At 49.3% G+C, this 57,671-nt stretch carries 44 protein-coding genes, 1 tRNA gene and 1 pseudogene (1 of these 46 only partly in view); 16 read left to right on the top strand and 30 right to left on the bottom strand.

The genetic code is table 11. The features are described from left to right. The first annotated feature begins 104 nt into the window (after positions 1-104). Positions 105-290 (top strand): ST-I family heat-stable enterotoxin, encoded by a 186-nt coding sequence (locus EL628_RS30970; RefSeq protein WP_126579871.1) that lies wholly within the window; start codon positions 105-107, stop codon positions 288-290. Continuing rightward, positions 280-2,136: a translational GTPase TypA gene (gene typA / locus EL628_RS10350; RefSeq protein ID WP_126579870.1), complete on the top strand. Its 1,857-nt coding sequence runs from the start codon at positions 280-282 to the stop codon at positions 2,134-2,136. The genes EL628_RS30970 and typA overlap by 11 nt, the downstream gene beginning before the upstream one ends. Positions 2,137-2,209: 73 nt before the next feature. Here the strand turns inward: typA and EL628_RS10345 are convergent, their stop codons facing one another. After that, positions 2,210-2,929, bottom strand: coding sequence for an N-acyl homoserine lactonase family protein (locus EL628_RS10345; protein ID WP_126579869.1), 720 nt, complete (start codon positions 2,927-2,929; stop codon positions 2,210-2,212). A gap of 286 nt (positions 2,930-3,215) precedes the next feature. Between EL628_RS10345 and EL628_RS10340 the strand changes: the two genes are divergently transcribed. Both EL628_RS10340 and EL628_RS10335 read left to right on the top strand, forming a co-directional pair. Continuing rightward, on the top strand, positions 3,216-3,476 hold the full coding sequence (locus EL628_RS10340; protein WP_126579868.1) for a glutaredoxin family protein: 261 nt from the start codon (positions 3,216-3,218) through the stop codon (positions 3,474-3,476). A gap of 46 nt (positions 3,477-3,522) precedes the next feature. Then, positions 3,523-4,185: a DUF2085 domain-containing protein gene (locus tag EL628_RS10335; protein WP_161975400.1), complete on the top strand. Its 663-nt coding sequence runs from the start codon at positions 3,523-3,525 to the stop codon at positions 4,183-4,185. Positions 4,186-4,246: 61 nt separating this feature from the next. On the opposite strand, the gene EL628_RS10330 is transcribed toward EL628_RS10335, so the two are convergent. Beyond that, a complete protein-coding gene (locus EL628_RS10330) occupies positions 4,247-4,891 on the bottom strand; it encodes a uridine kinase family protein (protein WP_126579866.1) in 645 nt (214 codons plus the stop codon). Between the two features lie 379 nt (positions 4,892-5,270). Between EL628_RS10330 and mtaB the strand changes: the two genes are divergently transcribed. Both mtaB and EL628_RS10320 read left to right on the top strand, forming a co-directional pair. After that, positions 5,271-6,782, top strand: a complete 1,512-nt coding sequence (gene mtaB / locus EL628_RS10325; protein ID WP_126579865.1) for a tRNA (N(6)-L-threonylcarbamoyladenosine(37)-C(2))-methylthiotransferase MtaB — start codon at positions 5,271-5,273, stop codon at positions 6,780-6,782. A 12-nt stretch (positions 6,783-6,794) separates the two neighbouring features. Further along, positions 6,795-7,853 carry a Vgb family protein gene (locus tag EL628_RS10320; RefSeq protein WP_126579864.1) on the top strand — a complete coding sequence of 353 codons (1,059 nt, stop codon included), beginning with the start codon at positions 6,795-6,797 and terminating at the stop codon, positions 7,851-7,853. Between the two features lie 58 nt (positions 7,854-7,911). On the opposite strand, the gene EL628_RS10315 is transcribed toward EL628_RS10320, so the two are convergent. Both EL628_RS10315 and EL628_RS10310 read right to left on the bottom strand, forming a co-directional pair. Then, the gene (locus EL628_RS10315) at positions 7,912-9,951 is read right to left on the bottom strand and encodes a S9 family peptidase (protein ID WP_126579863.1); all 2,040 of its coding nucleotides are present in this window, start codon (positions 9,949-9,951) and stop codon (positions 7,912-7,914) included. A 314-nt stretch (positions 9,952-10,265) separates the two neighbouring features. Then, positions 10,266-11,117 (bottom strand): hypothetical protein, encoded by an 852-nt coding sequence (locus EL628_RS10310; protein WP_126579862.1) that lies wholly within the window; start codon positions 11,115-11,117, stop codon positions 10,266-10,268. 488 nt (positions 11,118-11,605) lie between these two features. On the opposite strand from EL628_RS10310, the gene EL628_RS10305 reads away from it, so the two are divergent. The 5 genes from EL628_RS10305 (at position 11,606) to EL628_RS10285 (ending at position 17,286) form a co-directional block, all read left to right on the top strand. After that, entirely contained in the window at positions 11,606-12,058 is a 453-nt protein-coding gene (locus EL628_RS10305; protein WP_126579861.1) for a nitroreductase/quinone reductase family protein, read from the top strand. Between the two features lie 249 nt (positions 12,059-12,307). Then, positions 12,308-13,060, top strand: coding sequence for a ferritin-like domain-containing protein (locus tag EL628_RS10300; RefSeq protein WP_126579860.1), 753 nt, complete (start codon positions 12,308-12,310; stop codon positions 13,058-13,060). Between the two features lie 228 nt (positions 13,061-13,288). Further along, positions 13,289-14,833, top strand: a complete 1,545-nt coding sequence (locus EL628_RS10295; protein WP_126579859.1) for a sulfatase — start codon at positions 13,289-13,291, stop codon at positions 14,831-14,833. Positions 14,834-14,860: 27 nt separating this feature from the next. Further along, positions 14,861-15,844, top strand: a complete 984-nt coding sequence (gene lgt, locus EL628_RS10290) for a prolipoprotein diacylglyceryl transferase (protein ID WP_126579858.1) — start codon at positions 14,861-14,863, stop codon at positions 15,842-15,844. A gap of 32 nt (positions 15,845-15,876) precedes the next feature. Beyond that, positions 15,877-17,286: an alkaline phosphatase family protein gene (locus tag EL628_RS10285; protein ID WP_126579857.1), complete on the top strand. Its 1,410-nt coding sequence runs from the start codon at positions 15,877-15,879 to the stop codon at positions 17,284-17,286. A 146-nt stretch (positions 17,287-17,432) separates the two neighbouring features. On the opposite strand, the gene pulA is transcribed toward EL628_RS10285, so the two are convergent. The 17 genes from pulA to EL628_RS10200 all read right to left on the bottom strand — a co-directional run bounded on the left by pulA (position 17,433) and on the right by EL628_RS10200 (position 43,089). After that, positions 17,433-19,616, bottom strand: coding sequence for a type I pullulanase (pulA, locus tag EL628_RS10280; protein WP_126579856.1), 2,184 nt, complete (start codon positions 19,614-19,616; stop codon positions 17,433-17,435). Positions 19,617-19,797: 181 nt separating this feature from the next. After that, entirely contained in the window at positions 19,798-20,358 is a 561-nt protein-coding gene (locus tag EL628_RS10275; RefSeq protein ID WP_126579855.1) for an acyl-CoA thioesterase, read from the bottom strand. 153 nt (positions 20,359-20,511) lie between these two features. Continuing rightward, on the bottom strand, positions 20,512-21,009 hold the full coding sequence (gene bcp, locus EL628_RS10270; RefSeq protein WP_126579854.1) for a thioredoxin-dependent thiol peroxidase: 498 nt from the start codon (positions 21,007-21,009) through the stop codon (positions 20,512-20,514). Positions 21,010-21,395: 386 nt separating this feature from the next. Beyond that, positions 21,396-22,583: a quinolinate synthase NadA gene (gene nadA, locus EL628_RS10265; protein ID WP_126579853.1), complete on the bottom strand. Its 1,188-nt coding sequence runs from the start codon at positions 22,581-22,583 to the stop codon at positions 21,396-21,398. A 26-nt stretch (positions 22,584-22,609) separates the two neighbouring features. Then, positions 22,610-23,452, bottom strand: coding sequence for a carboxylating nicotinate-nucleotide diphosphorylase (nadC, locus tag EL628_RS10260; protein ID WP_126579852.1), 843 nt, complete (start codon positions 23,450-23,452; stop codon positions 22,610-22,612). Further along, entirely contained in the window at positions 23,445-25,109 is a 1,665-nt protein-coding gene (gene nadB / locus EL628_RS10255) for an L-aspartate oxidase (protein ID WP_126579851.1), read from the bottom strand. The genes nadC and nadB overlap by 8 nt, the downstream gene beginning before the upstream one ends. A 282-nt stretch (positions 25,110-25,391) precedes the next feature. Further along, positions 25,392-26,423 (bottom strand): sodium:calcium antiporter, encoded by a 1,032-nt coding sequence (locus EL628_RS10250; RefSeq protein WP_126579850.1) that lies wholly within the window; start codon positions 26,421-26,423, stop codon positions 25,392-25,394. A 144-nt stretch (positions 26,424-26,567) separates the two neighbouring features. Further along, a complete protein-coding gene (locus EL628_RS10245; protein ID WP_126579849.1) occupies positions 26,568-26,957 on the bottom strand; it encodes a secondary thiamine-phosphate synthase enzyme YjbQ in 390 nt (129 codons plus the stop codon). Between the two features lie 67 nt (positions 26,958-27,024). Continuing rightward, on the bottom strand, positions 27,025-27,438 hold the full coding sequence (locus EL628_RS10240; protein WP_126579848.1) for a secondary thiamine-phosphate synthase enzyme YjbQ: 414 nt from the start codon (positions 27,436-27,438) through the stop codon (positions 27,025-27,027). A 145-nt stretch (positions 27,439-27,583) separates the two neighbouring features. Then, positions 27,584-28,009 (bottom strand): M67 family metallopeptidase, encoded by a 426-nt coding sequence (locus EL628_RS10235; protein ID WP_126579847.1) that lies wholly within the window; start codon positions 28,007-28,009, stop codon positions 27,584-27,586. Continuing rightward, entirely contained in the window at positions 28,003-28,938 is a 936-nt protein-coding gene (locus EL628_RS10230) for a PLP-dependent cysteine synthase family protein (RefSeq protein WP_126579846.1), read from the bottom strand. The genes EL628_RS10235 and EL628_RS10230 overlap by 7 nt, the downstream gene beginning before the upstream one ends. 9 nt (positions 28,939-28,947) lie before the next feature. Then, positions 28,948-29,220: a MoaD/ThiS family protein gene (locus EL628_RS10225; protein WP_126579845.1), complete on the bottom strand. Its 273-nt coding sequence runs from the start codon at positions 29,218-29,220 to the stop codon at positions 28,948-28,950. Between the two features lie 137 nt (positions 29,221-29,357). Continuing rightward, positions 29,358-30,551 (bottom strand): molybdopterin-synthase adenylyltransferase MoeB, encoded by a 1,194-nt coding sequence (gene moeB / locus EL628_RS10220; protein ID WP_126579844.1) that lies wholly within the window; start codon positions 30,549-30,551, stop codon positions 29,358-29,360. A 330-nt stretch (positions 30,552-30,881) separates the two neighbouring features. Continuing rightward, complete coding sequence (locus EL628_RS10215) at positions 30,882-33,215, bottom strand: xanthine dehydrogenase family protein molybdopterin-binding subunit (RefSeq protein ID WP_218028895.1); 2,334 nt, start codon at positions 33,213-33,215, stop codon at positions 30,882-30,884. 280 nt (positions 33,216-33,495) lie between these two features. Continuing rightward, positions 33,496-35,355: an ATP-binding protein gene (locus EL628_RS10210; RefSeq protein ID WP_126579843.1), complete on the bottom strand. Its 1,860-nt coding sequence runs from the start codon at positions 35,353-35,355 to the stop codon at positions 33,496-33,498. A gap of 16 nt (positions 35,356-35,371) precedes the next feature. After that, positions 35,372-40,405 carry a tetratricopeptide repeat protein gene (locus tag EL628_RS10205; RefSeq protein ID WP_126579842.1) on the bottom strand — a complete coding sequence of 1,678 codons (5,034 nt, stop codon included), beginning with the start codon at positions 40,403-40,405 and terminating at the stop codon, positions 35,372-35,374. Between the two features lie 344 nt (positions 40,406-40,749). Continuing rightward, positions 40,750-43,089, bottom strand: a complete 2,340-nt coding sequence (locus EL628_RS10200; protein WP_126579841.1) for an ATP-binding cassette domain-containing protein — start codon at positions 43,087-43,089, stop codon at positions 40,750-40,752. Positions 43,090-43,517: 428 nt separating this feature from the next. Here EL628_RS10200 and EL628_RS10195 point away from each other — a divergent pair, with 428 nt between their 5' ends. Then, the gene (locus EL628_RS10195; RefSeq protein ID WP_126579840.1) at positions 43,518-45,038 is read left to right on the top strand and encodes a serine/threonine-protein kinase; all 1,521 of its coding nucleotides are present in this window, start codon (positions 43,518-43,520) and stop codon (positions 45,036-45,038) included. Here the strand turns inward: EL628_RS10195 and EL628_RS10190 are convergent. The 3 genes from EL628_RS10190 to EL628_RS10180 form a co-directional block, all read right to left on the bottom strand. Continuing rightward, complete coding sequence (locus EL628_RS10190) at positions 45,014-45,901, bottom strand: LLM class flavin-dependent oxidoreductase (RefSeq protein ID WP_161975399.1); 888 nt, start codon at positions 45,899-45,901, stop codon at positions 45,014-45,016. The genes EL628_RS10195 and EL628_RS10190 overlap by 25 nt on opposite strands. A 374-nt stretch (positions 45,902-46,275) precedes the next feature. After that, complete coding sequence (locus EL628_RS10185; protein ID WP_126579838.1) at positions 46,276-46,518, bottom strand: hypothetical protein; 243 nt, start codon at positions 46,516-46,518, stop codon at positions 46,276-46,278. 221 nt (positions 46,519-46,739) lie between these two features. Beyond that, positions 46,740-47,747 (bottom strand): Gfo/Idh/MocA family protein, encoded by a 1,008-nt coding sequence (locus tag EL628_RS10180; protein WP_126579837.1) that lies wholly within the window; start codon positions 47,745-47,747, stop codon positions 46,740-46,742. A gap of 282 nt (positions 47,748-48,029) precedes the next feature. On the opposite strand from EL628_RS10180, the gene EL628_RS10175 reads away from it, so the two are divergent. After that, entirely contained in the window at positions 48,030-48,941 is a 912-nt protein-coding gene (locus EL628_RS10175) for an aldo/keto reductase (protein WP_126579836.1), read from the top strand. 136 nt (positions 48,942-49,077) lie between these two features. On the opposite strand, the gene EL628_RS10170 is transcribed toward EL628_RS10175, so the two are convergent. Next, positions 49,078-49,401, bottom strand: coding sequence for a DUF4288 domain-containing protein (locus EL628_RS10170; RefSeq protein WP_218028894.1), 324 nt, complete (start codon positions 49,399-49,401; stop codon positions 49,078-49,080). 148 nt (positions 49,402-49,549) lie between these two features. Then, a pseudogene (locus tag EL628_RS31205) lies at positions 49,550-49,646 on the bottom strand (MerR family DNA-binding transcriptional regulator); the annotation flags it as partial. Between the two features lie 190 nt (positions 49,647-49,836). On the opposite strand from EL628_RS31205, the gene EL628_RS10160 reads away from it, so the two are divergent. Next, positions 49,837-50,619 carry an LLM class F420-dependent oxidoreductase gene (locus EL628_RS10160; protein WP_126579835.1) on the top strand — a complete coding sequence of 261 codons (783 nt, stop codon included), beginning with the start codon at positions 49,837-49,839 and terminating at the stop codon, positions 50,617-50,619. Positions 50,620-50,691: 72 nt separating this feature from the next. On the opposite strand, the gene EL628_RS10155 is transcribed toward EL628_RS10160, so the two are convergent. Then, positions 50,692-52,377: a serine/threonine-protein kinase gene (locus EL628_RS10155; RefSeq protein ID WP_126579834.1), complete on the bottom strand. Its 1,686-nt coding sequence runs from the start codon at positions 52,375-52,377 to the stop codon at positions 50,692-50,694. A gap of 499 nt (positions 52,378-52,876) precedes the next feature. Here EL628_RS10155 and EL628_RS10150 point away from each other — a divergent pair, with 499 nt between their 5' ends. After that, entirely contained in the window at positions 52,877-54,604 is a 1,728-nt protein-coding gene (locus tag EL628_RS10150) for a hypothetical protein (RefSeq protein WP_126579833.1), read from the top strand. A 54-nt stretch (positions 54,605-54,658) separates the two neighbouring features. Here the strand turns inward: EL628_RS10150 and hemF are convergent, their stop codons facing one another. The 3 genes from hemF to EL628_RS10135 form a co-directional block, all read right to left on the bottom strand. Beyond that, on the bottom strand, positions 54,659-55,579 hold the full coding sequence (gene hemF / locus EL628_RS10145) for an oxygen-dependent coproporphyrinogen oxidase (RefSeq protein ID WP_126579832.1): 921 nt from the start codon (positions 55,577-55,579) through the stop codon (positions 54,659-54,661). A 39-nt stretch (positions 55,580-55,618) separates the two neighbouring features. After that, positions 55,619-56,683, bottom strand: a complete 1,065-nt coding sequence (hemE, locus tag EL628_RS10140) for a uroporphyrinogen decarboxylase (protein WP_126579831.1) — start codon at positions 56,681-56,683, stop codon at positions 55,619-55,621. A gap of 316 nt (positions 56,684-56,999) precedes the next feature. Then, positions 57,000-57,072: transfer RNA gene (locus EL628_RS10135), tRNA-His, on the bottom strand. Positions 57,073-57,398: 326 nt separating this feature from the next. On the opposite strand from EL628_RS10135, the gene epsC reads away from it, so the two are divergent. Beyond that, positions 57,399-57,671, top strand: the 5' end (the start) of a protein-coding gene (gene epsC, locus EL628_RS10130; protein WP_126581920.1) for a serine O-acetyltransferase EpsC. Its footprint extends 483 nt past the window's final position; the window shows 273 of its 756 coding nt (coding positions 1-273); the start codon lies at positions 57,399-57,401; the stop codon falls past the right edge of the window.

Raw genomic sequence — 57,671 nt, 5'->3', positions numbered from 1 at the left:
ACGACTTGCGACATATTCAGCCACGATCCTACTGGCGAAGGCGTTGATCCCAATGTTGTAAAGCAACGGCCTGATCATGCAAACGTGAAGACGATCTTTGGTGTATGAAAAGATTTACACACATATTCATATCACCAGCGCTTTCTTTTAGATACGCTTTTTACATCGTTACGCAGAAGAGTCAATGCGATAGTACAAGACCACCAGCAAGCGCTCATCTACAGACATGCGTTTTTTGCTGTCAACTCTGCTGCAATTTGGAGGAATTAAAAAACTATTATGCAGGCTGAAACGGCTTTACAAGAAGGTTCAAATTTGAAGGTACGAGAAGATATTCGTAACGTCGCCATTATTGCCCACGTAGACCATGGAAAAACAACGCTGGTCGATGGGCTGCTCAAGCAGAGCCACATTTTCCGCGACAATCAGCAGGTCGGTGAGTTGATTATGGACTCCAACGATCAAGAGCGTGAGCGTGGTATCACCATTCTAGCGAAAAACACGGCGATTAGCTATCGCGGCGTGAAAATTAATATCATTGATACTCCAGGGCACGCAGACTTCGGTGGTGAGGTCGAGCGCGTTCTGACGATGGCCGATGGCTGTATCTTGCTGGTCGATGCCGCTGAGGGGCCGATGCCTCAGACACGTTTTGTGCTTCAGAAGGCTCTTGAGCTCAATCTGCAACCCATTGTGGTGGTAAATAAGATTGATCGTAAAGATGCTCGGATCGCTGATGTGGTCGATGAGACGCAGGATCTTTTCCTGGAACTGGCGACACAGGATCACCATCTCAATTTCCCGGTACTCTATGCCATTGGCCGCGCTGGCGTGGCGATGCTCAATCCTGAAGATGAGCAGAAGGATCTCGAGCCTCTCTTTGAGACGATCCTGAAGACAGTCCCTGCTCCTAAGGTGGACGTTGAAGCGCCTCTACAGATGCTGGTGACGGCCCTGGACTACGACGATTATAAGGGAAAATATGCCATTGGTCGTATTATCCGTGGGAAGATGACCCCTGCTTCGGCTGTTTCACGCATCGATCGCGATGGCAATGTGACACGCCAGAAGATCAATCTGGTCTTTACGTACAAAGGCCTTCAAAAGGCTGAGACGGATGCCGCAATGGCTGGCGATATTGTAGCAGTAACGGGTATCGCTGATGCCAATATTGGTGAGACGATTGCCGATGCAGATAATCCTGAGGCTCTCCCATCGATTACGATTACTGAGCCAACCCTGAAAATGACCTTTGGGGTAAATACCAGTCCATTCGCAGGACGCGAAGGCAAGTTTTCTACCTCTCGCCAATTGCGCGCTCGCCTCTATCGGGAGTTAGAGACGAATGTAAGCCTGCGTGTCGTTGATGGCAGCAGTCCCGATGAGTTCGTGGTCTCTGGTCGTGGCGAGCTACACCTCTCGGTCTTGATCGAGTCTCTGCGCCGCGAGGGCTATGAGTTCCAGGTCTCCCGTCCTGAGGTCATTACCCGCGAGGATGAGAATGGGCATATCCAGGAGCCATTTGAACATCTTACGATCGATACAAAGGATACTTATATCGGTGTGCTGACCGAGACGCTGGCCATTCGTAAGGCTCAACTCTCCAATATGCATAATGATGGCAGTGGAAATGTACGTATCGAATATAAGATCCCGACCCGCGGCCTGATTGGCTTCCGTAACTCGTTCCTGACCCTGACGAAGGGCAATGGTGCGATGAATAGCCTGCTTATCGGCTTTGAGCCATGGATGGGAAAGATCAATACCGCCCGTAATGGTGCTCTGATTGCTTCTGAGCAGGGCGTGGCTGTCACGTATGGCCTGAACAATGCTCAGCAGCGCGGCGATACCTTTATCGAACCAGGCACGCCTGTCTACGAGGGGATGATCGTTGGCCTGAATACTCGTCCTATGGATATGGCTGTGAACGTCTGTAAGGAGAAGCAGAAGACCAATATTCGCTCCTCTACCTCGGATATCTCGGTTCGCCTGACTCCTCCAATCTTGATGAGCCTTGAGCAATCACTGGACTTTATCAATAATGATGAGCTGGTCGAAGTAACTCCCAAAACGATCCGCCTGCGCAAACGCTATCTTACTCAGAATGAGCGCTCTCGCATGCGTGATTCAGATTAATTTCGTCTCTCACAGCACAACAAGCAGGGGACAGTCAATTGATTGACTGTCTCCTGCTTGTTCATGATAGTCGTTATTCGTAGTAATCTGGCGCCTTCTTGAGCGTTTTCCACTGCTGACCATCATGTCCAAATACGACAAGAGAGACCTGCTCACGCTCAACTATATCCAATAACTTTTGCGTGCTCGCTCGAAGCTGCTCTTCGTTATCATCCATCGGCCATGCCTTACGCTCAACCGTAAATAATCGCTCCATCATAACGGCATCAATGGCTAACAGAACTGGACCCGATTGAGGCAGATTCACCAGCACCGACTGATGTCCCGGTGCATGCCCACTCGTCTCTAAAAGTCTTACTCCTGGTACAAGCTCACTGTCTCCATCAATCAGGCGATAACGTAGCTCTGGATGATCCCAATGAGAACGTGCTCCAGCATACCGTGGATGCCCACTTCTCGCTAGAGTATAGTGCTCGCGCTGAACAATGAGTTCGGCACCTGGAAAATGATCGTGGTACCCTGCATGATCAATATCAAAGTGTGTACAAACAAGAAAATCAATGTCGGCTGGGCTGAGATCTAACGCGGCAAGCTGCTTCAATACTGTTGACTCATCCTGACCGGGTTGCGGAACATCAGAAGGCATTCCACTATCAATGAGAATATGCTGCCCATTACTCATCTCTATGACATAGCAGCCCTGGATCATCTCCATGGTGCGGCCCGCTCCCAATGGCACATTTGCTGACGCCAGTTGGAGGAGATACAGTCGTTGTGGGTGTATGTTACTCATTCTTTTCGCCTATCCTTTCACTTTGACGATCATACATGTAACAAACTTCAGAGAGAGAAATTCTACCCATACCACCAGTATAGAAAAAATTTCTATCTACGACTGTAAGGAAGACTACAGACAAATGTCGCATTATATGCTAGGATCACAATGCAAGCAGATTTCATTGCTCACAATCATCAGGAGGTGTAAGGAGATTTCTGAGTTGTACGGCCAACATTGTTCACAGTGAGAAAAGAAAATGTGCTATGATGTGCTCACAACTCTCAACGAAAGGTCCTGAAGCTTGAGCCACCATCCATCTTCTTTACCACAGATTACTTTTTATACAAAGGCCGGCTGTCATCTCTGTGATACTGCTCGCGATCTTCTTGATGAAATCGCCAGCCAGGTTGACTACGATCTGACAGAGATCGATATTCGCAACGATCTTCAGCTCTTTGAACAGTATCGCTATCGCATCCCCGTTATCCTGCTTAACGAAACTATTGTTGCCGAAGGGCGTATAGAGTATAATGAATTGGCTGACGCCTTTCAGCTTACTTGAGGCAGAGAATAAGCTGCTAGAGATACTATTAGAGAAGGAACTGACCATGGCAACACAACCATATCACTCTCAGGCACCCCGTCAGGGCGGTTTTCATCGCATAGCTGATCAGATGGGTGATGCCATGCTCACCTATTGGGCCCATGGCGTAACGGTCATTCTGGGCCTGCTGGTCTTTGCCGCCATCTCGGTTCCCTTCCTCTCTTACTTTGGTCTGGATGCACTTTCCAAGCCCATCTTTTTTACCCTGCATTATGTCTGCGCCCAGATTCCGTCGCACTCCTTCTATATCTTTGGTCATCAACTGGGGATGTGCGCTCGCAATTTCTCTATCTATGCCTCAATGTTTGTGGGTAGCCTGATCTTTGTACTGAGCAAGAAGCGTATTCCCGGCATCCCCTGGTGGCTATGGGGGTTGATGATCCTGCCTATCGCATTCGATGGGATTACACAGATGTTTGGTCTGCGGGAGAGCGATTGGGTGCTGCGCCTGCTTACGGGGACGTTGTTCGGTTTAGGAAATGTCTGGTTCGCTCTCCCACTGATGCAGAAGAGCTTGCTGGAGTCCGCTCAGCAGACCATTCCTCACTACTATCGCCCTCAATCATATCCTGCTACATATACGCCTGCCCCCGTTTATCAGCCTGTCCCGGCCATATCGCCTATCCAGACTGAGCAAACGGCTGCAAAAACGGACCATGCTGAGTAAAAAAAGCTTGTAGTCTGCCCTCTTGCTCTTCGCATAAGCAGATGTACAGTACTGGCCTCTTTTACTGGAAAAATTTTTCATAGGAAAATCCTGGATGATCGGTTGCTAAAATATATTCGGCATGGTGCTCTTGTTCAAGCAGCCAGCGCTGTTCGGCCGCTGTGACAAAATGATAGCGGCGCTCAAAATCTTCGGCTACTTTCCCTCGCTCTTGCAGATCTCGAATACGCCGACGGACCCAGCGCGTCTCACGTTCAGCCTGCACAAAAATAGTTGTAACCGAATCAGTAATCTCTTCTAGAAGAGGCTGAAAACGAATGCTATAGAGCCCCTCAATGATCAGAGCCTGCCCCTCACCTTTTGTCAGAGTCTGGAAACCATCCCGACAATTCTTTGCAAAGCTGTAACTCGGAATCTGAGCCTGCCCTGTCTGTATCAGATCACGAATATTCTGCTGGAAGGAGAGAAGATCAAAGGCTTCTGGACTATCCCATTGCGCCACATGGCCATATCTCTCGTCATACTCTAGCACAACTGCATCTTCATCCAGATAGTAGTTGTCTAATGAGAGAATTGTTGCATTCAGATGCTGAGCCAGGGCCTTCGCAAAGGTTGTTTTTCCAGAAGCTGCCGGTCCCGCCACTAAATAGAGCTCGGCTGCGGGTAGTTCTGTATAATCTACTAGTAGGGCTGGCGCTCGTAACATGCTTACTCCTCGATTTCAACTGTCTGACAGATAGCTATCCTGGCCACAATCTCAACGCAATAAGAGACTTGAGGCCCTGTTCTCTCTCAAAGAGAGCTCGATGGCACACAAAAACCTGGCCTTGAGGATAGGGAAACCTTTTCCGTCAGACCTGTTGGTAGTTCTGCAATATCTTTTACAATTGTAGACAAGAAATCACCACTTGTCCATCGTGATAAGACACTCTCCCTCTTCTATCAGAATTGGAATACCCTGGATTTCACGCCAGACCCCGTCTACCCAAGTGTGCTAGAATGAGTTATAATGAATCCTTACGATCCTCTATCGTCAATAACAATTTCAGAATGGGCTATTAGAAAGCAAGAAATTAAGAGAGACTATGTCCGAGCATCCAAGACAAGCAACAACTTTCGCCGTCACCACCCTGGGCTGTAAAGTCAATCAGGCCGATAGCGAGACGATCAGCGATCAGATGAATGCCGCTGGCTTTATCCAGCGCGATTTTACTGAGAATGCTGATGTGTATATCGTTAATACCTGTACAGTCACACACCTTGGCGATCGCAGTTCTCGCCAATTGATTGCACAGGCCCATCGTCGCCGTCCCGATGCTCTGCTCGTGGTCACTGGATGTTATGCTGAACTAAATCCACAAGCTGTATCCAGGTTGCCAGGCGTTGATCTGGTATTAGGGAATAGCGGCAAAGATGACCTGATTGAGCGCATCCGCATTCATATGCAGGAACAAGCAAGTGTATCGGAAGTGGAAGCGGAAGCCAGCGAAGAGAACGAGGCAACCGATCACCAAACAACACAGACAACAGGTCGGCGCTCGCTCCCGGTACTCCCCTTAGATACACAGCATATTGGCAGCGATGGTGGGATCAGTTTCGACGCCACTGAAGAGGAACCGCAGCCCGACAATCCTTCTCGGCTCACTCCTTTTGAGCCTCAAAGAGCCATCCCTGAGCAGGCCCGAGAACGTGTTTTTTCACGCACACGTGTACAGATGAAGGTACAGGATGGCTGCGACAATCGTTGTACCTACTGTATTGTGCCAACGGTCCGTGGAAAATCACGAAGCCGTAGCATTGCATCTGTCGTTGAACAGGTACAACGCAAAGCTCGAGCTGGCTTCCAGGAGATCGTTCTGACTGGAATCCATCTGGGGGATTATCATTCTGATGACGATGAGAAGCAGGATCTAGGGGTTCTGATCGCAGCGCTGCTGCGCGAGACCGAGATCCCTCGCATCCGTGTCTCCTCACTTGAGCCAGAAGATTTTCAGTTAGAGTGGCTTGAGCTCTGGCAAGATCCACGTATGTGCCGTCACTTCCATCTCCCTATGCAGAGTGGCTCAGATGCGATCCTGCGCAAAATGGCGCGGCGTTATACCAGTGATCGTTATCGCACCATTATCACTGAAGCCAAGCGGCTCATTCCTGGTGTGGCGATCAGCACTGATATCATCACTGGCTTTCCTGCTGAAACCGATGAGGATTTTGAACAGACGTATGAGCTGGCGAAAGAACTGGAGTTTGCAAAATCTCATGTCTTCCGCTTCTCACCTCGTCAGGGAACAGCCGCTGCTCGTATGAAAGGGCAGATTAAAGATGAGATCAAAAAAGCCCGGAGCCAGCGCCTGCTCGAATTACACGATGAGCATAGCCGCCTGTTCCGCCAACAGTTTCTGGGTCAGACTGCTGCGGTCTTGATTGAACAACGCAAACATGGTGTCTGGGAAGGGCTAACCGATAACTATGTCCGCGTTGAGGTACAGGGACTTCCTGAAGAGCAAGCATGGGATCATACGGTCGTTCAGGCACGCCTGGATACGCTTGTTGATGATGGGGTCCAGGGCTTTTATCTGGGCTTATTACCATCGCGATAAAGGATCAAGATCGTGTCTGCATACTGGCGTCTGTTAACATCCCTGCTCATCCTTCTGGTTCTGCTCACCGCCTGCCGTGATGCCAGCAGCCCTCAGACAGGAAAAACACTGGCTCAGGGCAAATTTCAGGAATATCCCCTACCACAGGATAAAAGTGGTCTGATGCGTCCTACGGTCGATGGCCGGGGCCGCGTCTGGTTTGCAGAGATGGGGACCAATGCATTGGGGGTCTTTGACCCCCAATCCAGTTCAATTGAGCAGATTGAGCCACCACAGGGAGCCCATGGCTTGATGGGGATTGTTGCCGCACCAGATAATACTATCTGGTTTGCCGAACAGTATGCCAACTATATCGGCCATTATCAACCTGAGACCCGCCAATTCCAGACCTACCCCCTACCCACTCTTGCCATGACCTCAACTGAGCAAAATGCAGTTGACAGTCTCCCATCTGGCGCGAACGATCTGGCTCTTGATGCACAGGGAAATGTCTGGTTCACTGAAATGAATGCCGATGCCATTGGTAAACTTGATCCCCACAGTGGTCAGATCAGACAGTACCCCATCTCTCATCCGGCAACCATTCAAAAGTTTGACCCCTATGGCATCACCATTGATCCTCAAGGAACCGTCTGGTTCACTGAAGCCGCGACAAATCAGCTTGGCCGACTCAATCCACAGACGGGCGAACTGAGCCTCTTCCCTTTTCAGCAGACAACCAATTCGTTACTAGAAGTGATAAGCGACCCACAAGGCATCATCTGGGGAACAACCTTTCGAAACTCAACCCTCTTCCGCTTTGATCCGCACACACAGCACTTTACAACGTACCAGCCAGAGAGCGATGCCAGCGGCTGCTATGGGATCGCGCGAAGCGCCAGTGGCGAGATCTGGTTGACCCTTCCCTCCGCCAACCAATTAGCGCGCTTCACTCCAACAACCAGCCGCTTCACCCTCTATCCCCTTCCCAGCGAGGGGAACTCTCCCTTTGGCATCGCCAGTGATCCGACGTCGAACAAGCTCTGGTTTACCGAATCAGCAACCAATAAGTTAGGCATGCTGCAACCCTGAGATCTTATACGTTTCATGGCCAGAAAAAGAGAGAGACGCTGAAAGCACGCACGACACTTTATTGAAGATATTTCGCAAACCAGTCCTTAATATACTGTAAACGAACCTTGCGCAAAAGTGGATGCCCACCACGAGAGAGGCCATGGCTCTGCCCTTCAAAACGCACAAACTCCACCTCTCGTCCCATCCACTTCAGAGCTGCAAACAACTGCTCTGCCTGTTCAATATTGCAGCGGAGATCCTGCTCGCTATGAAGAATTAACAGAGGTGTATGCATATCCTTCACATACGCAATTGGCGACATATGCATATATTTATCGAGATTCTCCCATGGAGTGGTCTCCAGATTATCTTCGGCCAGATCCCAGCCGATATCGCTTGTCCCAAACATCGTTGCCATATTGCTGACACAACGATCGGTGATCGCAACCTTGAAATCTTGATAATGACCAATCAACCAGTTGGTCATAAAACCACCATAGCTTCCACCTGTAACGCCCAGGCGCTGCTCATCGATGTAGCCCTGTTTAAGAACCTCTTTCATTCCAAGCATGATATCGATGGAATCCTTTTCGCCCCATGCTCCACGCACTGCATTGGAGAAGTCATATCCATATCCAATGCTTCCGCGCGGATTACAATAAAAGACGACATACCCTTCCGCGACAAGGAGCTGCATCTCATGAAAGAAGCCATATCCATACTGTGTAGCCGGGCCCCCATGAATCTCAACGACCAATGGATACTTCTGACTGGGGGTAAAATTCTGTGGCTTGAGAATCCACCCTTCAATTGGCCAGCCATCTGCACCCTGATACGTCAATAATTCGGGCCGGGCCAGCGCCAACTCACCCAGCAAAGCATCGTTCTCATGGCTCAACTGTCGTAACTCGCCATTCGCGTGAAGAGAGCGCACAAAGATCTCCTGGGGAGCCACAGGGCTGCCAATGAGAAGTGCCAGCTGTTGTTTAGAGGCATCAATCGTAAAGTCTCGCACATGAAGATCGCCAGGGGTCAACGTCTCGGGATGAGAGCCAGATCCAGTGAGCGGAATCTGATACAGACGTGTTGCCCCATGTACTGCGGAAAGGGTATAGAGAGATTGCCCATCCGCTGACCATTGGGGAGTAGGGGCAAGGTGCTCATCGCCAACGTCGCTGTTCGTCCAATCGGCACAGGACCCTTCAAATTCCTCAGAGAGACAACGAGGCTGCGCTTGTGAGCCATCAGAGGCCAGTACATAGAGATAGGCCTGTCCCGCTCCATGGAGCTTGGGCGACCCAATAAAAGCGAGCTGCTGACCATCAGGTGACCAGCCTGGCGCATTACAAGCAAGCTTACCATCCGTTAGCCGCCGTAGAACATTGGCCTGCCCCTCCTGAAATGAGAGCACATAGACATCGTCCCCAGGCCAGCGCCAGCGATCCTCATTGCGATTCGAGACAAACGCAAGCTGCTTACCGTCAGGTGACCAGGCTGCATCGCTATTATCCCAATCGCCATCAGTCAGTTGTTGAGGTTCGCCGCCCGAAAGATTGATTAAGAAGAGATGCGAACGCCGTTCATAAATAAAACCAACCCCATCAAGTCGATACCATAAGCGATCGATCACTCGAGCCTTAGGCAACGCCTTCCCCTCCACTGTCTCTGCATCTGCTGGCCCCACCTGAGCACTAAATACGAGCTGCTGACCATCAGGCGACCAGACGGGAGCACTTGCCCCATGCTCCATAAACGTTACCTGTCGAGCTTCGCCTCCATCGATTGGTAAGAGCCAGATCTGCGGCTTCCCTTTGCCTGTTTTCTTCTCTTCCTCTTTCTCATTCTGCGCTTGGGTCGGGCCTTCACGACTGGAGACAAACGCCAGCCAGCGTCCATCTGGTGACCAGACGGGGCTCTCCTCGTTCTTCAACCCATAGGTGAAACGTCTGGCGACACCCGTAGCCAGATCAGCAATCCAGATCGACGAACGATAGGCGTGCTTATGTTCATCAATCTCAGCAACCACATAGGCCACACGCGTACCATCGGGCGAAATACGCGGGCGACTTAAGAATTTTAAATGATAAAGATCATCAATGGTAATCGATCGGGCCATCTGTGTTTTCTCCTTGTTGTACCATTTACATATTTGAATTATGGCAGACTGCACCCCAAACTATCAATAGCTTGTTTGCTACAGCTAAAAAAACAGTACTCGAAGAGTGGATTAAAAGTCAAGCATGCGCAAAAGACCTGAAACAAAAGCTCGTTCCAGCTATCGTTTCCTGAAAGGGTCTGGATGAGAAAAAACGCATGAAAATAGCTTGTAGAGGGGTGCTCTCTCATGCACTTGAGACAATCATAGACGCACAAACGCATGAGAGAGCACACATAAAGAAAAGAGGAAAATGACGGTCACAACGGACCTTTTTAGCGGCGGCGACGGCTACGACGCTCGCGCTCAAGAGCAATATCAAGCGTCTCATGCAGGCGCTCAAAATCGTCAACATCTAATTGTAATTCCACGGCAGGCAGATCCTCTGGACGCGATCGCCCCTCTTCAAACAACTGCAAGACCATTACGAGCTCAACTTCCAGGTCTATTATACCGTCCTCGCCAGGCAACGTAAGCGTCGAGGAGGTTGCATCCTCATCTTCTTCGCTCTCGTCATCCTCATCCTCGTCGTCATCAGCGCGTGGAATAAACTCAATATTCGTACGAGCACATTTGAAGCGACCTGTAATCTTCAGAGCCTCGGTAGACATCTCCTCAGCTAACTCTCGGACAACCTCCATCATCTGGATAAAGGCATCTTGCAACTGCTCCAGAGCATCTTCATCGCTATCTGATTCCAGATCAGCTGAAAGCTCACCGCTATTCTGATTTCCTACACTCCCACCTTCTGAGGGAAGCCGCTGTCGAGCCAGTTCATTTAACTGTTTGAGAGCCTGTGCAAAAGCTGGTGAAAAGGCGCTCCCTTCGCGGTCAGTCGTTGCCTTCGGCTCTGTCTCAGTCTCGCCATCTTCGCTATTGAGAGCCCGCTCCAGGGCCTCCTCATCCTCGTCTTCATCATCCTCTGCATCCAGGCCCAGAGCCGTCTCAACCATCACGATCTGCTGATGAAGTTGTTCAGCTACCTCATGAGGAAAATAGGCAAAGACTCTTGCCTGTCGCGAAGCAGCCAATAGTTGAAAATGAGGCCAGTCCCGGTACCGTTCACGCACGCGTAGATAATGCGCCTCAACAACCCCAAGCGTGTCCAGCCGCAACGAAATTTCCATGACTCCCTCCTCAGGATCCGAACGAACCGGTACGGCCATTCATTTCTGACGCTACCACCAGCTCTGTCTCCAGTATCCACTGTGTATATCCACTCTATAATAGAATAAGTACAATATGAAAGCGATAAGACTCTCCGCCCTATGACCGCACGAAGGTCTGGCTCTATCAGTCAACAGTCTGGTCCATCCTCCAAACAGCACAATAAGACGCTCCGCCAGACTCAACGTGTAGAAAAAAAATAGCCCCTCTCATATGGGGGAAAAAAATTGGTCTGAGAGTGTATGCCACCATCATATCACAACGGGCATGAGTTAACATAATCATCATGCCTTTCTTTCTTTTCCTTTCCTATTCTTCCTACCAACAAAGAAATGCTTGCAAAAAACTTTGTATTGAAATCCACAGGTTTGTATTTTGACCCATAAAAAGGTAGTATAATGAGAAAGGAAATGTATCTATTGTGTATTTTTGGAGAGATAGTTATTTTATGAGTACAGAGACAAAACCACGGCAGCCTGCCCCCGCAATGAACAAGGTGGCAAAATTCATTCTTTCTAGCCCCTTGCATTTTCTCTTTAGTAAACACTTGATGCTTCTCACTTTTAAAGGTCGGAAGAGCGGCAAGCTCTTTACAACTCCCATTGGCTATCAACAACAGGGTGAGAGCGTGATCTGTTTCACTGATCATCACTGGTGGAAGAATCTTGTTGCAGATCCAGAGGTGACGCTTCGCCTCCGAGGCCGGGTTCTCACCGGGAGAGCTGAGACGGTTCACGGCAATGAAGAGACTGCCCGAGAATTGGCTATCTATATTGGACGCTCTCCGATGCTGGCAAGGGCTTTCAATATCGAAGTCGATGCACAGAAACAACCAGTCCCTGAATCGTTCCAGCGCGTTGCTGCTGCCTCAACGCTGATCCGTATTCATCTCAACGCCTGAGCACCGACCCTTATTGGCAGCGGACAGAGTACCACAATGATATGCATGCATCATAGCAGAACTCCTTCCTCTAAGCATCCCTTTGTCTGTAGGCGATAAAAGCTTTATCATCCCACAGACAAAGGGGCTTCAATCTTCTTCTCTTCCTAATTTTAGGGGGTGCGTATTATGGAGATAGGACTACTTAGACGATAGCCCTGCTCTAAGCATTTTTCTGCATTGCGCTCTTGAGAGAAAGGATACCTGTACATGATGCATACATCAAATGAAGATTCATTAGATACAGCTACAGACCAGATTATGGATGCCCTCTCTGTACGTCGCCCACGCCGCCATCTGTTAAAAGGGGCTATTGCAGCCGGATCGCTTGCCAGCGCAGCTTCCCTGTTATTAACACAAGGGAATGTTTCGGCCCATGGCAGCGCATTCCAGGATATCATCAATATTGCCGTTACCGCTGAACGGCTCGCCGTTACAACCTATAGCTATGGCATTTATAACGCTTCAACGCTGGGTCTAACAGGCGACAACTTGAGCTATCTGCAAGCAGCATTGGTAGAGGAACAGATTCATGAACTGTTCTTTGAGTCTCTGGGAGCCATCCCACTCACGAGCACGTTTAGTTATCCCAATGGCTCCGATACCTTTACTGACCTGTCGCTCTTTATTCAGACTCAACAGCAGTTAGAAGGGATCTTTGATTCGGCCTTCCTGGCTGCTATTCCAGAATTGGCCTCACTCAATTATCTACGCTTTGCCCAGATCTTTGGTCAGATTGCCACCATTGAGGCTGAACATCGCGTCCTCGGGCGGGTCATTCTGGATGACTATCCCGCCAATAACTATGCGTTTACTCCTATCTTTATTCGAAAGATTGGTGATGCACCCGATGCAGCCACCAAGGCTGGTTACCTGAGCCCCACCAGTGGCAACAGCTATACCTATCAGCAGGTCGATACTGCCTTCCCGGGCATTGATTATCGCACCCCTTTTATTGTCTAGCATACGTAGGAAAGACTATCCCTTCCTCCAAAAGGGGTAGTCTTTCTCTTTCCCCCCTCTCCCTTTGCTCTTTCCTAAGCTTTAACTATCGCTTAATTGTTTTATAATAGAGTAGCACTATTCTATTAACGATAGGCAGTAAAAAAATGTACTTGCAGATAGGGATCAACTCGATGCCTACACCTACATCCATACTCACCTATCTATCATTCGATAAGGAGCTACTCCGTGACCTTGCGTCCCGATATTATCCTTCTCGTCCTTGATACCCAGCGGGTTGATCGTCTCTCTTGCTACGGCTATGGCAGTGAGACAAGTCCCTATCTGGATGAACTGGCAGCCGAGTCCACTCAGTTCCTCCATGCTTATTCCGCTGCCCAATGGACGATTCCTTCTCATACATCGATGTTTACAGGACTGTACCCCAATGAACATCACATGCTCCATGCAAATTCCATTCTTTCGTCCGAATTGACGCCTCTTGCCGAACGTTTGCAGCAGGGGGGCTATGCAACGGCGGCATTTTGCAATAATCCATTGATTGGCGTGGTCAATACAGGTCTACAGCGTGGTTTTCAGAGCTTTCTCAACTATAGTGGCCTGCTTACATCGTATCCTAATCAAGAGATCAATACGAAAAATAGCCTGGATCGCTATCGCACTTATTTTAAACGCTCTCTGGCCAGGGTAATTACCAATATGCAGGATGCTTTTGCTCGCTCTGATACGCTCCTGGATCTCTCTTTTTCCCCTCTTATGAGCCCGCTCTGGCAGACAGCTCTCAGCTTTAAAGGCAATACTAGCCGTTCTTTACAGGATGCAGCCAGGCTCCATATCGAGCGTAAAGGCATCGCACCAGATCAGCCTCTCTTTAGCTTTATCAATCTCATGGGTGTCCATATGCCCTTTCACCCTTCAGCCCGCTTTACGGAACGCTTCGCCCCTAAGGTCCAGCAGGATAAAGCGACGCGCCGCTACCTCCGTCAGTTTAATAGCGATGTCTTTGGCTGGATTACGCCTCTCACAAGCGATATCGATGATCAGAAAAAAGCTTTATTGGATGGCGTTTATGATGCAGAGGTGGCGAATCAGGATGAACAGGTGGGGCTCTTTCTCCACCAACTGCGCAAAAGTGGTGCACTTGATAATACCTTGCTGATTGTCTGTGCCGATCATGGCGAACAGCTTGGTGAGAAACAGATGATGGGCCATGGCATCTCTCTCTCTAATACGCTGGTTCATGTGCCATTGCTGATTCGCGATCCCAGTGGAACCTTCCCGCTCAATTCAACTGTTGAGCAGGCTACGTCAACGCGCCGCATCTTTCACACGATTCTTACTGCTGCTGAAGAAGCTACCAATGATGAGCAAGAGTATACGCTCGCTCAATCTCCAGGCAGTGATCCCGATAGCGAGGCGTTCTTTGCCGTTGGCATTACTCCTCAAAATCAGATTAATCTGATGCAGCGCCGTCGCCCAGATCTTCTGGTTGCCCATCAGTGCGATCAACCTCGTTTTGCGATCTGGCAAAATCAGTATAAACTTATTCAGACAGGTGATTCGCGCCTGGAGCTCTATGATGTCTTTACAGATCCAACTGAGCAGACAGATCTACAACACATCTTGCCAGAGCAGGTGGAGAACTTGCAGGAGCGGCTTCGGTCTTTCCGCCAGCATGCGCTTCCTGTGAAAGCGGCCAATGCCAGACAGGAGATATCGATCGATCCTCAGGTTCAGCGCCGTCTCCATGATCTTGGGTATATTGAAGATTAATTGTCATTCTATTCGTAAGGGGGAGATATGTATCCACCAATTAGTCCAGTCCTTCCAATCGGACCACTGAGCCTCCATTGGTATGGGGTGATTATGGCCCTGGCAATCATGCTTGCAACCTGGGTTGCCGGGCGTTTTGTTAGCCGCCATGGTGGCGATAGCTCTATCATCTGGGATATGTTGCTCTGGGTCTTGATTCCAGCTATCATTGGAGCCCGGCTCTACTATGTCTTTATTCAGTCCCCTCGCGGACCCAGTGGCCTCCCACATTATTTGAGCAATCCAGTTGAGATTCTAGAGGTCTGGAAGGGCGGCATCCATATCTATGGAGCAATCATCTTTGGAGGTATTACTGCGCTCATCTATCTGCGGTACAAAAAACTTTCCTATCCTCTCTATCTGGATGGGATTGGATTAGGGCTGGCTCTAGGTCAGACGATTGGTCGGCTCGGCAATTTTGTGAATCAAGAGCTCTACGGTCCCCCCACTTCATTGCCCTGGGGCCTGCACATTGATCAAGACCATCGTATCGCCCCTTATGATAATATGCAGCAATATCCCGATACGGTTCTCTTTCAGCCGCTTTTCCTCTATGAGATGCTCTGGGATGGCCTTGGTTTTCTGCTCCTTCTCTGGCTCTCGCGCCGCTTCTCAAAACGGCTCTTCACTGGCGATATCTTTTTGCTCTATCTGATCTGGGTACCCACTGGACGTTTCTTTCTAGAGTTTCTACGGACTGACTCCTGGTTCTTCCCGGGCACACCTTTCAATGTTGTGCATATCATTATTGCCTTGCTGGTTATCACTGCTCTCGTTGTCTTGATCAGGCGTCATCGCGGAAACTCGACTGGCCCGACGTTGCAGGAACAGATCGATGGCGTCTCGTCCTCTACCATCTCTCCAACCGCCACAGCACCAACGACCAAAGCTCCGACTGAGGAGAGTGAGCCGGGCACTGAAGAGACGCAAGCAGACAGTGAAACAGCAATCGATCATTCTACCACTGACTAAGAACCCTATGAACAAGAATTGAGAATCGGATCATGGCATCAGCACCTCGTCTTCTTATTATTGGGCTCGATTGTGCCGAGCCCTCTCTCGTCTTTGAACGCTGGCGTGAGGATCTTCCAACGCTTGATCGTTTAATGCGGCAGGGCAGTTATGGAAAATTGGAAAGCTGCACACCTGCAATTACTGTTCCAGCATGGAGCTGTATGATGAGTGGGCGCGATCCTGGCGAACTCGGTATCTATGGGTTTCGCAATCGCTCAGATCGCAGCTACGATCGGTTAGCAATCGCTGATGGTCGCGCTGTAAAGGCTCCTCGCCTATGGGATCTGCTTGGAAGTCATGGATGGAAGGTGGCGATCGTGGGAGTCCCTGGAACCTATCCTCCACCTGCTGTCAATGGCTCTCTTGTCTCGTGCTTCCTGGCTCCAGATAGCGAGAATACATTTACCTATCCACCCGAACTATCAGAGCAGGTTACTGGCTGGGTGGGAAAGTATCTGCTCGATGTGCCTAATTTCCGTTCAGATGACAAACAACGTATTCTCGATGATATCTATACGATGTGCGATCAGCGCTTTCATGTTGCAACCCATCTCTTAGAGGATGAGGAGCCAGACCTCCTGATGCTGGTTGAGATGGGGGTCGATCGTATCCATCATGCCCTCTGGAAGCAGATGGACCCCAGCCATCCCAGTTATGTACCAGACTCGCCTTTTAGTGAGGCTATTCATGAGTACTATAAACATGTAGATCACAAGATCCATGAGCTTCTGACACATTGCGATGAGGAGACGGTCGTTCTGGTTGTCTCTGATCATGGGGCTCGTCCACTGATGGGGGGCGTCTGCATTAATGAATGGCTACAGACACAGGGGTATCTCCATCTGTTAAGACAGCCTGAACAACCAGTACCACTCAATCGAGGTGAGATCAATTGGCAACGGACGATGGCCTGGGGTGAGGGCGGCTATTATTCGCGCATCTTCCTGAACGTGAAAGGTCGCGAACCACAAGGATTGATTCCACCAGCCGACTATGAGAAGGTTCGCACTCAATTGGCGGAACAACTCCGCACCATGGTTGGTCCTGATGGATCTCCTCTGGGGAATCGTGTCTTTACGCCTCAGCAGCTCTACCGCAGCGTTCGTGGGGTGGCACCAGATCTGATTGTCTATCTAGGGGATCTTTCCTGGCGGGCCATTGGTACGATTGGTGGAAACGGTCGGATCTATACCGTGGAGAACGATACGGGACCGGATGATGCCAATCATGCTCAACATGGTCTGTTTATCTTCTCAGATCCCCAACAGCCTGGCTCCGGGCAACAGGTGGATGGTGCTCAGATCTACGATATCTTGCCAACACTGTTGAATCGTTATAAGATAGCGGCCCCCGCAGGGCTCCGTGGCAAACTATTACCAATCACACCGATTATGGCCTAATTTAAATCTACTGCATAATCGCAGCACGACGATCACATTGGCTTCTGTACTTTGAGGTGGTGTATTGAAAACCATAGAGAAGACCTGTCCCTGGTTGGAGTACGTATCTCAGAATGGTTCACCTCTCTATCACCACCTCAGATCAGCTATTTTTGCCATAGGATTGAACAGGAGATCCGTGGTACATACAGTGTACTGTGCACCTCGCCCAATCCTTTTTCATCAATCTCTTCCGACGAGGCAACCAGGGTCCAGGTTCCTGCTGGCAATGACAGGGCCACTTCCTCTCGGTTGGGATTATAGATGACCAGAATATGCTTCCAGCTATCCCCATTCGCATGGTCATGTAATAAAAACGCAACGGTATTCGCTGGGCTGGCAAGAAAACGAAGATGCTCCTTGATCGCCGGTACGGTGGTCATACGAAAGGCGGGATGACGCCGACGGAGATGGATCAGGGCAGCATAATAGCGAAATACGTCGTAGTACTGAGCTTTACGAGACCAATCAAGCTGATTAATTTTATCGCCTGCATTATAGCTATTATCGTTCCCATGCTTGGTACGCAAAAACTCTTCGCCGCCTTGAAAAAAAGGGACTCCCTGAGAGGTAAACACAATGGCCTGAGCCAGTTTATCCATTAAAATGAGATCTGCTTCGCTATCATTTAAGTTGCTCGTCGAGATTTTATCCCATAAGGTCATATTATCATGGCTACTGGCATAGTTGATGGTCTCTGAAGGGGCAGCAGCAAACTCAAGCCAGCTACCAGTAACGCAATCTTTGATCAATTCAGCCAGCCCGCTCGCACCGCTCACAAACCCTTGTGCACGCCGATCAAAGACGCTTCCACTCAGTCCATTGCGCAAGGTGTCGTTAAAGACGGCCACCCTCAATTCTTTCTGATCTCCCTTTAACAAAAGCTCTCTGGCTGGAAGGCCCGAGCTCCCACCTGTCCAGGCCTCACCATACAGCAAGACCGAAGGATTAATCTTCTGGAGCTCCTGCGAGATCTGTCGCATCGTTTCGATGCTCAACAAGGCCATGAGATCAAAACGTATTCCATCGACATGGTATTCCGAGACCCAATACTTCACTGAATCCACGAGAAACTTCCGTACCATCGGACGCTCAGAAGCCAGCTCATTCCCAACCCCTGAACCATTCGTGAACTCGCCTGAAACATTGGTACGATAGTAGTACTGTGGAACGATCTTATTAAAGCTAGAGCTCTCTGTATCATAAGTATGATTGTAGACCGTATCCATGACCAATCCAATACCGACCTGATGGAGACTCTGAATCATGCGCTTGACTTCGATAATACGCGCTACCCCCAGTGGGGTTGTGGCATAGTTCCCCTGTGGAACGTTATAATTGCGCGGATCATATCCCCAGTTATATTGATGATCTGCTGTCTCATCAATGCTCGCAAAATCAGAAATGGGCAAGACATGGACATGGGTAATGCCCAGTTCCTGGAGGCTACTGAGACCTGTTCTGACTTCGTTCGGCCCGACCGTCTCTGGTTCTGTAAAGGCCAGATAGCGGCCTTTCTGGTCCATTCCAGAATTTGTGGCAATAGAGAAATCACGAATATGAGTCTCATAAATAACTGCATCGACCGGATCAAGCAGTTCACAGTACTGATCCAGCTCCCATTCGGGGGGATCTGTGCGCGCAAGATCAACGATCATTCCCTTTGTAGCATTCGGTGCCTGCGCTCGTGTATAGGGATCAACCACTGTCTGGGTCCGACCCAGTACTGTCACTTCATAGAGATAATACCAGTTTGCCAGATTCTGTTCGACTTGCGTATACCAGGTACCATGATAGTCGGGGGTCAGCGGAAGCGAGAGCGTCTCAGGTCCGCTCTCGCTTTCAAATAGGAGGAGGCTTACTGCCGAGGCTGTGGGAGCCCAGATGCGAAACGTGGTCAGGTGCGGGGAATAACAGTTCCCGAGATCGTCGCCAGCATAAAAATAGTGCTCACTATTGAGCACATTCCTTGGAATGACTGGAGCTGGAAGATAGCCTGTCAGTTCGATCTGAAGCAGGTGGTTCACTGGCACAGGAGCGCTCAAGGTAATCAAAACAAGCGTTGTCCCAATAACGGTAGAGGATATGGCCTTAGAAACGGTTGCATCATCAACTTCACAGACCTCTAATCTCTCGTTGATCGTCTGATCCATAACCGTTACATGGCGCATTCCCAAAGGAAAAGACTGAGGGTGTGACAGCTTCACTAAAATCTCTGTCTCTTGCTCTAGATAGGCATTCACAATCTTCATCTGATGAAGTTCTTGATCATGTACGAGGATAGTATCCATGTGTTTCACTCCACAACATGCCTTACATCCGACAGAGGTGAGAGATACCTCCGCCCAACGCTACCTACCATGGTCTGTCTCCGATGGGAACTCGCTCTCTGGATCTTACGAATAAGGTCCCTTCCCATTGCTAATCAGGAGTATCATTTTCCAAACCATTGAGACCTGTTTACCAGCTCGATTAGAAGGTCTCTGCCTCCTTCTGTGCTCTACGCAATTCATCATCTATTTTCTGACGATGCGCTCTTCGGAGACGCGCTCGTTCAATAATACGAGCCTCCTCAGCATCCGCCGCCACCAGTGGCGGAACTTGAGTCGGTTTGCGTTGCTCATCCAGAGCAACATAGATGACGTAACTACTAGCTATTTTACGGATCTCACGCGTAATAAGATCCTCAGCAGTAACTTCAACCCCAACTTCCATGCTGGTTCTTCCAACATAATGCATCGTACAATGCACGGTGACCACATCCCCGATAAACGCTGGAGCCAGAAAGTCAAACCTCTCGACACGTGCGGTGACAACATACGGACGCTGACTATGCTTAATCGCCACCACCGCAGCCGCTTCATCCACCATGCGCATAATGACACCACCATGTACGTTTCCCTGGCTGTTTGCATCCATCAATTCCATAATACGCCGCGTGTTGCTACGCGAGTAGGCGATACTACGCCCCTGCGTGAGATCTACTGGTGGAAGATCGCGATAACGATTCATTAATTTTTCAAACGGGTTCATATGACTTCGTCTCCAGATAGAATGCTTCAACAATAATTCGCAGGCAGTATAGTTCCTCCGTCGATATTTGTCTAGCCCAACTGGAAAGAGCGCTCCCTAAAAAATGACCACCTCTGCTAGAGCAGAGGTGGAAAGGATAATCCATAGCGTTTATTACAGCCCTAATGACTCAACGGTCGCCAGAACTTCGTTGGTGTGCTCCTCAGGCTTCACTTTATGCCAGATCTTCTGAATGATGCCATCCTTATCAATCAGGAAGGTCTCACGGTTGACGCCCATGTATTTTTTGCCGTACATGCTTTTCTCTTGCCAGACGCCATACAGTTGAGAGACACTGGTCTCTGTATCAGCCAGTAGTGGAAAAGGCAGGCTAAACTTGTCTCTGAACTTCTGATGGGATTTGATATCGTCGGCGCTCACTCCCAATACGACAACCCCTTTTCGTTGCAGAATATGGTTGGCATCTCGGAAATTACAGGCCTCTTTGGTGCACCCCGGGGTGTCATCTTTGGGATAGAAATACAGCACAACGGTGTGGCCTTTAAGATCTGCCAGATGAACCTCGTTATTCTTCACAATATCATCGCTGCCAATCGCAGGCAGAGTGAAATCTGGAGCTGGCTGCTGCTCTTGAAGCTCGCTTGTACTCATCAGGATCTCCTATCAATTTTTTACATGCAATGGCGTCTCTTAGCTAAGACGCTCACGGAAAGCACAACGGGTATTGTGGACGTTTTTCGCGCCCGAGTGCTTTCATGCATCATAACAGAAAATCATGGAAATTTATTCCGTTCCAGACAGGCCTGAAGCCCAAATGGTCCGCGGCCATCATAAATGATGGGCCTTACCTTCTCGTGCAATAAATTGCATCTTTATAAGCGATTTATCGCATAAGATGGTAGAACCCATCATTCATGATGGCCGTGGGAACCCCCTCCGCCCTGTTTGCACTCTTTTGACGACCACGGGGATACTCCACGGCCACCATGGTCTTATCCTGGCCTCCCTCACTTATCACCCATCATTCATGACGGCCGCTAAGCTGCAAGTGCCAGCATACGCTCGAGCGCGACACGGGCCCAGTGGGCTATCTCTTCATCAACGCTGACCTGATTCAGAACTTCACCCTGGAGGAGAGCCTCCATGACCCAGGCCAGATACGCTGGATGGATGCGATACATGGTTGAGCAGGGACAAACGATGGGATCCAGACAGAAGATAGACTGCTCTGGATGTTCTTGTGCCAGACGATGAACCAGGTTAATCTCTGTAGCTACCCCCCATCTGGTGCCTGCCGGGGCCTGCTCAATCTGCTGGATAATATATTCGGTTGAACCATACAGATCAGCCGCTGCAACTACTTCACGGCGACACTCAGGATGCACCAGGATCTTGACCTCTGGATCTTCAGCTCGAGCCTTGTTGATCTGCTCAAGGCTAAAACGCATGTGGGTTGAGCAGTAGCCCTTCCACAGGATAATCTTTGAGCGCTCCAGTTCTTCTTCAGCATCCTCAGACGCCATCGGATCTTTAGGATTCCAGACGACCATCTGCTCATCCTTAATCCCATAAGCAGTTGCAGTGTTGCGCCCTAGATGCTCATCAGGGAAGAACAACACTCGTTTCCCCTGTTTAAAGGCCCAATCGATTACACCGGGTGCATTGGAGGAGGTACAGACAATGCCACCATGACGTCCACAAAAAGCCTTCAGGTTGGCCGCCGAGTTCATATATGTGACAGGAATAATGCCGGCATCCTCGCCCAGAGTCTCATGCAGCATCTCCCAACACTCTTCCACTTCAGCTATATTCGCCATATCCGCCATCGAGCAGCCAGCCGCTGGATTGGGCAGAATGACCTTCTGATGAGGCTGGCTCAGCACATCAGCGCTTTCTGCCATAAAGTGTACACCGCAGAAGAGAATATAGTCTGCCTCTGGACGTTTGGCAGCGAGTTGAGCCAGTTTAAAGGAATCGCCACGATAATCAGCGTATTTAATAATTTCATCACGCTGATAGTGATGTCCCAGGATGACCAGACGCTCGCCTAAAGCCTCTCTGGCGGCATGAATGCGCCGATCAAGCTCTTCGCCGCCCATCTCCGCATAAAAGGCAGGAATTGAATCGATGCGCCTGGATGCACCATACCTGGCACGACCTTGAGGCGTGAGCAATGGTAGAATCTGTGTTTCCTGGCTTACATCGCAGGTTGTTTTGAGAGCCATACAGGATCTTCTCCTCTTGAAAAGTATCAGGCGAACTCCAATGAGACATCAAAGTTAGGAACTGAGTGCGTTAATGCACCTAGCGAGATAAAATCGACGCCAGTGGCTGCGACTGCCGCCAGACGCTCACGATCTGTACCAATATTGCCAGAAGCCTCGATCAAGACGGTCGAAGAATGCTCCCGAATCAGCTCTACAGCCCGACGCGTCATCTCCAGGTTCATATTATCCAGAAGGATCACGTCGGCTCCAGCATTCAGCGCTTCCTGCACCTCTGCGTGGGTCTCGCACTCGACCTCAATCTTCAAGAGGTGCGGAGCCGTCTGCCGAGCCTGCTTTACCGCCAGGGTAATCCCTCCAGCCGCTTTGATATGATTATCTTTAATCAGGACTCCATCGCTCAGACCAAAGCGATGATTCTGTCCCCCACCCAGCAGGACCGCCTGCTTTTCCAGGCTCCGCAGGCCAGGGGTCGTCTTGCGCGTATCCAGAATGCGGGTTCCTGTTCCCTCCAGTGCACGCACACAAGAAGCGGTCTGCGTGGCAATGCCAGAGAGATGTCCCAGGAGGTTCAACGCCACACGTTCGGCGCTCAAGATAGAGCGAGCCGGACCTTGTAAGCGAACCAACTCTGTACCAGCGCCCACATGAGCACCATCTTGCACCAGAGGCTCAATCTGAATACGAGCATCAAACATCTGAAATGTTTCGATCGCTACTGCCAGACCAGCGATCACACCCGCCGGACGAGAGACAATAACCGCTTGCGACCATTGTGCTTCAGGAACGGTACTCAAGGTGGTAATATCAGCGAACGCACCGTCCTCTTGTAAAGCCTGCTGAATCAGTGCACTTGACAGACTAAACATGGTGAATGCTCTCCTCAATCGGCTGCAATAATCCCTGGGGATGGTTGCGCAAGGGCTGAAAAGCATAGTGCTGGCTGGCCAGTTTCTCATGCGCTTCAGGATAGTCCTGACGCCAATGGCTACCACGGCTCTCCTGCCGCTCGAGAGCAGCAACGATCACTAGTTCTGCCACAAGCAACATATTGCAGGTCTCTAATCTATCTCTTCCAGATTTCGTCTTCTCCGTTAACCGTTCACGAAGCGTTCGTACCTGCTGCAACGCCTCTACGAGGCCAGCCTGATCGCGACAGAGTGAGACATACTTCCACATGAACTGCTGGAGCTCTTTCCGTACAGTTCCGGTCGTTAGCTCATCTGAACTACCTGATGAACTTTCAGTAGTCAGAGGAAGCTGGAGAGAGATGAATTGTGTATTCTGACGCTCAACCTGTTGACGTCGAACAGTGGGAGCATGCGAAAGCTCATCAGCGATCTGAATGCCATAGACCAGACCTTCTAACAGCGAATTACTGGCCAGACGATTAGCTCCATGCACACCAGTACAGGAGACTTCGCCTACGGCATAGAGTCCAGGTACCGTTGTCTGACCATGTGCATCAACCATGACACCGCCCATACAATAGTGGGCCGCAGGTGCAATGGGAAGCAGGTCGCTTGCCAGATCAAGTCCATACTCCCGGCAGATGGCCGAGATGGTCGGGAAACGCGCATGCATCTTCTCAGCTGGCAGATGCCGTAGATCGAGATACTGACACTGTACTTCTTCAGTGAGCATCTCGCTTAAGATGGCTCGTGCCACAACATCACGAGGAGCCAGCTCCAGCTGGGAGCTATAACGCTCCATAAAGCGTTCACCTGCATGATTGCGCAGATACGCGCCTTCACCACGCACAGCCTCGGAGATGAGATGTGACTCACCATTACAGACAAGGACGGTTGGATGAAATTGCATAAATTCAAGGTCAGTTACTGCGGCTCCCGCTTTCCAGGCCAGCGCGACCCCATCGGCTGTAGCGCCACTAGGATTTGAAGTATGCAGCCAGAGGCCGCCTGCTCCCCCATTAGCCAGCACAGTTGAGTGGGCCAGGATCGTGAACGCCTCACCCGTTCGATCAAGCGCCTTCACTCCGACGCAATCGCCACCCTGAAGCAAGAGATCCGTCACAAAGGTCTCTTCATATAACACTACTGACGGGCGAGCATGAAGTGCAACCATGAGTGCGCGCTCAATCTCAGCGCCAGTTGCATCACCTCCCGCATGCAATACTCTCCAACGACAATGTGCCCCTTCACGGCCAAGCAGTAGCCCATCCGAGGTCGCATACGCATCCTCACCAGGATGCACACGATCAAACTGTACTCCCATCTGAATGAGCCAGCGCACCGCAGCTGGAGCCTGCTCAACCAGAATCCGTACCGCCTCCTCATCACATAAACCCGCTCCCGCAGCCAGGGTGTCCTGATAGTGTAATTCAGGACTATCATCCTCCCCCAGGGCAACTGCCAGTCCTCCCTGCGCATAGCGTGTATTGCTCTCTCCAAATTGTCCCTTGGTGAAAAGGGCAACGCGCAGATGCTCTGGGAGACGTAAGGCTACCGAAAGTCCCGCAATCCCGCCACCTACTATGGCGACATCAAACGGTTGGCGGTGAGTCATGCCTTCGTTCTCCTTTGAAGCAGTGTGTTTGTACCTTATCTTCTATACAGAATAAGTGTACAATTTACACTTACGACATAGACAAAAAAGAAAAGGTGTCATTCTTACACTAACCTTTTCACGGAGTATACCAGATTTTTTGTCGAATGTCCATGGCGCACAGGGGGGAAAATACAATTGCTCTTTGCTTCTCGCTAGCCTGTCTTATCAGTGGATTTTTGTTTCTCTATGCAGACCGAAGGTGGCCAGAGCAGCATTCTGACGAGAAGAGAGGGTCTTGAGCTATCCAGGCATAAAGAAGAGCCCTACAATCCCAATCAGATACAATACAAGCACTACAATTGAATCGATACCCAGATGAAACACCTGACGGCTACGGCGAAAAATAAGTCCATACAGATAGACAGCTGTTAAGAGGCAGCCAAGCGCCGCCAGATACACATCACTTTTCTGCGCCTGGGGCAGCACTGCCTGACCCGAGATGAGATTGGCCAATAAGAACAGGACTGGCAAAAACGCATTTCCGCCAAAGATATCGCTGACTCCCAATTCATAATCACCTATGCGCATTGATTGTAATCCAGTTGAGATCTCTGGTAAGGCAGTGGCAGCCGCTAGAATGGTTGCCCCAAACAGGACCCCGCTCAGGCCGATCTGATGTGCAATGGCGTCACCGCTTAATTCAAGTGCAGCTCCAGCAATGAATGTAATTAACGAGGCCAGACAGAAGATCAGTATCGCTCGTCCAGTGTTGACCTTTTTGACGCTCTTCTGATCCTTATCCGCTGCTGGCTGCCCTTTTAACTGCCAGGGCAGATCCTTTTTGGCCTTGCTTAAGAACCAGACTCCTAGCATCCAACAGAGCGCTATCATCAATGGAATTGGCGAAAGGCGACCAAGCATAACGCTGGCAGGCAATTGGGTTCCCATGATCGCGAGAATCAGTACAGCAATCACAAGTATCCCTTCTAAGACAAGACCCAATGAGGCTGAGAGAAAGGAAAGGGCACCTTTTTTTCCCAGGCCAAATGCATCCATCAGTACCAGCACAACGGTCTGAATGGCGATGCCTCCCAGAATATTTCCTGTCGCCAGACCAATGTTCTTTGTCAGCGCTGCGCTAACGGTAATGGCAATCTCCGGCAGATTCGTGGCAATGGCAAGAAAAATTAAGCCTCCCAGGGCTTCACCAAAGCCAAATTGCTTGTCGATGATATCGGTTGTGTTTGAAAGCTGGATTCCAGCAATCCAGACAGCCGCTGCTCCCAGGATGAAGATGCCACATAAAAGCAGTAAGGGCAATCCATTTAACATTGATGTTCCTTTTACTTGAGTAGACTGTTCACATTCATCAATAGAGACCTTGATAGAGAACCTTACGAAGGAATAGACAACGACCTTCCCCCTCTTCTAATACGATCAGATTGTTGATTCTCGTACAAAATACGATGAATTTCATTAAAAGGTGGAGAGGTGCAGGGTGCGCTGGCGAGGACCGTCGAGCTCGATCAGAATCACACGCTGCCAGGTGCCCAATACTAACTGTTTACGTTGATAGGGGATGACGAGAGATGGTCCAATCAGTGTTGAGAGAATGTGATCTGGTGTATGCTCTGGATCATGTGGATGCCGATAGTTCAGATCCGGAAGGATGTTTCGCAATGCATCGAGAAGATCGAGATCTGTTCCTGGATCGAGATCTGCCGTGGTCAGACAGCAGGTGGTATGCGCAACAAAGATCGAACAGAGCCCCTGGGCATTCTGTTCCTGCTGCAAATAGCCTTCGATGGTATCAGTAATATCAATAACCTGATCTTTTTTTCGCGTTGAAACGGTAAATGTTCTCATAACTCTCTCTTCCAGGCTCTTCAAAAAATATCGTTTTATCAAGGATAGCGAGCCTTTTCAAAAACGTCTATTCACCAATAACTTTGACTAAAAGACGCTTGTCGCGCTGACCATCAAATTCCATATAGAAGATCTGTTGCCAGGGACCTGCATCAAATTTTCCACGCGTAATAGGGATGACAACCTGTGAGTGCATCAATATATTTTTCAGGTGAGCATCTCCGTTATCTTCTCCTGTCCGATGATGACGATAATTCGGATTCTCAGGCGCAACCTTCTCCGCCCACTCCATAATATCCTGCCAGAGTCCTGGCTCATAATCATTCACAATGACTGCGGCTGTAATGTGCATTGCACTGACCAGCGCCAGACCCTCCTGCACTCCACTATCCCGGATAATCTGCTCTACCTGCTCCGTAATTGGCACCATTTCTTTGCGCTTCTGCGTATGAAAAGTTAAATAGACGGTATGTGATTTCATGGGCTCTTGCTCCTTGCTCATGTTTTGTCAGCTTTGATGGGGAGGCTGCACCTGTGCAAAAAAGCTCGATGGTCCTGCTATTGAGACCACATGGAACGAGGAGTCCCTGTGGTCTCGATGCTGGTAATGCTCACAATGCTAGCAATCAGATGATCTCAATTGACCCTTCGGTAACAGAGCCCGCGCTATCGATCTTGAAGAGGCGCGCATAAGGAGGTTTGGGATGGTATTGGAGAGAGAAGATAACGTAGAGGTAACCGCTCCGCTTCGCCCAATCGATATCGCGGGCCGAGGGATAGGCCTCAGACTGAGGATGTGAATGATAGTAGATCATATCCCCATCGTATTCATCGATATCATTGTAGATCCGTACGATATCAGCCTCGCTAATGATCGAAAAATCATCGGGCTCTTCAGCGGCATTGTCAGTTGGATAATCTTTGACGACCAGATCGCCCTGGCTTCCTAAGGCCCCACACGCTTCGTTGGGATAGCCCGCCACAACATGAGCTACCATCTGTTCATAAATAGCCGCAGGGATACGCAGTACCAGACTACTTTCAGCTACCATAATATTTTTGCCTCTAAACTATCTTCAATCTGCTCCAGATCGCGGGTCCACAGATCTTCACTTAAGTATTTCCAGCCGCCATCAGCCAGAATGGTCACGACTTTACCGCGCTCAAGACTGGACGCCACGCGAATGGCAGCATGCAATGATGCGCCACAGGAGGGCCCTGCAAAGATACCTTCTTGATCTTTGAGCTGACGAGTACGACGAATCGAGTCCAGACTGGAGACGAGAATCTTCCCATCCAGCAGCGATTGATCGAGCACCGGCGGCACAAATCCATCCTCCAGACTACGCAGACCCTGGACACCATCACCCTGCTGAGGCTCGGCTGCCACAACCTTAATCGCCGGGTTGTACTCCTTCAGACGGCGTGCATTGCCCGTCAACGTGCCACCCGTTCCCAGGCCGGCCACAAAGATGTCAATATCAGGCAGATCGCGAATGATCTCAACTGCCGTCCCCTCATAATGAGCACGCGGGTTGGCCTCGTTCCCATATTGGTAGAGCATCACATAGCGATCATCCTGTTGCACCAGCTCTTTTGCCAGGCGCACAGCTCCGTTACTCCCCAGTTTTCCATCAGAGAAGATGATTTTTGCTCCATAGAGCTCTAAGATCTGACGCCGCTCGTTTGTGACATTATCAGGCATCACGGCAACAAACTGATAGCCTTTGATGCGAGAGATCATGGCCAGCGCGATCCCCGTATTTCCACTGGTCGGCTCAATGAGAATGGAGTCCGGCTGTAACCGCCCACCTGCCTCGGCCTCTTCAATCATTTTCATGGCCACACGATCTTTGACGCTCCCCGAGGGATTGAAGCCCTCAAGCTTTGCATAGATCTGGACCCCTGGATGCGGACTAAAGCTTTTTAGCTCTACCAGTGGTGTGTTGCCAATGGTCTCCAGTAAGTTGCCATAGCGCATGAAGAGCTCCTAACGTCCACCGGCCATCGCAGGCAACAGCGTCACAACATCGCTGGCACCAACTGCCGTCTCAAGACCCTGAAGATAGCGCACGTCCTGGTCGTTAACATAGACATTCACAAATTTGCTCAGCTCTTGCTCGGGCTGAATCTGCTCTTTTAAGGCAGGGAAGCGGCTATAGAGGTCGTTCAAAACTTCATTCAAGGTGTTGCCCTGGGCGCTGACTTGTTTTGAACCACCAGCAGAAGAACGTAATACAGGCGCTAAACGCACATTTGCCATAACTTTAGACTCCTTTTATCCACTACGGAACACATTCCGCAGAAAACATGTGAGTACCATCTCTCACTTCTCGCCGATCTGATTCAACTGGGCAGACCATTCTCAGAAGAGAACTTGCTGCCCAATAACCGATGGGCTTATGAGCGTGCAGGCACAGCACAGACATCGCCATACGTAGGCAGGTTCTCAGGGTGACCATTCTCACCACAGGCCGGGCACTGGGGATTATGATACGGGCGAATCTCGTTGAACTCACCAGCCAGGGCGTCATAGGTCAGAATACGACCAACCAGCGGCTCACCAATGTTCAACAACAACTTGATGGCCTCTGTCGCCTGTAATAGACCAATGATACCAGGCAAGACTCCCAATACCCCAGCCTCAGCACAGCTAGGAGCCAGCGCAGGGGGGGGAGGCTCTGGATAGAGGCAGCGATAGCAAGGACCGTCATAAGGCTTAAAGACCGTTACCTGGCCCTCAAAGCGGAAGACGCTCCCATGCACAACAGGCTTATTTGCAATAATAGCTGCGTCATTTAATAGATAGCGTGTTGGGAAGTTATCTGTACCATCAAGAATGACATCATATTCATCAACAAGCTTCTGAACATTGGTCTCATCTAGACGCTCAATATAGGTCACAACCTTTACATCTGGATTGAGATCATTAATCGCCTTGCGGGCCGATTCAGCTTTATATTGTCCGATACGCTCTGTGGTATGAATAACCTGACGCTGAAGGTTGCTATCATCAACCGTGTCAGCATCAATAATACCGATGGTGCCAACACCTGCGGCTGCCAGATAAAGAGCCGAGGGAGAGCCCAGACCACCTGCACCAATTAACAGCACTTTGGAATCCAGCAGCTTTAACTGACCCTTCTCACCAACTTCCGGGACCAGGAGGTGACGGCTATAACGCTTTGACTGTGCATCCGAGAGCGTTCGTGGCAGTGTGAATTTATAGCCACCGCCCTTCCACTGCCCAAAGCCTCCAGCCATGGAGATAACATTTTTATAGCCCATCTGCTGCAACGTTGTGGCAGCCATCAGCGAACGCACACCACCAGCGCAGTAGAGTACGACTTTCTCAGATTTATCTGGCACAACCTCTTCGATCTGCGACTCGAGGTGACCGCGGGGAACATGCACAGCCCCTGGAATGTACCCTTCGTTCCATTCGATCTTCTCACGCACATCTACTAACACAAATGCATCATCATCTGGCGTCGACCCGGTCTGATGAGCAAGGGCCTCATTTACCTGCGTCGGCGTCCACTCAGGGACTTGCTGCCTGGCTCGCCGCAGTATCTCGCGAAAGGCATCACCCATGGTTTCACCTCAATGTTGACTAAGTTAATCAATTTTGTTTTCTAGTAAACTACCAAAAGAGTACCATGTCTTTTTTTGGCTTGTCAAGGAAAACTCAACTACTTGCAGGACACTGGTATAGATCTTCCCTCTACAAAGCTGTCTGCATATCTGCTGACCTCACCCGCAGAAAAGGCATATCAATCCCTACCAGAGGCTGGCACTAGCATAATGGCAAGTATTTACCATGCACCATTATAGAAGGAAACAGGGAAATACACGAAATTATTCCAGGCCAGCGCAGGTAGCGTCTGTTTGATCAGCCTATCCTATCGTTCGAATACACGATCTTTAGTGCTGAAGCGCTGTAAACAGCCTCTCAGCAGTGATGGGAAGTTCGGTCACACGTTTGCCTACAGCATCGCGAATGGCATTGGCAATCGCGCCAGCTACAGGAACAACTGGTGGCTCACCAACGCCTTTGGCCCCAAATGGCCCCATGGCGGAGGGCACTTCGACCAGAATAGGTATGATAGTGGGCACATCATAGCTGTGAGGCAACGCATAATCCATCAGGGTCGTGGTCAATAGCTGCCCATTCTCATCGTATTCAAAGCCTTCCAACAGCGCCCAACCCAGGCCCTGGGTGACACCACCATAGATCTGTCCTTCAACCTCGGCTGGATTGATCGCCCGGCCAACATCCTGAGCCGCGACATAGTTCAGGACACAGACTTCACCCGTCTCGGGATCGACCGCTACCTGAGCCAGATGGACCGCATACATCGGCGAATTGGTGTGCACCGCTGCACGACCACGGCCATAGACTGGGGCATAACGACCTCCAAAGCGCATTGAGGCTGCTGCGATCTTCTTCAGCGAGAGGCTCTTACCAGGAACACCACGCACAACAACCTCGTTCTTCTCAATCTCAAGATCCTCAACCGCTGCCTCTAAAAGCTCGCTGGCGACACTCAAAATCTGTGCACGAGCATCCCGAGCCGCATCCAGAACGGCAGGCCCCATCGAATAGACCGTCTTGCTCCCGCCTGTTCCACCACTATAGGGCATCGTATCGGTGCTGTCGTGAGCCACCGTGATCAATGAGGAGGAGAGCCCAAGGCCCTCTGCGGCCAGCAACGCCATGGAGGTATCCGAACCAGTCAGATCGACCGTTCCAATGACAACCGTAAGGGTGCCGTCTTTCTCCAGACGACAGGCCGCAGCAGCGGTCTCTAATCCACCTGGCCAGCCACCAGCCGCAATGCCCGTCCCAATCTTCCAATCTTTATATGTAGCAGGCACGGCGTCCAATGACGAGCGCTGCTGCCAGAGGGGATGGTGCTCAATCTTTTCTAGACACTCAATCAGACCCAATGCCGGATACTGCGGAGTCCGGCTCGTATTGGTGGGATCACCACCACGTAAGGCATTCTGTTTGCGGAACACCAGCGGATCAATACCCAGTTCGATGCAGAGCTCGGCCACGGTCGATTCCAGGGCAAAGGTAGCCTGAGGGGCATTGGGGGCGCGATAAGCCCCTACTCCAACCTTATTGGTGAGGACTTCATATCCACGCAGATCAATATGAGGACAGCGATAGCTGCTTGCAAGAAGGGTTAAACCAAGGTCAGGCGAGGCCCCTGCATAGGCACCTGTATCAAAGATGGCCTTCCCCTGCATTGCTACCAGGGTTCCATCACGTTTGGCACCTAGCTTGAGGGTAATAATCGTCTGTGGGGCAGGGTTGCCTGCTAAGAGATCTTCCTGGCGTGTCAGCACCAGCCGTACAGGTTTGCGAATTTGGTAGGCGGCTGCGGCGGCCAGTGGCTCGATTAAGCCAAATTTTCCGCCAAAGGCTCCACCAATAGGGAGCGATTCAACACGAATCTGTCGATCTGCCAGATCCAGAGCCTCTGCAATATCGGCTCGCACGCTGAACATTCCCTGTGTGCTCGGCCAGACGGTCATCTGATGACCCGAGGGCGTTGGCACAACGGTGATGGACTGCGTCTCTAGATAGGATTGGTGGACCGGGCGCGTGCGATAGGTATGCTCCACAATGACGTCGGCCTCACGCAGTCCTGCCTCAATATCACCTACCTGCTTATAGGCTTTATTGCAGACATTGAGCGAATATTCTGTCGTCTCTACGACGTGAGCAGGACCAGAGGAGACGGCGGCATGGACTCCACCACCTGCAATCTCCGAGGCATCATCAGCGGTTCGTGGTCTGGCCAGTGGAGAAGAGCTCTCCATCGCTGCAATTGGATCAACGACTACTGGGAGAGGCTCATAATCGACATCGACCGCCGCCGCGCCATCTTCAGCCTCCTCAGGCGTCTCTGCAAGGACAATGGCAACAGGATGGCCACACCAGAAAACTTCGTCAATCGCAAGGGGCGTCTGCGAACGCGATGTGCGATCGTCGCTGACAATCCCCAATGTCTGACTCGTATACACTGCCACAACGCCAGGCAGCGCCAGAGCTGGCTCAATGTTCATTGCTGTGATACGCGCATGAGCATAAGGGCTCAATACCAGACGAGCATGGAGAAGACCAGCAAAAGGAAGATCGCCTGCATAGCGCGTTCGGCCAGTAAGCTTATCAGGGGCGTCGAGACGGCGGGTCGAGGTGCCAACAGAGGCAAAGGTCGGGTCGACAGTCTGTGTCATATTTTTCATCGCACGGATACCCCAGCTTTCAAGCATGGGAAGGATGTGCGTTCCTTTCGTGGTAACTATAGCCGATATCACAAAATTGCCGCTGTATGACGGCAGAACCTGGGGATAGTGTATCACAAATCCAGCCTGATACGGAGAAGACACAATGTCTGGTCTGATCAGAGCTCCAGATACCGGTCATCAAACATTTTATTGTATTCGATGATGTCCCTGGCTTGATCAGAGCTCCAGATATCGGTCATCAAACATTTTATTGTATTCGATGATGTCCCTGGCTTGATCAGAGCTCCAGATACCGGTCATCAAACATTTTAATATAATCGATGTACATTCCTGCGGACAACTTGATAGTGTTCATCAATACCTGTCGCTCATCCAATGAAATGATACCTTCATGCGTACGGTCATTGCGCGTCTGGCGCAGGTAATGAAGTGCCTCTTTACTTCTAATCAAGCCGTATTTCTCCGTACATTCAATCATCTTGACCAATGGCAGGCCGCGCGGATTCTCTAACAGCACCCCTTTACGATAGGCCTCCATTAGATAGCGGCGTAATGCTGACTCAAAAGCCCGTCCCAGCAAGGCCAGACCATCATCGACGGTCGCTACATTTAAACGCGTGATCGCGCTCATCACTTTCTCACGAATCCCCTCGGTTTTGATTTCATGAGCCTGTGGAAAGAGATGAAGCATATCTGCTGCTGACTTCAAAACCTGGACAATCTGCTGCAATTCTTCACTGTAGGTTCGCACCCACAGAAAGGATTGTTTCACCGTATGATCTATCCCTATCTGCATCAGTGGTTGACTTAAAGAGGTAAACATTTCTGCGGCTCTCCGCCAATGCTCTCGATCTCCACATTTGTGCTCGGTAAACAGAGGTTCAAAATCTTCCCACTGCGCAAGCAGAAGATCAAAGAGCTGTGGTAACGTCACTGTTTCTTCCGCTTCTAAAAGGGTTTGCGGAATCTCTTTATGCTGCAATAGCAGATTCGTTACAATAAGCGATTGTAGGAGTGCAGTGAGATGAGTAAACTCGGGACAGTGCTCCGTCGATAACAGCCATTCTTGCTTTAGATAGGTATGAAAGTGCAATGAAAATGTACGATACCACCCTCTTTTCTCTTCATCCGAGGCCGGGATATGCGCATGAATAATTCCATACGAGTGCAATGTATCAATATCCGTCTGCTCAAGCTTATAAATAGGCCCAAACAAGATTTGTAATAATGGATAAAAAAGGTTCTGCTCTTTAAGAAAGGTGAGAAGCTTTGTATAATACTCGTAGAGGATCTTTGTGACGTTACTCTGGATAAACGCTGTTTCAATTGAGTCACTATGCCAGCTCTCTTTTAAATGATTGCTTAGTGCATGTAACAGATAGGGGTGACCACCACAATAGGCCAGAAAGAAGTCACGCTGCTCCTGATTCATTGGCAGGCCTGCTTCTGCCACATGATCCAGATACAATGTTATGTCGCCTTCATCCTGAAAGGGCGTCAGATACCGTTGCTCAACAGCATTTTCTAGCGGCGATCCCCCACAACATTGGAACTCAATCCGCTCCAGAGGCACGCGCGATAGAATCACCCAGGCAACCTGATAATCAGGATGAATCGCCAGTTCACGTAATCCCTCCAGGAAAATGGTATCATCCAGGTAATACTGTCCTGCATACTCAAATTTATCGAGAATGACAATCGGGCGAATACCCGCGGCCTGAACTTTCGTAAAAAACCGTTTAATATGAGCAAACTGTGGTCCCCAGGGAAGCGGACTTTTCCTGGCTGGCTTGATCAGCGGAATCTTTTTCGTGACCGATGCGATTTCAGGAGTCAGCCAGCCAAGATCTTCAATTTTATCGCGGCAGAAAGTGACCAGTTCATAAAAAAAGTTTTCAGCATCTTTATACACCCGAATGCTCATGGGAATGAGAAGTAATCTTCTCGCCTGTAGCTCTTCCTCTCGGGCAATGAAAACCTTATCGATCAGTTTATTCTTTCCGATATCATGTAAACCAATCAGTGCAAGACTCCCTCGCTGGCGAGAAGGACGAATCACTCTTTCTTCAAGGAGTTCAATCTCTTTCTGCCGGCCAATAAAAAGAGGGCTGGCATTCCACAAGGCGGATTCTGACATGCCCGAGGTTCCTTCCTTACTGATGAGCAAGCAGCCATTCTTTGAAAAGACCGACACGAATCACATACGATTGTCCAGGCTTCGCTTCCACCACATCTCTTTGCTCTAAATCCTGCAAAATAGCATTGATATCAGTCTGAGTCTCAACACTAATGCGGCTACGGCTACATGGTCCGTTACGGCTGTTGATGGCAATTGCTTTGAGCACTGCTCTGGCATCAGCATCTGAGATCGCATCGGGAGAGGTGTCGCCGGAGTTCGTGAGATTATCAAAGTTATCCCAACCTAACGGATTGGCTCCCTGAATCAGTTCATTTTTTACCTGCTCAACGTCAGCTTCGGTAACCAGACTGGTATAGTGGCGATTCATATACTCAACCAGTCGATTACACAGGATCTGGATGTAAAAAGGGCTTCCAGATGTTAAATCAACGACACGGTCAATCGCCTTCTCTCGATAACGGCTATCGCCCGTTCTACCGCCAATACGGATCGGCTCATCGATCAGTTTGCGGGCATCTTCATCTTTTAAATAGCTGACGCGTTGATCCTGTGTCACACCAAACTCGTTGGGAAACCGTTCTTTGAATTTTGGCATCACATCCTGGCCAGCGAGAACGACGCTAAAGAGATCCTTCTGCAAGAGCGCCTTCCAGATTTTCATAAAATCATCCGAGAGGCGTTTATTCATAATCCACCCATAGACATAGGAGAACTCATCGATGAGGAGGACGATCCGCTTCTCATTCCAACCCGGGGTTCGTGCAGTTGCCCGTTTAAAGCGCATCAGAACATCTTGAAAGGCTTGCAGCGGCGAAGGGTGGGTATAAAATTCGGTATCGGTGGGAAAGGAGAGAGCGAGTGGTGGAAGACCTGCATCGACCATATCTTCAATGGCATAGGATAATTCTCTCAGAATACCAGCTAAAATCTGCTCAAATAAGTTAATACCTGCCTTCTCTCCCTGCTCAGAGCTCTGGCGGCTACTAAAAAGACCAATGCTCCCCAGGTCCACAACCAGAAGAGCTGGATACTGTTGGAGCTTTTTCTTCAGATGATGCAGGATCGAAGATTTTCCCGAGCGCTTCTGCCCAAAGATAACAATCGATTTACTCTGTGCGCGTGCTTTATAAATGGCATCTGAAATGTTGTCAATCAGTTCAGCACGCCCATAAAACATGGAATTTTCATCGACAATTCCCCCAGAGGCGTAGGCTGCATAGGGATTCTCGATGCGCTCAAATTGTTCCGATGAATACAGATTGATTGAAAAGGAGGTCACAATAGTCTGCTTTTCTTCTCCCGACCGGGTGCGATAATGCGCATAGAGCGGTAGTGAAAAGGCCTGGGACTTTAAAGCCTGCTCTGTGACCAGAATAGGAACCCGCTTAATCTGCTGCTCTCCTCCTCGCAGTGATCCTTCGAGCTTAATCTCTGGATTATCAATAGTAAAGAAGGTGCCATCTTCCTGAATAATAATCTCAACCGCCTCAGCGGGGCTACAACTCATTTTATTCTCGATGACGATCTGAACCTCAATACGAGGGTTGTTGGCATCTGGTGCGTAAGAGGTCATGTCTGCTGGCAGGCGGAGATTCAGTTGAGGAACCGACCGCACATAGATCTCTTCTAGATACTCTTTGGTCTTCCGCTCAATCACCTCGACAATAGGATAAAAGCTCTCAACTGACATTTTCGTCGGGTTTGCTTCAATCTCTCGCAAAAGATCATTACAGCGATTCTCAATCTGATTACAGAAACGCTCCTGCTCTTCAAAAGCTGTCTGTTGGCACAAGTCCAGCATGGTCTCAAGAATCTTTTGGAGCTCATTGACACGCTGACGATCTAATTCAAAGAAAAAGTCCGCTTCCATCTCCCGTAACCGTCCCAGACTATCCTGAACCGAGGCGGTCGTCAGTTCAAGACGGCGAGTCGTGGTCCGCAGCTCAATAGAGGTGGTACGGGTCCGCCCCTGCTCTTTCTTTTGCAGATCTTTCCAGAGATCAGTAAAAAATTGGTGAGATACATTCTCTGTTGGAATGACGACACCTTTCTTCTTCAAATAGCTGATCGACATGGACTGAAAAGTGGGGACTGAATAGAGACGTTGCAAGATTCGTTTGGCTGCATACTGGCTCCGCACAACCAGATAGGCAATTGCATCGAAGACTTTATCTTGTTGGCCATGCATGCGAATAATGATTTCAAGACTATCATCAATATTTAAATTTTCCTGACCAGAAGGGGTGAATGGCACATGCGCACGCGAAATCGTCGCAAACAGAAAACGAATCAGCGCATTGACTGCATCCTGCTCAACCTGATTTCTAGCACGGTCACCATCATAAATACTGAGCGCTTCACAATACCATTCACGTGCAGTATCCAGGTGCTTATTCTCAATCACCGCTGCATCACCACGAGAGGCAAAGCTGCGACAGAGATAACGATAGAGCTGATTATACTCTTCATCCCAATCATCATGCTCTCGAATAATTTTTGCCGCTGATAAATAATATTCGGCTCGCTCTCTTGGGCGACGCGTCCCCAGCCGCGTGGCCAGCTCTTCCAGACGCCGCACGTCGTTGCGATCAAAACTTTTTTCCTGGACACGTAAAGAGGGCACGCCTTCATAGGTGCAGCGATCAAGATAAAAGCGTGTAAACGCACTAATCTCACTTGAATATTCTGCCAGCGACATCTCAGCACTTAATTCATCTATGGGGACCGATTGACCTGTGTCTCTCGCTCGTGAGATCGCATCAAGCAATTCCGCCGATTGTGGATCAGGGAGGGTTGCGATTAAGAGCTGTTCCGCTTCATCGTCTCGCTTCTGCTTAATCAGACAGATAGCAAGATTCCTCTGGGCACTTTTCGTATAAGGTCCGATCTCAATCGCTTCTCGAAACCAATGCTCAGCCTCACTATATTTATCCTGATTTAAATAACAATAGCCCAGACGCCAGATGATCTGGGTTTTACGATTGACGGTTTTGGCTAACTTTAACTGGTTACGTAAGAGATCAACTGCTGTCGCATACTGGCCATCTTTCTGCAGTGCATCAACCATCAAATTGTTGATCGATTGCATATCCGTCATTCGACTACGGTTCTGCTCAAGCACTTGAATGGCTTCCTTCGTCTTCTTGATCTGCATCAAAAGCACTGCAAGGTCCTTTACCGCACTTTCAATTGTATCGTTCTGACGAATAGCTTCATAAAAGAGCTGCTCCGCTGCCTCCAGATCTTTCTCCACCAGTTGCTTTCTTTTTGCTCTTGAGTAGGGATTCGATCCACGTGGTACGCTGGTCGCTCGTGCATATTCGCGCCATTTATCATACGATTCCTGAGCATTCGGATAGACCGGGTTCTCGGCCAGGACTTTTTTTATTTGTGTGAGTGCACGCCCATAATCACCTTCATTGGCATAATTTGTAGCCAGTTCAAACGTTCTTGCAATATCGCGTTGAAACGACACATTAATGGCCACGCTCCCCTGTCTCCCCTGGGCAGCCTCGAAGATAATTGAGATATAATCCTTCGCAGCCAATTTCTCTTCACGCAGCCGCTGAAGCTGGACTAAAAGTTCTTCATCGGTAATGGCGCTGCGATGAAAAAAGTAGTCGACACCATCCTGCCCTACCAGAAAGCCATAGTTTCGGCTCTTACGATAAATGTAAATGCCTCCCTGCAATACCGCTGATTTTCCATCACCTGACCGTGTAAAATCTGTCGACCAGACCAGCGAGGGCTGGCTCATCTGGGTGGCAGGCCCCACTTTGGCGGGGGCGGGACGTAATAGAGCAACCAGTGATGCACAATCTCTCTGAAGTTGATCTTTTACTCCTTGCCGAACATCTTTTTTATCAGACAGCAGATACGCATCTGCCTCTCTCAAGAGGGAGGCAACCGGATGGTGTTGAAGCAGGCGATGAAGCAGATTCAGCCCTCTATCGCGTTTGTGAAGTCGTGCAAAGAGATAGATAGCTGCTTCTAGAAGCATCTTCTCGTCTTCTGCTGAGAGAGGACGCCCATCCGATGTATGAAGACCACGGAGGAGAGAGAGGTCACCTGTACGCTCGATTGTCCCCACATAGACAAACCAGGCCTCGATGGCAGAGGTTGGGGCAACTTGTCTGAAGAGGTTCCCCAGGGCATAACACTCTATGGAAAGATTTTCCTCTTTCATTCGAGCTAATACAGCCAGATTATGCCAATCGTGAATCCCTGGTGTCAAGAGAACCGCTTCTTTGTACAACTGGAGCGCATCATCAAATGCTCCTGTTATATAGTACAGATAGGCAAGATGACGACGCAGACCAGCGGATAGTGGAACCTGGGCGATAAGTTCTTTTAAATCCTGGATTAAAGGCTTTACACGTCCAAATTGGCTGCCTAACTCATTCATCCTTGCAGCATATTCATATTTTTGTTTAATCCGCCCCCATGCTTGTTTATGGAGCTGTGATTTTAAATCATCATTGGAGACAAAAAAATCTGGTGGCTGGATGCTTAACTGGACCCCTTGAATCTTTCCGCTATGAATGGCCTCGATCAATGCTAAGCGAGCCTCGATTTCGGGTGGATACGATGCCGTTCGTTCATCAGAAGCTGGAAGCAGTTTTACTTCGTGCTCATGTTCGACATTCTTCTCTAATGAAGGTTTGTAAGGGGTTGCTGGCTGTTGAGGAGAAGACTGGAGCTTCCCTTTCAATCCATGCTCTTGAGATCCTGAAAATTCAACGCTCTGAGTCTCATGAAAGGGCCTGGATGATTGTCCCGATGAGAGACCTGCATCGTCCTTGTATTGGACCTTCCCAATACTCTGAACCAGAGCTCCTCTAGACTGTTCATCATCCAATAGCTCCCAGCCACCGATCAAACTCAAAAAGATTGTTCTTCTTCCAGTGGCTGTTTTAATTTGCAGACGATTCATGGCGACCGCAGTCAGGATTCCGGTTATCTCCTGGCCATTCGTCTGCGTAATCGTAATCGAACGACCAATCTCACTAGAAAGTTCCTCTTGAAGCAGATCATCTTGTTCAGACAAGGGAAACCTCTTCTCTCTATTGCTGTTTGGGTGCTTAATGAAGTCTTCAGGCAGCTCATCATAAGAATGTTCTTTCTATTATACGTTGGGCGCATTACTATTTTCAATTTTATACCTCCTTTTTTCTCAATTTTATGATAAAAATGATTTATGGCAGCTTGCTTACTATGGAAGGCTTTAGAGAAGGATTTTGGTAACTATGCCAGATATCAAAGCAGCCAGGTTTTTTCTTAAGCAGTGTTTTTCATGAAAAAGGTGGTCAGGATGCAGGGTATAAACAACACAAGAGGATGAGCCTTCTCTCAAGGAGAAGCTTCATCCTCTTTACGGCAAGCATATCTGTCTTAGAAAGAGCGATCTTTAAGGCGCAGAAACAGCCCTATTGCAATAGTAAAAACAAGGATCATGCCGGTTAACACTCCCCACATGAAGAGCAGATTTAACACGGCGCTTTGATGGGAAAAGGGCGAAAAAAGGACCCCTCGATAGATACTCCAATGCTGGAATAAAGCATCTCCACCCAACTTGTCACTATGTAATCCAAGGCTACTTCCCAGAGCACCCACAGCCCAGCGCTCAGCAAAACACAGAGCAAACAGTTGTGTATACCAATCAGTAAATGGGAAGACACTTCCTGAAAAGATAACCTGTGGAATTAACAGAATGGGCAGACAACTGAGAGCACGATCAGCCGTTGGGGCAAGAGCTGACACAGCCAGGCCTAGCGTCAGACCAGCTAAAGAGGTCAGTACAATCGTCATATACACTTCCAGGGGCGCGGGCAGAAAGACACCTTGCTGAAATGGTGCCACGAGGTTGACGAGCACAACCAGGACGGCGCTCTGGATCAGGCATAAGGTAGTTAGCACGACCAGCTTCGAAAACATATAGGGCAGGATGCGAAGGTTCACAGCTCGCTCACGACGATAGATCGCACGCTCCTTGACGATCTCACGAATCGCATTAACACAGCCAAAAAGGACGGCGGTAAAACCGAGAATGAAAAGCACTTTCTCGGCATCTTTCCCTGAACCCGCCTGAATAAAATCTTGGAGAGCCGCACGAACACCACCTCGTTTCGCTGCATACTGCTGACCCGGAGGATGTTTGAGAAGAAAGTGTTCTACACGTGCACAGTTCGTTGAGACGATATGGCTCGCCGCAACTGGAAGATCGGGCAGACCCTGTGTCGTCAGCACCGCCGCTGTGGTCGGACATTGCACGATCGTCTGAGGAGCAAAAGTGCTGCTCCCAACTTCACAACGAATGAGAAGTGCGATCAAGATCGCAATCACAGGAGCCTGCAAAAACAGAAGCAGCATATTCCCAACATCGTTTTTTAGCAGTTCAAGATAGCGCAGCGTCAGCACCTTCCATTGTTGCCAACCAGTACACTTAGCTGTTCCCATTGGTCCACGTTGAGCCTCCAATAGCTGTGCTTCTTTGCGATGAAGGGCAAGGGGCTGTAAAATATATGTCTGATAGAATGATGAGGAACGAAACCGCTTCTCAGCTAACTCTGCTTGCAGAGGCTGGCTCCCATCCTCTTCAAGCAGACTATAGATTTCAGCAAAGGAATGAACACCAAAGTAGGTCAGAGCCTGCTGCGGCGGACCAAAGTACACCATTCGTCCACCAGTTGCGAGAAAACACACGTAATCACAGAGCATGATATTACTCGTCGCATGGGTCACTAGAATAATCGTTTGCCCTTTATTCGCCAATCTACGCAGGAGATGCATCATACGATAATCAAGTCCAGGATCAAGCCCCGATGTCGGCTCATCAAGGAAAAATGCTCCGGGTTTATCGAGAAGCTCTAGAGCCATTGAGACGCGCTTTCTCTGCCCCCCGGAGAGCTTCTGGATACGGAGATGGCGCTGATCTTGAAGCTCAACGTCTGTTAATACCTCGTCAATCCGTTCCCAGAGTTGTGTTGAATGATATGAGCAAGGAAGCCGCAATCTGGCGGCATAGTAGAGTGCACGCTCCACCGAAAGATCTTTGTGCACAATATCGTCCTGTGGAACATAGCCTATCTTTAAGGCTGAACGCCGACCAGCGTATTCCTCTCGATCATAAAAAATCTGCCCACTTTGCACTGGTCGAAGCCCGCTGAGCGCATTCAGCAGGGTGGATTTTCCCGTCCCTGAACTACCAACCAGAGCCACAAACGAACAGGCAGGCAGCGAGAGCGATATATCGTTCAACAGGACAACCTGATCTTTGGTCGTCTCCTTCAAATGGGATGCATCGATCTGAATCGCGGCCCGCTGGGAGGTTAATTGCTGGCCATCGTAGAATAAACGATAGGGGCCTATCCCTATCTCATCACCTGGTTGCAGAAAACGGTCTGTGGCTGGCACAACATTGACATAAAGCAAGGTCTGATCCAGTGTGACGATACGATAGCCTTGCTCGTGCCGCACTAATCGCGCATGATATCCAGAGACAGCCGGGTGATCCAGGACAATCTGATTATCTCTATGGCTCCCAATGCCGATCTCCGAGGCTTCCAGAGGAAAACATGAAGCATATGTCTCATCTGCTGGTAGATCAACAGGCAAGTGAGAAGGAAAAGGGAGCTGTATACCATTAATCGGTTCAAGAGGTGATCGCGAGGAGGAAGTAACAGGAACGCGGGTTGCGTTATCCAGGGACGATTTCTTGTTATTCCAAAACATACGTCTGTTGATCCCCCCAGGCTAGACAGATGACGCTACTCCTACACAATCAGAAAAAGAATTTCGATTATAGATGTGTATACTTCAGTATAAAATCACACATCTACAAGTAAAGTGTAAGAGCTAGCAAGAATACATGTCAAGGGGAAATTGGAAAATTGGAAAATGAGTCAACTGGTCTCTCTATACCAGACATAGGCAGTTACACAGTTAAAACTATTTTTAGCCTCTCTTCATCATAAATACGCCCTCTTATCGTCTGTCATCGCTCTTAAGATCCGACTACTTTTTTTGCAAACAAAGAGAATTTTTTATCGTAAAATAGAGTATTATCTTGAATTATGCTGCATAATTACGTATACTTACTTCTATAAAAAAGGCGTCATGTAACAGACAAAAAGCATTTTTCGCATGGAGATAATGAAGGTATGCCAGTAAATTCAAGTGAGCTGGTAGGGATGGTGTTGGGGACATGCACACTCGAAATGCTGATTGGGCGTGGCGGGATGAGCTGTGTCTATCTGGCCAGGCAGCACTTTCCCGAACGCTATGTGGCCGTCAAAATTCTTCTTCCTCATCTATTGACTCAGGATCTCGACCGGGCTTCTTTTCTGGCTCGCTTTCAACATGAAGCAAATATTATCGCTCGCTTAGAACATGTCAACATCGTTCCTATTTTTACGTATGGCCAACAGGATCAGCTGGCTTATCTGATCATGCCGTATATTCCTGGTGGTACGCTCGCTCAAATGCTCGAGCAACAGAAAAAGTTGAGCATCCAGCAGACGCTGATCTATATTGAACAAGCAGCCGCAGCTCTGGATTATGCTCACTCACAGGGAGTCATTCATCGAGATCTCAAACCAAGCAATTTTCTGCTCTATCCGGATGGCCGCTTAGTTCTGGCCGATTTTGGCATTGCCCGCCTCATACAGCACCATGAACCGCTCTCCCACACGCTGACACCTGCTGGCATGCTCCTGGGGACACCTCTCTATATGGCACCAGAGATCATCTATGGGAAACCTGCCGATCAGCGCTCGGATATCTATGCCCTTGGAATTATTCTCTTCCAGATGCTGAGTGGTGAGCTCCCTTTCCAGGGAGAAAACACATTTGCCCTCTTGAGTCAGCAGGTACAACAACCGATTCCTTCTCTTCATCGCTTGAATCCGCTCTTTTCTAACGATGTGGATATTGTTTTACAGAAGGCAACTGCGAAAGAGCGAGAGGAGCGCTATCCAAGCGCCGGAGCGCTGGTACAGGCCCTGAAACATGCGCTTAGCTGGTCATGTCAGATAACGCTCTTTGAGAATACAGGCCGCATACTGGAGACGCCCTCTATACCTTATACGCCGCCTCATTCCACATTTCCCCTGGCTGATAATCCTTTGACTCCTGCCAGTAGCCGAGAGACACCACAAAAAAGTTCAGCTACGCCTTTTAGCATGTGGCTTCTCTGCGGCCTTCTTCTCATAGTGATGCTAGCTATTTTCCTTGGCCTTCATGGCTCCTCTGACACGCCTCTCTCTCTGGTGGCAGTTCCTTCTACGCCTGCTGAGACCGAACAGGCAAAAAAAGTGGTCCAACGCTACTATAAGAACCTCAACCAGAAAGATTATCAGGCCGCCTTTGAGCTTTTATCGCCACAATTCCAGCAATCGATCCATGGACTGGCTCACTTCACAAAAGGTTATCAGGATATCAGACAACAGACACTGACATTCAAAGAGAGCCAGTTACAAGCCAATGGAACGATCGTAGTAGTCGTCTCACTGAGCGTTGAAGCTGCAAATAAGCAGAGGAATATCTACCTCTGGCGTGGTATTCTGCGCAAACAACCCGATACATGGAAGATTACACAGGCCCATCTCTGCCAACTGGCTGGCCGCGCCAGCGCATTTCCGCGCTGCTCTCCAACGAATCAGGCAAAATGGGGGACGACGTGAGCCACAAAATGGGTAAGAGAGGCACTATCCAGAATACGAAAGAGAAAATGGGTCACACCAATAGCGCGAAATTGATCTAGCTCCTGAATAACTTCAGCCGCATTCCCCGCAATAAAATGCTTTTGTGGATGACGCTTCACCTGAGCAGGATCTTCTGAGACGCTCAATGTGCTTAAATAGGTCAGCCGAATCTCGTCTGGATTTCGTCCAATCTTCGCACAATGCTGCTTCAGAATATCAAGCTTGCGCTGATATTCTTCGACGGTACAGGAATTAAAATTCCACATATCGGCATGACGTGCGACTATAGCGAGCGTCTTTTGCTCGCCGCCCCCTCCAATTAAGAGCGGAATCGCGGGCACAGGCTGCGGTACACAATATGCCTCATGAATGGCATAATGCTGGCCGGTAAAGGTGACTGGTTGCGGCTTCGACCAGAGCGCCCGCAGAATCTCAATCGCCTCTTCCAGTTGTTCCATCCGAACCCTGGTTGAGGGAAAGGGATAATTATAAGAGCGGTATTCATCTTCTTTCCAGCCTGCACCTAATCCCAGGAGAAAACGCCCGCCAGAGAGATGTTGCAGGGTCGCAGCCATCTTCGCAAGAAGCGCTGGATTGCGATACGATTGCGAGAGCACCATCGAACCAATGTTAAACTGTGGATACTGACCCGCAAGAAAACAGAGCGTAGAAAGACACTCTAACTCATCTGTCTCTTTCACTTGTAAATGATCCTCAAGCCAGAGCGTTGTAAAACCAGCCGTTGCAGCTTCGATGCACTGACGATTAAATTGCAACACCTCACTCAAGGGATGCCCTGGATCATTCTGACGTAACATGAGCCCAAATTCTATCGTTGACAAAACCGATACCTCTCTTCTTTCTGCCTTCCATCGCCTGAGCATCTCAGTGAAGCGCCATCTGGTTGAGGCGTTATGGGAGCCAATACATGCGCCCTATCGAATGCGCTCAACCGGCCCTGGACCCTATCATAGCATACAGGGCTATGACTCTGTGGAATGCACTTCATCTGCCAGGCACCAACATTGCTGGCCCGAGCAAGATATGTTGCTCGTAAAGTGCCGATTCCAAGGTCATAGCCCTGTATGCTTTCCCAGACGTACAGACGTCCGGAAAACCGTAGAAAGAGAATGCAGGAAGGTGCTCGATTCTTCCTGCGGGAAGCGCCTGTCAGAATGAAGAAAGGAAAGACATTCTGACCAGCTAGCTTTATTTTTTATCCTTTTGAGCTTTGCAGGCTCTTCAAAGATTCTTCGTATTCCAGCACGATGCGCTCTAACGATGCATCAGGCTCACGTTCGCGAAGGGACAGGAGCGTCTGGCGATAGGCCATGATGAAATCTAATAATCCAAGCGTCTCCTCAGGAGACAGATCGAAATTAATGCCACAACTATGACGGAGAATTAATCCGCTCTCTTCTACACGTGCCCGATAACGTCCAATAATTGCATCCATCATTGGCTTTTTCTCCTAAGGCCAATCCACTTTGTGAGACAATTTCCGTTCTCTGACCAGCGCCTTCAATTGCTCAGGCTGGTTCCACTTCTTCAATGGTTCTTCAGCCGGGCATTTGCGACAACCTCGTCAACGTGCCATATCTTTTCAGAGGATAGACGCTAACCACTCTTTTTTTGTTCCCGCCAAACGACCTTTCTTTTTTTCTTGTTTCAAAGTGGCTTTTAGAAGATCGGCCAATCATGTCCGGCTGCCTGGTAGATCCCCTCGATGGTGGCCAGGTTCTCCAGGCTTTCATTGAGGCTGCTCTCTAGCCTTTTCTGTGCTCGAATGCAATCTACAAAATGTTCAACTTGCAGTTGATACTGATCGACACGCGAGAAGGTCTGCTCACTCAACTGTCCATTGCGGGTGATGAAGACAGTGGTATCAGAGTTTCCTGGGGTAAAGGGGACGGGAAGGGTGATGGTGCCGGATTCGCCAAAGATCTCTGCAACCTGACGCATCGGTAACGAAAAACTGGAATCGAGCAGGCCAAACCTTCCTGCTCCATAATCAAGAATGGCGCTGGTGGCCCAGTCAACGCTGGTCGCGCTTACGGTATGGACGCGGGCAGCAATTGACTGTGGTGCCTGCTCGTAAATGGCGCGGAAAAGATTGACGGCATAACACCCAACATCCATCAATGAGCCACCGGCCAGCTCAGGATTGAGACGAATATTTTCAGGATGGGTGCGCAGATCAAACGAGAACGATGCACGCACCAGATGAATATCGCCAATCAATCCTTTCCGTATCTGCTCTACTACCCAGATAATCTGTGGATGAAAACGGTACATAAACGCTTCCATTAATAAGACATTCTGTTCTTGAGCTACAGCAACCATCTGAGCTCCCTCTTCTGCCGTCACGGCCAGAGGTTTTTCACATAACACATGTTTCCCCGCTTCCATTGCTTTGATGGCCCATTCGGCATGAAGCGCATTGGGCAGGGGAATATAGACGGCCTCGATATCAGGGTCTGCAATAATCTGCTCATACCCATCATAGATGCGTACATTGGGAGCAAACGCATACAATTCGGCGGCATGGCGGGGGTCTCGGCTTCCAACCGCCAGTAACCGCCCATTATGTGAGGCCTGGATGGCTGGCGCAACGGCCCGCACCCCAATATTGGCCGAGCTCAAAATACCCCAACGTACAGGATGAAGATAGATAGGATTCGTTGTCATTTTGTGGTCCTTTCAAATCAAATACAGTCCTATTATAGTCCGCTTCGCGTGAGAAGAGAACCCGGGGTAGTGACCATCCAGGCCTCACTATTGCCTGACTGGATCAGCAGAATGAGAGCAGAAAAAAAAACATCTCTTTGACGTGCCTGCCATTCTATGTGATACACTCCTCCGAGGAAGTGGTTTGAATCTATTGTGTGACGCAAACAGTTTACCTTAGTAAAGGCCATCCTTCGTGAGACACTCACCTACGGATACAGATACTAGAAAGCGAACAAGTTCATGTCAACACGTCAACACAGACCAGCAACGGACAGTGGCACCTTAACTCTTGGAGGAGATCTGCATGTCTATCGTCTCGGCTATGGTGCGATGCGCATCACTGGCGAGGGAGTTTGGGGACCACCTGCACATAAAAACGAGTCTCTCGCTGTTCTGAAACGCGTTCTGGAGCTAGGGATCAATCTCATTGATACGGCAGATTCCTATGGGCCAAACGTGAGCGAAGAGTTGATTGCTGAGGCTCTTTATCCCTACCCTAAGGATCTCGTTATTGCCACGAAAGGCGGCTTACTCCGCACTGGCCCTGGTCAGTGGCCGCAAGATGGCAGGCCAGAACACCTTCGCGAGGCTCTCGAAGGGAGTCTGAAACGCCTGCGCGTCGATCAGATTGACATCTACCAGTTCCATCGCCCCGATCCTAAAGTCCCTTTTGAGGATTCTATTGGCGAACTGGCACGCTTAAAAGAACAGGGCAAGATTCGCCATGTGGGCGTCTCGAATGTGACGATTGAACAACTGGCACAGGCACAGAAGATTGTCCCCATCGTGACGGTCCAGAACCACTATAATCTGGTGAAGCGCCAATCGGAGAATATGACGGTTGCCCAATCTGAGGAACTGATCGATATCTGTGCTCGCCAAGGCATTGGTTTTATCCCCTGGTTCCCACTGGCAACCGGCGATCTGGCTCGTCCGGGCAGTGTCCTGGAACAGATCGCTCAGAAGCATCATGCTCAGCCCAGCCAGATCGCGTTAGCCTGGCTCCTGAAACGTTCCCCCACGATCCTGCCCATTCCAGGCACATCTTCTATCAAACATCTTGAGGAGAATGTTCTTGGAGCAACCATACAGTTGAGCCAGGAAGAGTTTGATAGTATCGATCAGAATAGCAAGCAGCAGCAGAGCAAATAACAGCCCTGCTTCCATTACAGACTCAGAGCAGCCAGCCTGTTGCAGAACGCAGGCTGGCTGCTCTGAATCTGTGCCAACTCTTGGTAGCTGTAAAATTGCTCCTGTGCTGTGTGATCTACTAAAATTATTTTACCTACTAAATTTCTTCTGAAGACAAAAGTTCAAAGCTATTATATGCTTGATAATTGTAAAAGTGGCGAGTATAAATATCCGTACCATTTTCAAAATTTTCGCTTAAAATAGGCTGAACATCAACTACTTTTTTTAAAATTATATTAATTTTCTCTCCTTTTTCATTGTTATAAAAGGTTTCTTCAAGCTTAGCTTTTTGTAATGCTTTCATTTGAGCATCTTCTTCTGAAAATGCTTTGATAAGCACAAAATCTTCCCGATACAGTGGTTGATATTGCGGAGCGTTCGAAGAAAACTCATAAACAATTACAGCAACATAGAATGTCAAACTTCTGATCTCCTCTCGAATAGCATTGAACTGCTTGTTTGAGCGCAAACGCGTTGAGCGGGGTGAATACGCATTGCTCCTCAGGAGTTGTTTTAGGCAATGATCCGCCGTCTCACCCTCGCTTCCTGGGGGAGGATCGAGAGGAGGTCTTCTTGCGCATAATAACGCCTATTCGTTGCGGTTCGGTGGGCTTTAAGCATCCCTTGCCGATCCCATCGTTGCAACGTCTTGACAGAAACGCGTATTTTATCTCAGAATTCTCTCAATGTATATATACACGTATCTTACACATTTTTATGTACTTAGTCAAGAGCTAGCTCTCATCTCCTTCGTTCGTATGAACTCATCTTGCGGGAAAGCGACAGACGTGCATACAATCAAAGGAGTGAGATAGGATCTCTTACCAATCAACGTAAGTCAGAAAGGTGTACATTTGTGACACAACAGTATCCACTTCGCATCGGTGTTCAACTCCACCCTCAACATACCAGCTACAAAGAGTATGCTGATGCTGTCCGTCGAGTTGAAGATCTTGGTGTCGATAGTATCTGGAATTGGGATCATTTCTTCCCACTCTATGGAGACCCACAGGGCAATCATTTTGAAGGCTGGACCCTGCTCACGGCCATGGCCACGCTGACCACCCGCGCTCAGATTGGCTGTCTGGTCACCTGCAATACCTATCGCAATGCAGCTCTTTTGGCCAATATGGCGAAAACGCTCGATCACATCAGCAATGGCCGAGCGGTGTTGGGCATTGGGGCAGGCTGGTTTGAACGCGACTATAAAGAATATGGCTATGAGTTTGGCACCGCAGGCAGCCGCCTGGCCGCTCTAGAGAAATCGCTCCCAATCATTAAAGAACGCTGGGAAGTCGATGTGCCCAAACCCCTGCACAAAATTCCCATACTGATCGGTGGTGGTGGTGAGAAAAAGACGCTGCGCCTGACCGCCCAATATGCGGATATGTGGCACGGCTTCGGCAATCCTGAGGAGCTCAAGCATAAGCTTGAGGTGCTCGATAACTGGTGTAAAGAGGTTGGCCGCAATCCCAACGAGATTGAACGCACAGCTGGCACCAATAAAGATGATAGCGATCAGACTCGCGATGCTATCGTCGAGGCCGGGATCACTCACCTGATCTTAGGCATCGGCGCTCCGTGGGATTTCGCAGCCGTCGAGAAGCTCGTCAAATGGCGCGATAGCCACGCTCGTTAAACGACAAAGAGCTTCCCTGTTCTATGGCGGCTCCTCGCCACGTGGCTATGGCGAGGGGCCCAGAAATTTTTTTCACCTCTCCCCATGCTCGATGCTGTTTGAGCGAAATAAAAGATGAAGAAGATCTGCAAACCCTGTTCCGCCTAGTAAAGCTACAACAAGATAGACGAGACTCCAATACCAGCTCGCTCCAAAGCCAAATCCCCAATTAAGCATGGTTGCAAGATATGCCACCATGAGCCACGTTGGCAGAGCCATAACTCCGCTTACAAGCAAAATGATCCCTACATCTGCAATCAATGTGATGCGGCGCGTGTTAGAACTAAAATACCACCAGTAGTTGATACAGGACCAGATCCCCCCCACCAGCAGACCAAATACAACCTGACGACTGGTAAACAGATCGCGTGTACCCATCAAGATAATCGTACTTGTGAGCGGATGAGTACGTGTGGTTGGTAAGAGGTGCCAACCTATCTCGGAGAACGGATAGATGAGTACAAGGCTTACAAACAAGCTAGCAAAAACATTGAGCAAAGAGAGGCTTTTGCGATAGGCCAGAATATAGCTGCAAAGGGCTGCCAGCAGAAGAGCAACGCTCGTAAAGAGGAAGGAGAAGCGATATGTATCATAGACCAGGCCGAGACTAAAGAGAAAGAAACATGGCAATATCCAGAACAGGGAAGACGAGTACCCATACACTTTTTTATGAAAGATCTCTCTACGTTCAAGCGCCGTTATTTCTGGAACCAATAGAGCAATCTCTTGCAAAGGGGGTCTGAATGATTGTGACTGCGTCTGTCTTTGCACATGCAGCTCGCGGTCCTCTCGCTGTAGCGCTTCAACTACTGGCAACGCTTTCGTTGTTGAAGTAATATCTATCTGAAAGCCTTTTGGCGCACCTCCCAACCGTCCTGAAAGCGGAGGAGAGAGCGCAAGGCGAAAAACCTTTAAAAGGAGGCCCGCTGTAGAAAAACGTTCAGTGGGCTCTTTTGCCAGAGCTTTGGAGATTAAAAGATCCATCTCAGCCGGTAAATCTGGCCGGAGTGCGACCGCAGAGGGAATTGGAGCCTGCAAGTGGTCTAAAATAAGCGAAGTCCCTGAGTAGGGAAGCTGTCCCGTTAACATGCGAAAGAGGAGAATCCCCAGGGCATAGATATCACTGCTCCTCTGAGGCTGACCCCGAAACTGCTCTGGTGCCATATACTGCAATGTCCCAAAATGAAGGCTTGTACCACCTTCAATTGAACCCTCTTTCATCAGGTGAGCCAGCCCAAAATCAGACAACAAAAGCGTCGAACTATGACGTTGAAAAAGGAGGTTGGCTGGCTTCAGATCAAGATGAACCAGGCCGCTGGTATGAGCATAATCCAGCGCCGCACAGATCTGTGCCAGATAGCCTTCAATCTCCTCAAGAGGCAGAGGCGCTCGCTCTTTGATAATCTCCTCTAGTGTTCCACCTTCTATATAGGGCATCACTAAAAAGAGAAGGTTCTTCTCATTATCAATATCAAAATCATGCACCGGCACAATATTGGGATGAGCCAGGGAGGCTAAAAGCTGCGCTTCACGATTAAATCGCTCATGCCACTTTGGATCACCCATCATCTGTGCAGAGACTACCTTGATCGCTTGCGTACGCTGGAGACGCTCATTCTGCGCACGATAGACAGAACCAAAAGCGCCCATACCCAGAAGCTCTTCAAGCATATATTTATTGGCTAAACGCTGGTTCGATAACGGACCGACTCTAGACATAGCACTTTATGCCTCCCCTCTGTCTATCATATATATATGCACATGCAAGGATCATGCGATATTTAGTATAGCAAAAGCCAAACAATTTATCCAGGCATCAGGGGATAACATTTCGCTCAGCATACAAAAAATAAAGCTATTTCGAGGGATACTATGGGCCCGTACTCCATAGAAATAACAAAATGTCTTAGCCATACTAAAAAAAATATAGTCAATTTTTATTTTTAAATACGAACCAATAATTGAATTACGCGGGAGAGTTTAACAGGCTCAGTAATATCCAAAAGGCTATATTTGACAGAAATTCTTTTATAATATACGATCTCTCTATAGGAGAAATACTTGATTCATTCTTCTAAAAAGGGTGGAGGCATACTTTATGCACTTCATCGGTCGCTCGAATGCTTCGTGCGGCGGGTGCCGCTATCTCAACAGCGCACACAGAGTCAGAAAGTGTTTCCAGGACAGTGTGGTAAAGTGGAAAAGGAGAGGTTTTTTCATGACTCAAATAAACAATCGGCGTGGTATCGCGAGCTTGATTATGATCACAGCTCTTGTCATTAGCTTTATGCTTGGCAGTCTGGGCCTCCAACATGGGATAGGGCAGGCCTCGCCTGGCACCAGACCCCTGACCTACCAGGAGTTGGTCAAAAGGATTGCGGCCCATCATAAAGCGCCCTTTCAGGGAAATGTGCAACAGAGCTCACAGGTTGCTAAAACAAATAGCCAGAAGATTTCGCAGCCACCGCATGCTCCCAGCAAACACCAGAGCAATGTGAAGGTCAATCAAGATCTCAATCCCTGGGCCAAGGTCGATGTGGCGGCGGCTATCAATCCCCTCAATGGACAGGATTATCTGGTCATGTCCACCGATGCCCGTGAAAATTATAGCCACAGTTTTTATCATATCTCGACTACGGGTGGCCGTTCATGGAGTGATGATGCCCTCCCGCCAGGAATTGATCAGGCGACCAACTCCCAATATGTGATTCAGACCGATCCTGGAGTTGCCTTTGATAGTAATGGTCATAGCTTCCTCAGCAGTATCTCCTCGAATACGATTAGTACGCCAGATGGCAGCTACGCAAATTATGATAACGAGATCGATCTGGTCCAGGGCTATAATAATGGAACCTACACCTATACCTCTGCCACACCCGTCGACTACGCTCCCTGTAATGGACAGACAAATGGCAATGGTGTTTTTTATTGTCCCGGGCAATTAACGAAACCCGCAATAACCATTGATAATGGTGCGAAGAGCCCGAACAAAAATAGCATCTATGTTTACTATACATACTTTTGTAGTGGGGTTCCACAACTCGCAACCGATACGCCAACGACTACGTCTGATACTCCAACTCCAGCTGGCAGTAAAAAAGCTCAGAATAGTGGGGGTGGACCCTATGAACCAGACGGACCTTGCATCCAGGATGGCCTGACGATTGCCCCTAATACCTCTGTCATCCTTGCTGCTCAATCTTCTGGTGCTGGCCTGCCGTTCTCAACGCCCAAACTGGTGAGTGGAGTCTTCTCTCAAGCTGAATTCGGCAGTATGGTCATCGATAGTCATGGGACGCCACACATCTTTTTTGATGATTTCACCAGTTACCCTACTGTCCATATATATGAGTCAACGCTTCAGAATGGCAATTGGACCACCAATATTCAGCCTCTCACAACACTCCTGTATAACCAGAGCCCCAGCTACTGGTACTTTGGAAGTTATACCAGTGTTGCTCCCAGTTGCACTGGCTATAAAGATCTGGCCTACTGTACAGTCTCTGCCAGTCAGATCGGAAATCTCCCTCTTGTAGCAACACCAGATATCTACCTGCTCAAAATTAATACCATTACAAATAGCGCAGCAGAGCCAGTCCAGATCAATAACGATCCAAATAACGGCACAAAATATCACTTTAACCCCTGGCCTGCCGTCTCATCAAAGGGCTTCGTCTATGTTGGCTGGTATGATAGCCGCCATGATCCTCTCAATACCAGGCTTGAATACTTTGTTGGGAAATCAATTGATGGTGGCAAGACTTTCTCAAAACAGCAGGCAATTAGCGATCAACCCTTCAATCCTTGCGCCAATAATTTTGGGTGCACCTGGTTTGGTGATTATGATCAACTTGCGATAGGTCCCGATGATATCGTTCACGCGATCTGGTCAGATACTCGCGATGGCGTTGGTATCCAGCTCTATACACAGGCCATCAAATGGTAGCCTGACAGTTCATCAAAAAAGAGCCCTTCTCTTCTCCAAGAGAAGGGGCTCTTTTTAAACCCATACGCGCGGTTGGCGTAATATTTCTACCATCTGAGCCTCTTCGCTCCCTGGCTCAGGATGATAATCATACTCCCAGCCCGCCGATAGGGGCAGGGTCATCAGGATACTCTCGGTACGCCCTCCTGTTTTGAGACCAAAGGCCGTCCCTCGATCGCAGAGAAGATTGAACTCAACGTAACGTCCACGACGCTGACGCTGCCAGCGCTTCTGAGCCTCGGAAAAAGGATGATCCTTACGGCGCTCTACCAGCGGGAAATAAGCGGGTATGAATGTCTGAGCACACTCTGTAACCAATCGAAACAGCTCTTCAGTATTGGTAGAGGAGAGGTTCCCCAGAAAAAGGCCGCCAACTCCCCGATATTCCATTCGATGTGGAAGGTAGAAGTAGTCATCGCAGGCCTGCTTAAAACGTGGATAATAGGCTGGATCATAGTGATCACAGACAGCTTTATGCAGACGATGAAAATGAACGACGTCTTCCTCTATCAGATAACATGGAGTCAGGTCAACGCTCCCACCAAAATAATACCCGGCCTGCTCACCTTCACCATATTCAAAATAGCGATAATGTGCATGTGAGGTAGGCACAAATGGATTATGCGGATGCAACACAAGGCTTATGCTCGTGACGCGAAAAGGAATCTTTTGCCCATCCAGAACCGCCTGTTCCAGACGTACCTGACGGGCCGCCTCGTGTGAAAGTTGCCCCCAGACTGTGGACATATTCACACCAGCCTTTTCAAAGATCTCACCATCCTGCATCACGCGACTAATACCAAAACCGCCCTCTTCGCGCCGCCAATTATCCTCGCGAAAATGCGCCCTATGATCTAACGCTTCAATACGTTGACAGATGGTCTCCTGGAGCGTCAGAATCACCTGTTCCATTCGCGAGCACAGGTCATCATTCATCTTAACACCTCATTGCGCCACCATTGTTTCATGCAACGCTTATTTTGAGCTATATTCATGAACGAAATCGACCAGACGACGAATCGTTTCAACTGGCGTTCCTGGCAGGATACCGTGGCCAAGATTGAAAATATGGCCTGGACGACCTGCTACCTGATCAAGCAATGCAGCGACACGCCTCTCTACCTCTGGCCAGGGTGCAAAAAGCACGACTGGATCAAGGTTTCCCTGAACCGCCACATTCGTTCCTAACAACTCCCAGGCACGTTTCAACTCAATGTGCCAATCAACCCCGATGACATCGCCACCAGCCTCTTGAATCAGATCCAACATACCACTGGTATTGGTTCCAAAGTGAATCAGAGGGACATTCCCCTGGCGTGCAATCTCAATGGCACGCTTGCTATAGGGCAGGACATATTCGCGATAATCCGCCGGACTGAGCGCTCCAACCCAGCTATCAAAAAGCTGAAGGGCCTGAGCACCTGCCTGCGCCTGTGCCAGGAGATACTGGCCAACGACTTCGCTGAGCTTCTCCATCAAACTATGCCAGACGGTGGGCTCAGAGAACATCATCCCTTTGGTATAAAGGTAATTCCGACTTCCCCCTCCCTCAATCGCATAGGAGGCCAGCGTAAAGGGAGCGCCACTAAATCCAATCAATGGCACCCCGCCTAAATCCTTGCGCACCAGCTTAATAGCCTCCAGAGTAAACCCCAGACTCTCCTGAGGTGCCCGCACCTGTAAGGCAGCAACATCAGCGGCAGTACGAAGAGGATTATGAATGATGGGCCCCTCACCTTTCCCAAAGGAGAGCTGGAGGCCCATTCCTTCTAAAGGAGGCAGGATATCAGCAAAAATAATAGCCGCATCCAGATCGAAGGCACGCATGGGCTGTAAAGTGACCTCAGCGGCCAGTTCCGGCGTCTTGATAATTTCGAGAATACCATACCGTTCGCGGAGAGCACGATATTCGCTCATATAGCGACCGGCCTGCCTCATTAACCAGACCGGCGTCGCATCCACAGCCTGACGCTTACAGGCCTGGAGAAACCGCGCTGCATCTGTTCTGGGGAGGACCGGTGACGAAATAGATTGGTGCATGTGCTTTTTTCCCTGTTCTTAAAAGTATTTCTATCGCAATTCTATGGAGATGACTCTCTCACCAATGAAAGTGGGTCATAATCAGGCCAGACAATGATCCTGGGCAAACAGAAACAAGCCCTGTCCTATCATAACGCGATACATTGCAGAGGGCAACAGGAAATCTATAGAAAATTCTAGAGGTTACGCTGTTTCTTGAGAAATTGGATATTTAGAAGCGACGAAAATGAGCACCTGGAGACTGAGAGAGAGGAGCATGCGTCTCAAAGCACAAAGAAAAACGGAACAGCTTGTTAGCCATTCCGCTTTTCAGAAGGGTGACCGATGGGGCTCGAACCCACAACCACCGGAGCCACAATCCGGAGCTCCGCCTATTGAGCTACGGTCACCATATGTTGTTTTGTGAGGTTGCCCTCAACACTTCGACAGTATAACGGAAGTGTTGCGGCTTGTCAATAGCTTTTTTACAAATTTTTTTGGGTATACCAAACTCTCAATCTGCTTGCTCAAGAACTCTCTAAGAGTCTGACTTCCGGCAGAAAGTGAAGAGCCAGAAAGGAACTCAAACTAGCCCTTGACAAGCAGAGACGCCTGTCCTACACTTCCAGAGTAGACGTTCATTGAAAGGGTTTCACCACCCTGTATGGAACCTTTATTTTCAGAAGAGGATACAAAAATTCTCAGGCCAGCCACAGAAAAGGATGCACAATCTGGAATGACACAGGGACCACAAGAAATCTCAAAAGAGACCATTCACAACGAAAATACAACGCAAACAAACGCATCTGATGTAGAGCTCGCAACGCTGCCAGAGCTTCCTCCGGGTGTTTTTATCGCTGCACCCAGTAGGGTTCCTCGTCGGCGCACCCATTGGCCCGACGACATTGATGTTATTTTTGAGAAGGACCCGGCCTGCAAAAATATCTTTGAGGCGCTTCTCTATCAGAGCCTCTGGGCCATTATCTATCATCGCATTGCTCATGCGCTC

The organism is Tengunoibacter tsumagoiensis, assembly GCF_003967535.1.
Classification (GTDB): domain Bacteria; phylum Chloroflexota; class Ktedonobacteria; order Ktedonobacterales; family Ktedonobacteraceae; genus Tengunoibacter; species Tengunoibacter tsumagoiensis.
This window is presented reverse-complemented; position numbering and strand designations above follow the sequence as displayed.

What these genes read in the sequence shown, in the direction of transcription:
- EL628_RS30970 (WP_126579871.1), top strand. Translation starts at nt 105, where the DNA reads ATGAAAAGATTTACACACATATTCATATCACCAGCGCTTTCTTTTAGA.
- typA (WP_126579870.1), top strand. Translation starts at nt 280, where the DNA reads ATGCAGGCTGAAACGGCTTTACAAGAAGGTTCAAATTTGAAGGTACGA.
- EL628_RS10345 (WP_126579869.1), bottom strand. Translation starts at nt 2,929, where the DNA reads ATGAGTAACATACACCCACAACGACTGTATCTCCTCCAACTGGCGTCA.
- EL628_RS10335 (WP_161975400.1), top strand. Translation starts at nt 3,523, where the DNA reads ATGGCAACACAACCATATCACTCTCAGGCACCCCGTCAGGGCGGTTTT.
- EL628_RS10330 (WP_126579866.1), bottom strand. Translation starts at nt 4,891, where the DNA reads ATGTTACGAGCGCCAGCCCTACTAGTAGATTATACAGAACTACCCGCA.
- mtaB (WP_126579865.1), top strand. Translation starts at nt 5,271, where the DNA reads ATGTCCGAGCATCCAAGACAAGCAACAACTTTCGCCGTCACCACCCTG.
- EL628_RS10315 (WP_126579863.1), bottom strand. Translation starts at nt 9,951, where the DNA reads ATGGCCCGATCGATTACCATTGATGATCTTTATCATTTAAAATTCTTA.
- EL628_RS10310 (WP_126579862.1), bottom strand. Translation starts at nt 11,117, where the DNA reads ATGGAAATTTCGTTGCGGCTGGACACGCTTGGGGTTGTTGAGGCGCAT.
- EL628_RS10305 (WP_126579861.1), top strand. Translation starts at nt 11,606, where the DNA reads ATGAGTACAGAGACAAAACCACGGCAGCCTGCCCCCGCAATGAACAAG.
- EL628_RS10300 (WP_126579860.1), top strand. Translation starts at nt 12,308, where the DNA reads ATGATGCATACATCAAATGAAGATTCATTAGATACAGCTACAGACCAG.
- lgt (WP_126579858.1), top strand. Translation starts at nt 14,861, where the DNA reads ATGTATCCACCAATTAGTCCAGTCCTTCCAATCGGACCACTGAGCCTC.
- EL628_RS10285 (WP_126579857.1), top strand. Translation starts at nt 15,877, where the DNA reads ATGGCATCAGCACCTCGTCTTCTTATTATTGGGCTCGATTGTGCCGAG.
- pulA (WP_126579856.1), bottom strand. Translation starts at nt 19,616, where the DNA reads ATGGATACTATCCTCGTACATGATCAAGAACTTCATCAGATGAAGATT.
- EL628_RS10275 (WP_126579855.1), bottom strand. Translation starts at nt 20,358, where the DNA reads ATGAACCCGTTTGAAAAATTAATGAATCGTTATCGCGATCTTCCACCA.
- bcp (WP_126579854.1), bottom strand. Translation starts at nt 21,009, where the DNA reads ATGAGTACAAGCGAGCTTCAAGAGCAGCAGCCAGCTCCAGATTTCACT.
- nadA (WP_126579853.1), bottom strand. Translation starts at nt 22,583, where the DNA reads ATGGCTCTCAAAACAACCTGCGATGTAAGCCAGGAAACACAGATTCTA.
- nadC (WP_126579852.1), bottom strand. Translation starts at nt 23,452, where the DNA reads ATGTTTAGTCTGTCAAGTGCACTGATTCAGCAGGCTTTACAAGAGGAC.
- nadB (WP_126579851.1), bottom strand. Translation starts at nt 25,109, where the DNA reads ATGACTCACCGCCAACCGTTTGATGTCGCCATAGTAGGTGGCGGGATT.
- EL628_RS10250 (WP_126579850.1), bottom strand. Translation starts at nt 26,423, where the DNA reads ATGTTAAATGGATTGCCCTTACTGCTTTTATGTGGCATCTTCATCCTG.
- EL628_RS10245 (WP_126579849.1), bottom strand. Translation starts at nt 26,957, where the DNA reads ATGAGAACATTTACCGTTTCAACGCGAAAAAAAGATCAGGTTATTGAT.
- EL628_RS10240 (WP_126579848.1), bottom strand. Translation starts at nt 27,438, where the DNA reads ATGAAATCACATACCGTCTATTTAACTTTTCATACGCAGAAGCGCAAA.
- EL628_RS10235 (WP_126579847.1), bottom strand. Translation starts at nt 28,009, where the DNA reads ATGGTAGCTGAAAGTAGTCTGGTACTGCGTATCCCTGCGGCTATTTAT.
- EL628_RS10230 (WP_126579846.1), bottom strand. Translation starts at nt 28,938, where the DNA reads ATGCGCTATGGCAACTTACTGGAGACCATTGGCAACACACCACTGGTA.
- EL628_RS10225 (WP_126579845.1), bottom strand. Translation starts at nt 29,220, where the DNA reads ATGGCAAATGTGCGTTTAGCGCCTGTATTACGTTCTTCTGCTGGTGGT.
- moeB (WP_126579844.1), bottom strand. Translation starts at nt 30,551, where the DNA reads ATGGGTGATGCCTTTCGCGAGATACTGCGGCGAGCCAGGCAGCAAGTC.
- EL628_RS10215 (WP_218028895.1), bottom strand. Translation starts at nt 33,215, where the DNA reads ATGAAAAATATGACACAGACTGTCGACCCGACCTTTGCCTCTGTTGGC.
- EL628_RS10210 (WP_126579843.1), bottom strand. Translation starts at nt 35,355, where the DNA reads ATGTCAGAATCCGCCTTGTGGAATGCCAGCCCTCTTTTTATTGGCCGG.
- EL628_RS10200 (WP_126579841.1), bottom strand. Translation starts at nt 43,089, where the DNA reads ATGTTTTGGAATAACAAGAAATCGTCCCTGGATAACGCAACCCGCGTT.
- EL628_RS10195 (WP_126579840.1), top strand. Translation starts at nt 43,518, where the DNA reads ATGCCAGTAAATTCAAGTGAGCTGGTAGGGATGGTGTTGGGGACATGC.
- EL628_RS10185 (WP_126579838.1), bottom strand. Translation starts at nt 46,518, where the DNA reads ATGATGGATGCAATTATTGGACGTTATCGGGCACGTGTAGAAGAGAGC.
- EL628_RS10180 (WP_126579837.1), bottom strand. Translation starts at nt 47,747, where the DNA reads ATGACAACGAATCCTATCTATCTTCATCCTGTACGTTGGGGTATTTTG.
- EL628_RS10175 (WP_126579836.1), top strand. Translation starts at nt 48,030, where the DNA reads ATGTCAACACGTCAACACAGACCAGCAACGGACAGTGGCACCTTAACT.
- EL628_RS10155 (WP_126579834.1), bottom strand. Translation starts at nt 52,377, where the DNA reads ATGTCTAGAGTCGGTCCGTTATCGAACCAGCGTTTAGCCAATAAATAT.
- EL628_RS10150 (WP_126579833.1), top strand. Translation starts at nt 52,877, where the DNA reads ATGACTCAAATAAACAATCGGCGTGGTATCGCGAGCTTGATTATGATC.
- hemF (WP_126579832.1), bottom strand. Translation starts at nt 55,579, where the DNA reads ATGAATGATGACCTGTGCTCGCGAATGGAACAGGTGATTCTGACGCTC.
- hemE (WP_126579831.1), bottom strand. Translation starts at nt 56,683, where the DNA reads ATGCACCAATCTATTTCGTCACCGGTCCTCCCCAGAACAGATGCAGCG.